This is a genomic window from Buchnera aphidicola (Aphis glycines) (assembly GCF_001280225.1).
In the GTDB taxonomy this organism is placed as follows: domain Bacteria; phylum Pseudomonadota; class Gammaproteobacteria; order Enterobacterales; family Enterobacteriaceae; genus Buchnera; species Buchnera aphidicola_E.
The window spans coordinates 461,372-519,042 of the sequence record NZ_CP009253.1; the positions used below are offsets into that span (position 1 = coordinate 461,372).

Annotated in this window: 44 protein-coding genes, 1 tRNA gene and 4 pseudogenes (2 of these 49 running past the window's edge); 34 read left to right on the top strand and 15 right to left on the bottom strand. The window is 24.1% G+C overall.

Annotated elements, in window-relative coordinates:
• On the top strand, positions 1-348 hold the final stretch of the coding sequence (locus IX46_RS02145; protein ID WP_053940366.1) for a 5'-3' exonuclease. 534 nt of this gene lie to the left of the window's left edge; only the last 348 of its 882 coding nucleotides appear in the window; its start codon lies beyond the left edge, outside the window; the stop codon is at positions 346-348.
• Between the two features lie 8 nt (positions 349-356).
• Here IX46_RS02145 and yihA read toward each other — a convergent pair whose 3' ends face one another.
• Positions 357-962, bottom strand: a complete 606-nt coding sequence (gene yihA / locus IX46_RS02150) for a ribosome biogenesis GTP-binding protein YihA/YsxC (protein WP_053940367.1) — start codon at positions 960-962, stop codon at positions 357-359.
• A gap of 178 nt (positions 963-1,140) precedes the next feature.
• Between yihA and typA the strand changes: the two genes are divergently transcribed.
• Positions 1,141-2,970 carry a translational GTPase TypA gene (typA, locus tag IX46_RS02155; RefSeq protein ID WP_053940368.1) on the top strand — a complete coding sequence of 610 codons (1,830 nt, stop codon included), beginning with the start codon at positions 1,141-1,143 and terminating at the stop codon, positions 2,968-2,970.
• A 139-nt stretch (positions 2,971-3,109) separates the two neighbouring features.
• Here the strand turns inward: typA and gmk are convergent, their stop codons facing one another.
• Positions 3,110-3,733: a guanylate kinase gene (gmk, locus tag IX46_RS02160; RefSeq protein WP_053940369.1), complete on the bottom strand. Its 624-nt coding sequence runs from the start codon at positions 3,731-3,733 to the stop codon at positions 3,110-3,112.
• 89 nt (positions 3,734-3,822) lie between these two features.
• A complete protein-coding gene (ygfZ, locus tag IX46_RS02165; RefSeq protein ID WP_053940370.1) occupies positions 3,823-4,782 on the bottom strand; it encodes a tRNA-modifying protein YgfZ in 960 nt (319 codons plus the stop codon).
• A 145-nt stretch (positions 4,783-4,927) separates the two neighbouring features.
• On the opposite strand from ygfZ, the gene prfB reads away from it, so the two are divergent.
• From prfB to tusA, 12 genes and pseudogenes are all read left to right on the top strand, one after another.
• Positions 4,928-6,026, top strand: a protein-coding gene (gene prfB / locus IX46_RS02170) for a peptide chain release factor 2 (RefSeq protein ID WP_203224802.1) whose coding sequence is annotated in 2 segments (ribosomal slippage) — positions 4,928-5,002 and positions 5,004-6,026 — 1,098 coding nt in all. Because the reading frame shifts where the segments join, the coding sequence is not laid out codon by codon here.
• Positions 6,027-6,034: 8 nt separating this feature from the next.
• Complete coding sequence (lysS, locus tag IX46_RS02175) at positions 6,035-7,513, top strand: lysine--tRNA ligase (RefSeq protein ID WP_053940372.1); 1,479 nt, start codon at positions 6,035-6,037, stop codon at positions 7,511-7,513.
• Between the two features lie 52 nt (positions 7,514-7,565).
• On the top strand, positions 7,566-8,813 hold the full coding sequence (gene lysA, locus IX46_RS02180) for a diaminopimelate decarboxylase (protein ID WP_053940373.1): 1,248 nt from the start codon (positions 7,566-7,568) through the stop codon (positions 8,811-8,813).
• Positions 8,814-8,927: 114 nt separating this feature from the next.
• A pseudogene (lgt, locus tag IX46_RS02185) lies at positions 8,928-9,706 on the top strand (prolipoprotein diacylglyceryl transferase).
• Positions 9,703-10,497 carry a thymidylate synthase gene (gene thyA / locus IX46_RS02190; protein WP_053940374.1) on the top strand — a complete coding sequence of 265 codons (795 nt, stop codon included), beginning with the start codon at positions 9,703-9,705 and terminating at the stop codon, positions 10,495-10,497. Before lgt ends, thyA begins: the two are co-directional and overlap by 4 nt.
• Positions 10,498-10,565: 68 nt before the next feature.
• Positions 10,566-11,885, top strand: a complete 1,320-nt coding sequence (miaB, locus tag IX46_RS02195) for a tRNA (N6-isopentenyl adenosine(37)-C2)-methylthiotransferase MiaB (protein WP_053940375.1) — start codon at positions 10,566-10,568, stop codon at positions 11,883-11,885.
• A gap of 7 nt (positions 11,886-11,892) precedes the next feature.
• Complete coding sequence (ybeY, locus tag IX46_RS02200; protein WP_053940543.1) at positions 11,893-12,354, top strand: rRNA maturation RNase YbeY; 462 nt, start codon at positions 11,893-11,895, stop codon at positions 12,352-12,354.
• A gap of 91 nt (positions 12,355-12,445) precedes the next feature.
• Entirely contained in the window at positions 12,446-13,309 is an 864-nt protein-coding gene (gene corC / locus IX46_RS02205; RefSeq protein ID WP_053940376.1) for a CNNM family magnesium/cobalt transport protein CorC, read from the top strand.
• Positions 13,310-13,498: 189 nt separating this feature from the next.
• Positions 13,499-16,087 (top strand): leucine--tRNA ligase, encoded by a 2,589-nt coding sequence (gene leuS / locus IX46_RS02210; RefSeq protein WP_053940377.1) that lies wholly within the window; start codon positions 13,499-13,501, stop codon positions 16,085-16,087.
• Positions 16,088-16,099: 12 nt separating this feature from the next.
• Complete coding sequence (holA, locus tag IX46_RS02215) at positions 16,100-17,125, top strand: DNA polymerase III subunit delta (RefSeq protein ID WP_053940378.1); 1,026 nt, start codon at positions 16,100-16,102, stop codon at positions 17,123-17,125.
• A 14-nt stretch (positions 17,126-17,139) separates the two neighbouring features.
• Positions 17,140-17,767 (top strand): annotated as a pseudogene (gene nadD, locus IX46_RS02220) (nicotinate-nucleotide adenylyltransferase).
• A gap of 45 nt (positions 17,768-17,812) precedes the next feature.
• Positions 17,813-18,049 (top strand): sulfurtransferase TusA, encoded by a 237-nt coding sequence (tusA, locus tag IX46_RS02225; protein ID WP_053940379.1) that lies wholly within the window; start codon positions 17,813-17,815, stop codon positions 18,047-18,049.
• Between the two features lie 109 nt (positions 18,050-18,158).
• Here the strand turns inward: tusA and asd are convergent, their stop codons facing one another.
• Positions 18,159-19,271, bottom strand: a complete 1,113-nt coding sequence (gene asd, locus IX46_RS02230; RefSeq protein ID WP_203224803.1) for an aspartate-semialdehyde dehydrogenase — start codon at positions 19,269-19,271, stop codon at positions 18,159-18,161.
• A gap of 303 nt (positions 19,272-19,574) precedes the next feature.
• Between asd and IX46_RS02235 the strand changes: the two genes are divergently transcribed.
• The 8 genes and pseudogenes from IX46_RS02235 to recD all read left to right on the top strand — a co-directional run bounded on the left by IX46_RS02235 (position 19,575) and on the right by recD (position 32,125).
• A complete protein-coding gene (locus tag IX46_RS02235; RefSeq protein ID WP_053940381.1) occupies positions 19,575-20,162 on the top strand; it encodes a YhgN family NAAT transporter in 588 nt (195 codons plus the stop codon).
• A gap of 141 nt (positions 20,163-20,303) precedes the next feature.
• Positions 20,304-21,438: pseudogene (locus IX46_RS02240) on the top strand (phosphoglycerate kinase).
• Positions 21,439-21,465: 27 nt separating this feature from the next.
• The gene (gene fbaA, locus IX46_RS02245) at positions 21,466-22,542 is read left to right on the top strand and encodes a class II fructose-bisphosphate aldolase (RefSeq protein ID WP_053940382.1); all 1,077 of its coding nucleotides are present in this window, start codon (positions 21,466-21,468) and stop codon (positions 22,540-22,542) included.
• Positions 22,543-22,704: 162 nt separating this feature from the next.
• Positions 22,705-23,550, top strand: a complete 846-nt coding sequence (gene mscS / locus IX46_RS02250; protein WP_053940383.1) for a small-conductance mechanosensitive channel MscS — start codon at positions 22,705-22,707, stop codon at positions 23,548-23,550.
• 59 nt (positions 23,551-23,609) lie between these two features.
• A complete protein-coding gene (locus tag IX46_RS02255; protein ID WP_053940384.1) occupies positions 23,610-26,837 on the top strand; it encodes an exodeoxyribonuclease V subunit gamma in 3,228 nt (1,075 codons plus the stop codon).
• On the top strand, positions 26,812-26,958 hold the full coding sequence (locus IX46_RS03245; RefSeq protein ID WP_275226096.1) for a UvrD-helicase domain-containing protein: 147 nt from the start codon (positions 26,812-26,814) through the stop codon (positions 26,956-26,958). The genes IX46_RS02255 and IX46_RS03245 overlap by 26 nt, the downstream gene beginning before the upstream one ends.
• A 17-nt stretch (positions 26,959-26,975) precedes the next feature.
• Positions 26,976-30,296: an exodeoxyribonuclease V subunit beta gene (recB, locus tag IX46_RS02260; protein WP_275226097.1), complete on the top strand. Its 3,321-nt coding sequence runs from the start codon at positions 26,976-26,978 to the stop codon at positions 30,294-30,296.
• A gap of 14 nt (positions 30,297-30,310) precedes the next feature.
• Positions 30,311-32,125, top strand: a complete 1,815-nt coding sequence (recD, locus tag IX46_RS02265; protein WP_053940385.1) for an exodeoxyribonuclease V subunit alpha — start codon at positions 30,311-30,313, stop codon at positions 32,123-32,125.
• On the opposite strand, the gene argA is transcribed toward recD, so the two are convergent.
• Positions 32,122-33,450: an amino-acid N-acetyltransferase gene (argA, locus tag IX46_RS02270; protein WP_053940386.1), complete on the bottom strand. Its 1,329-nt coding sequence runs from the start codon at positions 33,448-33,450 to the stop codon at positions 32,122-32,124. The two genes, recD and argA, sit on opposite strands and share 4 nt — an antisense overlap.
• 216 nt (positions 33,451-33,666) lie before the next feature.
• Positions 33,667-33,743: transfer RNA gene (locus tag IX46_RS02275), tRNA-Met, on the bottom strand.
• Between the two features lie 1,022 nt (positions 33,744-34,765).
• Between IX46_RS02275 and ribH the strand changes: the two genes are divergently transcribed.
• From ribH to nusB, 4 genes and pseudogenes are all read left to right on the top strand, one after another.
• Entirely contained in the window at positions 34,766-35,251 is a 486-nt protein-coding gene (gene ribH, locus IX46_RS02280) for a 6,7-dimethyl-8-ribityllumazine synthase (protein ID WP_053940387.1), read from the top strand.
• Positions 35,248-36,219, top strand: coding sequence for a thiamine-phosphate kinase (gene thiL, locus IX46_RS02285; protein ID WP_053940388.1), 972 nt, complete (start codon positions 35,248-35,250; stop codon positions 36,217-36,219). Before ribH ends, thiL begins: the two co-directional genes overlap by 4 nt.
• 47 nt (positions 36,220-36,266) lie before the next feature.
• Positions 36,267-37,355, top strand: a pseudogene (gene ribD, locus IX46_RS03230) (bifunctional diaminohydroxyphosphoribosylaminopyrimidine deaminase/5-amino-6-(5-phosphoribosylamino)uracil reductase RibD).
• 18 nt (positions 37,356-37,373) lie between these two features.
• Positions 37,374-37,808: a transcription antitermination factor NusB gene (gene nusB, locus IX46_RS02300; protein WP_053940389.1), complete on the top strand. Its 435-nt coding sequence runs from the start codon at positions 37,374-37,376 to the stop codon at positions 37,806-37,808.
• Positions 37,809-37,849: 41 nt separating this feature from the next.
• Here nusB and dxs read toward each other — a convergent pair whose 3' ends face one another.
• The 3 genes from dxs to IX46_RS02315 all read right to left on the bottom strand — a co-directional run bounded on the left by dxs (position 37,850) and on the right by IX46_RS02315 (position 41,778).
• On the bottom strand, positions 37,850-39,607 hold the full coding sequence (dxs, locus tag IX46_RS02305) for a 1-deoxy-D-xylulose-5-phosphate synthase (RefSeq protein WP_053940390.1): 1,758 nt from the start codon (positions 39,605-39,607) through the stop codon (positions 37,850-37,852).
• 19 nt (positions 39,608-39,626) lie between these two features.
• Entirely contained in the window at positions 39,627-40,511 is an 885-nt protein-coding gene (locus tag IX46_RS02310) for a polyprenyl synthetase family protein (protein ID WP_053940391.1), read from the bottom strand.
• Positions 40,512-40,572: 61 nt separating this feature from the next.
• Positions 40,573-41,778 carry an MFS transporter gene (locus IX46_RS02315; protein WP_238967839.1) on the bottom strand — a complete coding sequence of 402 codons (1,206 nt, stop codon included), beginning with the start codon at positions 41,776-41,778 and terminating at the stop codon, positions 40,573-40,575.
• A gap of 42 nt (positions 41,779-41,820) precedes the next feature.
• On the opposite strand from IX46_RS02315, the gene IX46_RS02320 reads away from it, so the two are divergent.
• On the top strand, positions 41,821-42,168 hold the full coding sequence (locus IX46_RS02320) for a TusE/DsrC/DsvC family sulfur relay protein (RefSeq protein WP_053940392.1): 348 nt from the start codon (positions 41,821-41,823) through the stop codon (positions 42,166-42,168).
• A gap of 5 nt (positions 42,169-42,173) precedes the next feature.
• Here the strand turns inward: IX46_RS02320 and cyoE are convergent, their stop codons facing one another.
• The 5 genes from cyoE to cyoA form a co-directional block, all read right to left on the bottom strand.
• Positions 42,174-43,025, bottom strand: a complete 852-nt coding sequence (cyoE, locus tag IX46_RS02325; RefSeq protein WP_053940547.1) for a heme o synthase — start codon at positions 43,023-43,025, stop codon at positions 42,174-42,176.
• A 31-nt stretch (positions 43,026-43,056) separates the two neighbouring features.
• A complete protein-coding gene (gene cyoD, locus IX46_RS02330) occupies positions 43,057-43,383 on the bottom strand; it encodes a cytochrome o ubiquinol oxidase subunit IV (RefSeq protein WP_053940393.1) in 327 nt (108 codons plus the stop codon).
• Positions 43,383-43,997, bottom strand: coding sequence for a cytochrome o ubiquinol oxidase subunit III (gene cyoC, locus IX46_RS02335; protein ID WP_053940394.1), 615 nt, complete (start codon positions 43,995-43,997; stop codon positions 43,383-43,385). The genes cyoD and cyoC overlap by 1 nt, the downstream gene beginning before the upstream one ends.
• A gap of 11 nt (positions 43,998-44,008) precedes the next feature.
• Complete coding sequence (gene cyoB / locus IX46_RS02340; RefSeq protein ID WP_053940395.1) at positions 44,009-45,973, bottom strand: cytochrome o ubiquinol oxidase subunit I; 1,965 nt, start codon at positions 45,971-45,973, stop codon at positions 44,009-44,011.
• Between the two features lie 72 nt (positions 45,974-46,045).
• Positions 46,046-46,882, bottom strand: coding sequence for a ubiquinol oxidase subunit II (gene cyoA / locus IX46_RS02345; protein ID WP_053940396.1), 837 nt, complete (start codon positions 46,880-46,882; stop codon positions 46,046-46,048).
• 283 nt (positions 46,883-47,165) lie between these two features.
• On the opposite strand from cyoA, the gene IX46_RS02350 reads away from it, so the two are divergent.
• From IX46_RS02350 to IX46_RS02375, 6 genes are all read left to right on the top strand, one after another.
• The gene (locus IX46_RS02350) at positions 47,166-47,471 is read left to right on the top strand and encodes a BolA family protein (protein WP_053940397.1); all 306 of its coding nucleotides are present in this window, start codon (positions 47,166-47,168) and stop codon (positions 47,469-47,471) included.
• Between the two features lie 210 nt (positions 47,472-47,681).
• Positions 47,682-48,980, top strand: coding sequence for a trigger factor (gene tig / locus IX46_RS02355; RefSeq protein ID WP_053940398.1), 1,299 nt, complete (start codon positions 47,682-47,684; stop codon positions 48,978-48,980).
• A gap of 71 nt (positions 48,981-49,051) precedes the next feature.
• A complete protein-coding gene (gene clpP / locus IX46_RS02360; protein ID WP_053940399.1) occupies positions 49,052-49,645 on the top strand; it encodes an ATP-dependent Clp endopeptidase proteolytic subunit ClpP in 594 nt (197 codons plus the stop codon).
• Between the two features lie 90 nt (positions 49,646-49,735).
• Entirely contained in the window at positions 49,736-51,016 is a 1,281-nt protein-coding gene (gene clpX, locus IX46_RS02365; RefSeq protein ID WP_053940400.1) for an ATP-dependent Clp protease ATP-binding subunit ClpX, read from the top strand.
• Between the two features lie 169 nt (positions 51,017-51,185).
• Entirely contained in the window at positions 51,186-53,519 is a 2,334-nt protein-coding gene (gene lon / locus IX46_RS02370; protein WP_053940401.1) for an endopeptidase La, read from the top strand.
• 115 nt (positions 53,520-53,634) lie between these two features.
• A complete protein-coding gene (locus IX46_RS02375) occupies positions 53,635-55,494 on the top strand; it encodes a SurA N-terminal domain-containing protein (protein WP_053940402.1) in 1,860 nt (619 codons plus the stop codon).
• Positions 55,495-55,555: 61 nt separating this feature from the next.
• On the opposite strand, the gene queC is transcribed toward IX46_RS02375, so the two are convergent.
• The gene (gene queC / locus IX46_RS02380) at positions 55,556-56,266 is read right to left on the bottom strand and encodes a 7-cyano-7-deazaguanine synthase QueC (RefSeq protein ID WP_053940403.1); all 711 of its coding nucleotides are present in this window, start codon (positions 56,264-56,266) and stop codon (positions 55,556-55,558) included.
• 158 nt (positions 56,267-56,424) lie between these two features.
• On the opposite strand from queC, the gene IX46_RS02385 reads away from it, so the two are divergent.
• Positions 56,425-57,671: the 5' portion of a SmdA family multidrug ABC transporter permease/ATP-binding protein gene (locus tag IX46_RS02385; protein WP_053940404.1), read on the top strand. 493 nt of this gene lie beyond the right edge of the window; 1,247 of the gene's 1,740 nt are visible here — the first part of the coding sequence; the start codon lies at positions 56,425-56,427; the stop codon falls past the right edge of the window.

The following is a 57,671-nucleotide window of genomic DNA, read 5'->3' on the forward strand; positions in this document are numbered from 1 at the left end:
GATCTTTTAGCATTAATGGGAGATAAATCCGATAATATTCCAGGGATCCCTAAAATAGGTATAAAAACTGCACTGTTTTTACTTCAAAAATTTTCAAATATTCAAAAAATTTATAAAAATATAGAAAAAATAAAACTTTTGTCTTTAAGAAATGCTAAAAATATATCAAATCAATTAACAATTTACAAAGATTCTGCTTTTCTTTCATATAAGTTAGCTAAAATAAAATTAGATATTCCTATTTGTATTAATGCTAATGATATTATTTTAGATAAAACATGTTTTAAAAAATTATCTAATGCAATTGAAACATACAATGTTAAACAAAAAAATGCTGATAATAATTGATTTTAAAACTATTTATACTGTTTATACCAAACATTTAATTGAGATTGTAATTGTGTAATACCTATTTTTTTAAATGATGAAAATAATTCTATATGAACTTCTTGTAAAAAAACTTTTAACTTTGTATAAACGATTTCAAATTGTTTTTTCTGCTGTCTTAATGTAAGCTTATCACATTTAGTTAATAATATGAAAATAGGTATATTTTGATCTATAGCTATATTAATAATACATTGATCATAAACTTTTAAAGGATGTCTAATATCCATTAACATAACCAAACCTTTTAAAGGTTTTCTTTTTTTTAAATAATTATATATTAATTTTTCTAATTTTAATTGAATCAATGTCGGGCATTTAGCATAACCATAACCAGGAAGATCAACTATTCTAAAATTTGAAATAACTTGAAAGAAATTAATTAATTGGGTTCGACCTGGGTTTTTACTAAATCTAGCTAATTTTTTTTGATTTGTTAAAGAGTTAATGGCGCTAGATTTTCCTGAATTAGAATATCCAATAAAGGCAATTTCAACTCCATATTCAATATTAATATCAGAAATGTTAGAAGCACTTTTTAAAAAAAAAGTTTTATTATATACAATACTCACAATTTAACCTTAACCTTTAAACACAATACCTATTAAAATGTTTTATGTTATATGCTAAAAATATAATTTATTTATTAATTATTAAAAAAAATCCTCAAAATTTAATCTTTTCTAGCACTTTATCACAAAAAATATAAAGCATATGTATATTTTTAAAAAGTAAAATTTTAAAGGAGAAAATATGCACCAAAAAATAAGAAATATTGCTATTATAGCACATGTTGATCACGGAAAAACTACATTAGTCGATCAATTATTACAACAATCAGGAACCTTCAAAAAACATGAAGAAAAAACCGAACGAATCATGGATTCCAATGATTTAGAAAAGGAAAGAGGTATTACAATCATATCTAAGAATACTTCGATAAAATGGAAAGAATACAAAATAAATATTGTAGACACACCTGGTCATGCTGATTTTGGTGGTGAAGTAGAACGAGTCATGTCCATGGTAGACTCGGTTTTACTAGTAGTAGACGCATTAGATGGACCAATGCCTCAAACAAGATTTGTCACTAAAAAAGCCTTTAAATACGGTCTCAATCCAATTGTAATAATTAACAAAGTTGATCGAAAAAACTCTCGTCCTAATTGGGTGGTAAATCAGATTTTTGATTTGTTTGTCAGTCTTGATGCTAATGATCAACAACTTGACTTTCCAATTATATATACTTCTGCAATTCTTGGTACTTCTGGATGGAATCATCTCAAATTAGAAAACAATATGACACCGCTGTATGAAGCAATCGTTAAATATGTACCCGCTCCCAATGTAGATCCTAATGAAAAGTTTCAAATGCAAATTTCACAACTTGATTATGACAATTATTTGGGATTAATAGGTGTAGGAAAAATTAAGCAAGGTGAAATAAAAAAAAACGCACTAGTCACTGTTATTGATTATTTAGGTAATCATAAAAATGGAAAAATTGTCAAAGTGCTAAATTATTTTGGAATGCAACGCATAGAGGTAGAAAAAGGAAAAGCTGGAGATATAATTGCTGTTACAGGAATTGATAAACTGAATATTTCTGATACAATTTGCCATCCAGACAATTTAAAACCTCTTCCCGTATTAAATATCGATCAACCTACCGTTAACATGTTTTTTTCAGTTAATACATCACCTTTATCTGGAAAAGAAGGCAAATACATTACATCTCGTCAAATACTAAAAAGATTAAAAAAAGAAACTATGCATAATGTTGCTTTGAAAATAAAGGAAACAAAAGATGCTAATATTTTTTCTGTATCCGGAAGAGGCGAACTACATTTATCTATATTAATTGAAAATATGCGACGTGAAGGATTTGAACTAGAAGTTTCTCGTCCAAAAATTATTTTGCGTGAAATAGATAGTATTATACAGGAACCTTTCGAATTTCTCACTTTAGATATTGAAGAAAGACATCAAGGAAACATCATGAAATTTATAGGAGAAAGAAAAGGTGAATTAAAAAATATGGCAATAGATCAAACTCAAAGAGTACGCCTTGAATATATTATATCAAGTAGAGCACTAATAGGTTTTCGATCCGAATTTATGACTATCACTTCTGGCACTGGAGTATGCTATACATCTTTTAGCCATTATTCAAAAAAACAAAACAATGAAGTTGGACAAAGAAAAAATGGTGTCTTAATTTCCAACGGAAAAGGAATGGCTGTAGGATTTGCTTTGTTTAATTTACAAGAAAGAGGTAAATTATTTTTAGGCCATGGAACTGAAGTATATGAAGGTCAAATAATAGGATTGCATAACCGCTCTAACGATTTAACTGTAAACTGTTTAACAGGAAAAAAACTCACTAATATGAGAGCTTCCGGAACTGATGAAGCCATAGTTTTAACAACTTATAAAAAGTTTACTTTGGAAGAGGCATTATCATTTATCAATGACGATGAATTAGTAGAAATTACACCTAGTTCAATACGTTTACGAAAACGATATTTAAAAGAGAGCGAACGAAAAAAATCCAACCGAAGCAAAAATAATTTAATTAATTAAAAATATTAAATATTAAAAATTTTTATTAATTATATAATTCTATTTTTTCAATAGAATTATATAAATAATTGAGAATTAAAAAATATATCTATATTAAATAATTTGACAATTACTTTTGAATAATTTCCTCTTTATAAAATTAGGTACTTAATAATTGAGAAATTAATATATTATGCTTCTTTTTTTGATGAAACAAGCATAAATGTTCAGCAATAATAATAGTTCTCAAATCATTTATAGCGGTTTCAAAATTATCATTAATAATCAAATAATCATACTCTGAATAATGATTCATTTCATCTACAGCTTTTTCCATTCTCTTTGAAATAACTGTATCACTATCTTGACCTCTTGAACGTAATCTTTTATATAATACATCTTTAGAGGGAGGAAGCAAAAAAATACTTTTTGCATTTGGTATTTTATATCTAATCTGGTTTGCTCCTTGCCAATCAATATCAAGAAAAACATCAATTCCAGAAATTAACATTTTTTCAATAAATTTACGTGAAGTCCCATAATAATTATTGAATACTTTTGCATATTCTAAAAAAGATTGTTGTTTAATCATAAATTTAAATTCTTTTTTAGATATAAAATAATAATGTTTGCCATGACATTCACCAGGTCTCATGATCCTAGTAGTATGAGATATAGAGACTTGAATATCATATAAACATTTTTTTTTCAACAATCCTTTAATTAAACTTGATTTTCCTGTTCCACTAGGAGCTGAAATAATAAAAAGAATACCTTGTGACATAATTTTTTGAAAAGTATCTTCTAAAGTTTAAATAAATTTTTTAATGAATATTAAATATTATATAATAAAATTAAAACGTTTGAAAAATATTAATTTTTAATTAAAAAAATTTTTTTAAATCCATAAATTCTAAACATATTTTGAATATTGATGGATTTTTTTAATACTGCTTGTATCCAAATTTCGTCAGAATATATATTAACTACTGATAATACAAAACCGATTCTTAACCAATTGTTTAATACTTTTGTTTCAACAATCGAGCCAACATTAGGATTCATTGATCCTTTACTTGACAGTAAATACAATCTATGCTTATTTAAATTTTTATAAAAAATTCGAGATATTATTTCTTGTCCATAATAACACCCTTTATTAAAACTAATTGCTTGAAGCTTATCTAAATTAAGAGATTGTGGTAAAAATTTTTGAGACATGGTTTTGCCAATAATGGGATATCCTGCTTCCATATCTAATGCAATCCATTGTTTGCTATCATTAAATAATATTTTTCTTTTAATTTTTTTCTTAAATAATAAAAAATCTTTTAAAGATAAAACTAATAAAAATCGTTCACATGGATTTGAAAACCAAAGCATAGTGATTTCTTTGTCAGAAACAACAGTTTTACTATCATCTGGTATTTCTATAAATTGTTCAGATAAGAATAGCTTAGCATTCTTCCCAGATAATCCTAATAGAGATATATCATTTAATTTATGTATTTGAACTTTTAAAAAAATAGTATATTTTTTAAATTCTTGCATTTGCAAATCAAATAAACTTTTTTTTATAATACAAGCATATCCTTTTCTATAATGAAATATCAACATAGTACTATAAACTCTACCTTTTAAATTACAATAAGCACATATTTTATGATGTTCTTTTTGCAAAAAATTAAGATCAATTGTTAATTGATTTTGAAGAAATTTTTTACTATCAGCACCATCTATATAGATAATAGACCATTGTTCGAGAGAAATTAATGTTAAAGGTAATTGAATTGAAGAATAAATAATATTTTTTGAAACGTTAAATAACGACATTATTCCCCCTAAGTATTGGTAAAATATGTTAATTAAAAATAAATAAATTTATAAAATTAAATATATAATAGACATAAAATTCATTTTTACATTCAAAATATTTTATAAATTATTATTTATAAATTTTTAGAAGAATAATAAAATTATGATAGATATTAATACAATAAATAATCAAATTAAAATATTAAATCATCGGAAAAATGATTTGAAGAGGTATCTTTGACTATAATTCAAAAAAATTAAGAATTTTAGAAATCAATTTAGAATTATTAAAACCTGAAACATGGAAAATAAAACAATCTATATATAAATTAAATAAAGAAAAAAATTTATTGAACATAATTGTTGATAACATAAATAAAATCGAAACAAAATTGAAAGAAACAAATATTTTTATAGAGTTAGCTAAGGAAACACAAGATAATATAGTCATAAAAGATATTTTTATAGAAATAAAAAAAATAGAAGAAAAAATTAAAAAACTTGAATTTTATCGTATGTTTTCAAAACAATATGATAATTGTAATTGTTATATTGATATACAATCTGGATCTGGAGGAACAGAAGCACAAGATTGGTCAAAAATGTTATTGAAAATGTATTTAAGATGGTGTGACAAAAAAAAATTTAAAACTGAAATTATTGAAGAATCTATTGGCGAAATAGTTGGAATTAAATATGCTACAGTTCAAGTACTTGGAGAATATGCTTTTGGATGGTTGAGAACTGAAACTGGAATTCATCGTCTTATTAGAAAAAGTCCATTTGACTCAGGAAAAAGAAGACACACATCATTTAGTTCAGTTTTTATATATCCAGACATTGAAGAAAAAATTAATATTGAAATTAATTTATCTGATTTAAGAATCGATTTATATAGAGCTTCCGGAGCAGGTGGACAACATGTAAATCGAACAGAATCTGCAGTCCGCATTACTCATATCCCTACTAATCTTGTTACTCAATGTCAAAGTAATAGATCGCAACATAAAAATAAAGAGCAAGCAATGAAACAAATGAAATCAAAATTATATGAACTACAACATCAAAAAAAAGCAAAAGAACAAAAAAAAATAGAAAATAATAAATCAGATATTAGTTGGGGAAATCAAATACGTTCTTATATATTAGATCATTCAAAAATTAAGGATATTAGAACAGGAATAGAAAAGCATGACGTACAATCTGTATTAAATGGTGATTTAGATGATTTTATTGAGCACAGCTTAATATTAGGATTATAGAGGCTAAAATGTTTAAAGAAAAAACAATAAGAAAAGAAAAATTAATTCAAATGCAAAAAAACGGATTTTCTTACCCAAACAATTTTAACAAAAACATCAATTCTATTAAAATTCATAAACTATATGGAAAAAAAACAAGTTATGAACTTAAAAAAATGAATATTCAAGTTTCTATTGCTGGACGTATGATGCAAAGAAGGATCATGGGAAAAGCTACTTTTTTTATGTTACAAGATATAGAAGGACAGATACAAGTATATATAAAAGAAAAATCAATTACATCTGAATTGTATCATGAGCATTTTAAAAAATGGGATATTGGAGATATTTTAGGGGTAAACGGTTACTTGTTTAAAACACAAACGCAAGAGTTATCTATTTATACTACAAATATTACAATACTTACAAAATCATTAAAATCTTTTCCTGATAAATTTCACGGACTATTAAATCAAGAAAAACGTTATAGAAAAAGATATTTAGATTTAATTAGTAATAATCAAATATACAATATTTTTAAAAATCGATCAAACATTATTCAATTAATTCGATCATTTATGTTAGAAGAAAAATTTTTAGAAGTAGAAACTCCCATGCTACATAATATTCCTGGTGGCGCTTCTGCTCGTCCTTTTAAAACTCATCATAACGAAATCAACAAAACAATGTACTTAAGAATAGCACCGGAACTATATTTAAAAAAATTAATTATTGGCGGATTTGAACGTATTTTTGAATTAAATCGAAACTTTAGAAACGAAGGAGTATCTACTAGACATAATCCTGAATTTACTATGATGGAAGCATATATCGCTTATTCTGATTATCGATATATGATGAATTTTACAGAGAAATTGTTAAATAACATAGTACGTGATTTATTTAATACTAATATAATCAAATATAAAGAACATTATATAAACTTCAATACACCTTTTTCTAAATTAACTATGAAGGAAGCTATCTTAAAATTTAATCCAAATATTTCTCTTTCTGATTTAACAAACTTAAAAAAAATTAAAAAAATTTTAAATACAATTAACATAGAAATAAAAGACACATGGAGTATAGGTCAAATAGAAAATGAAATTTTTGAAAAAACAGTAGAAAAACATTTAATTCAACCAACTTTTATTACTGAATATCCCATAGAAGTATCTCCATTAGCTAGACGTAATAATATTAATCCACAAATTGCTGATAGATTTGAATTATTTATTGCTGGATATGAAATAGGTAATGGATTTTCAGAATTAAATGATCCAGATGATCAAAAAAATCGGTTTTTAAACCAAATACGAATAAAAGAAAAAGAAGAGAATAAAAATATTTTTTATGATTCAGATTATATAGAAGCATTACAATATGGCTTACCTCCTACTTCAGGATTAGGAGTGGGTATAGATCGTTTAATCATGATATTAACTAATCAAAAAAGCATTCGAGAAGTCATTTTATTCCCTGCTTTACGTTCATCTTTAAAATAAAACAATTATATTTCTATAATTAATATATAGTTAAAATTTAAACGGAGTAAAAATGCCTCAAATCATCCATCAAACTGAAAGCAACCTTAATGTTAAAAACATAAAATATCTCATAAAACAATATCAATCTCCATTTTGGGTATATGATGCAAATATCATTAGTAATAAAATTCAATTATTAAAGAAATTTGATATCATTAGATTTGCTCAAAAAGCTTGCTCTAATATTCATATTCTCAAGTTAATGAGAAAAAATAACTTAAAAGTAGATGCTGTATCTTTAGGAGAAATTAAACGAGCTTTAATAGCTGGATTTAAAAAAAATAGCGATGAAATTGTGTTTACTGCTGATTTATTTGATGAAGAAACATTATCTAAAATTATTAAATATAACATTCCAGTAAATGCAGGTTCACTAGATATGTTGAAACAATTAGGAAGCATTTCCCCAGGTCATCGTATTTGGTTACGAATTAATCCTAAATTTGGTTATGGTCACAGTAAAAAAACTAACACTGGAGGAGAAAATAGTAAACATGGGATTTGGGATCCTCATTTAGCTATACCTATTATAAAAAAATATAATTTAAAACTTATTGGTTTACACATGCATATTGGATCTGGTGTAAACTATGAACATTTAAAAAAAGTTTGTTATGCAATGACGAAAAGTGTAATGCAAATAAATGAAAAAATAACATACATTTCTGCAGGAGGTGGTTTACCTATACCTTATCAATTAAATGAAGAACCTATTAACATAAAGAAATATTTTTCTCTGTGGAATAAAGCAAGAGAAAAAATTTCTCAATTTTTAAACAAACCTATTCAATTAGAAGTCGAGCCAGGCAGATTTTTAGTTGGAGAATCAGGAATATTAGTATCTCAAGTGAGAGCAATTAAAAACATGGGTAATAAAAATTTTGTTTTAATTGATGCAGGATTCAATGATTTAATGCGACCGACTATGTATGGAAGTTATCATCATATATCTGTAATATCGTCAAAAAATCGAGAAATTAACGAAAATAAGACAATTGAAACAGTCATAGGAGGTCCACTATGTGAATCAGGAGATATTTTTACACAAAAAGAAGGTGGCCGTATAGAATCTAGAAAATTACCATTAATGGAAGTAGGAGATTATATAATTTTTCATGATACCGGTGCATATGGAGCATCTATGTCATCTAATTATAACACTAGACCATTGATTCAAGAAATATTAATAGAAAATAATACTTTTAAAACCATCAGAAGAAGACAGACTTTTGAAGAACTATTAAGTTTAGAACAATAGTACATTTTCAAAAATGTATTTGTAAAAAGAGAGTAAAATATGTATATTGTTTTCCCAAAAATTAATCCTATTATTTTTTCTATTGGACCTTTTACTGCACGTTGGTATGGTCTGATGTATGTTATTAGCTTTATTTTCGCTCTTTTTTATGGAAAAAAATTGTTAAAAAAAAACAAAAAACAATCAAAATAGAATCTTTTCTATATACTATTTTTTTAGGTTCTTGCATTGGAGGTAGAATAGGATATATAATTTTTTATAATTTTTCATATTTTTCTCAACATATATTATGTGTATTTCATGTTTGGGAGGGTGGTATGTCTTTTCATGGTGGGTTAATAGGAGCAATTGTTAGTATGTATTATATTTCTATCAAACACCAAATTAAAATTTTTACTCTTTCAGATTTAATAACTCCTCTGATACCTTTTGGTTTAGGGGCTGGAAGATTAGGAAATTTAATTAATGAAGAGTTATATGGACGTATTGCAATTAATTTTCCATATGCGGTACTTTTTCATAGCACATACAATCAAGACGCAAAATTAGCATTACAATATCCCCAATTACAATCAATAATAAAAGAATATGGAACATTACCTCGTCATCCTTCTCAAATCTATGAATTTATTTTAGAAGGCGTTGTTCTATTTTTAATAATATACTTATATAATCAAAAAACAAGACCCACAGGAAGTACTAGTGGTTTATTTTTGGTAAGCTATGGAATATTCAGAATTATTTCTGAAGTGTTTCGTGAGCCTGATCCGCAAATTGGTTTAATTGAACATTATATTACAATGGGTCAAATTTTATCAATTCCAATGATTATATTCGGATTGGTTATGATATTTGTATCTTTTTATAAAAAATCAAATTTTGAGATATCATGAAAAAATATTTGCAATTAATACACAAAATAATTAAATATGGAAACTTAAAAAATGATCGAACTGGTACAGGAGCACTATCTATTTTCGGACATAATATAAGATTTAATTTACAAAAAGGATTTCCTCTTATTACAACAAAAAAATGTTATATACCTGCTATTATCCACGAACTTTTATGGTTTCTAAAAGGAGAAACTAATATTAGATATTTAAACAAAAATAAAATATTTATTTGGGATAACTGGGCTGATCAATTCGGAGAACTTGGTCCTATTTATGGAAAACAATGGCGAAGCTGGAATGCATCAGATGGAAAAAAAATCGATCAAATAAAAAATATAATAAAAACATTAAAAAAAGATCCTAATTCTCGTAGAATATTAGTATGCAGTTGGAACGTTGGAGAACTAGATAAAATGTCTTTACCTCCTTGTCATGTATTATTTCAATTTTATGTATTTCAAAACAAATTAAGCTGTCAATTATATCAACGTTCTTGTGATGTTTTTCTAGGATTACCATTTAATATAGCAAGTTACGCGATGCTTACACATATGATAGCACAACAGTGTAATTTTGAAGTGGATGAATTTATCTGGACAGGCGGTGATATTCACTTATATAACAATCATATTGCATTGGCTAAAAAGCAACTTCTTCGAAATCCTCGAAAATTACCACAATTAATAATATTAAATAAACCTAATTCATTATTCGATTATGTTTTTGAAGATTTTAAAATTATTAATTATAACCCTCATTCTGCTATCCGTGGAAAAATATCTGTATAAAACTCTTAATCATTCATTTCTTTATTAGAATAAAGTATTTTAAAAATGGGATTAATATAATTAAAAAAATGAAAAATATATATATTAAGACTTGGGGTTGTCAAATGAATGAATATGATTCATCTATGATAGCAAAAAATTTAGAAAGCACAGGTCAATATTTAATCACTGAAAAATATGAACAAGCAGATGTATTAATTTTGAATACTTGTTCGATAAGAGAAAAAGCTCAAGAAAAACTTTTCCATCAATTAGGAAGATGGAAAAAATTAAAAGATAAAAATCCTAATATTATAATTGCCGTTGGAGGTTGCGTAGCAACGCAAGAAGGAAAAGAAATTTTTAAAAGATCTAGATATGTAGATATTATATTTGGTACTCAAAGTTTGCATAAATTACCTAAAATGATTAACGAAGTAGAAAAAAACAAAAAATTTGTTATTGATATTAGTTTTCCAAAATTAGATAAATTTAATTCATTTTTGCCAATTAAAAATACAGGATATACCGCATCTATTTCAATCATGGAAGGTTGTAATAAATATTGTTCATTTTGTGTAGTTCCATATACAAGAGGTAAAGAAATTAGTCGACCATCTGACGATGTTTTATTTGAAATTGCAACTTTAGCTGAAAACGGTATAAAAGAAATTAATTTATTAGGGCAAAATGTAAATGCATATGAAGGCCCAACTTTTGATGGAAAAATTTGTTTTTTTTCTGAATTGTTACGATTAATTGCAGAAATAGATGGGATTGAAAGGATTCGTTTTACTACAAGTAATCCAATTGAATTTAGTGATGATATTATCGAAGTATATAAAGACACTCCGAAATTAGTTAGTTTTTTACATTTACCTGTACAAAGTGGTTCTAATAAAGTATTAGAACTGATGAAAAGATCATATACTACTGAAGAATATGAAAAAATTATTGAAAAACTAATCAAAGCACGTTCAAATATTCAAATTAGTTCTGATTTTATTGTCGGTTTTCCAGGGGAATCTAAAAAAGATTTTCAACAAACAATAAATTTTATAAAAAAAATTAACTTTGATATGAGTTATAGCTTCATATATTCCAGTCGACCAGGTACACCTGCGTCAGAAATGAAAGATGAAATTGATCTTCAAGAAAAAAAAGAACGTTTATATGTATTACAAGACTGTATTAGTAAACAAACTATGTCTTGGAGCAGAAAAATGTTGGGCAGTCAGCAATATATTTTGGTAGAAGGTAAAGCAAAAAAAAATCCTACGCAATTATATGGAAAAACAGAAAACAACAGAATTGTTAACTTTTATGGACCACAAAAAACAATTGGTCAATTTGTTCAAGTTAAAATCAATGAAGTACATACTCATATTTTGAATGGCACTTTATTATAAAAAATATATGAAAAAAAAAGATTGTTTTATTTTAAACATACAAATAAATTGTAAAAACAAAAAAAAAATACCAAAGAAAAAAATGTTTGAAAGATGGATAAGAAAAGTTTTATATAAAAAAAATATTATAATTATTACAATTAGAATCGTAGATGAAAAAGAAATAAAAAATTTAAATTTCAAATACAGAGGAAAGAACTGCTCCACAAATATTTTATCTTTTCAATTGAACTTTTTTATACAGAAAAATATAAAATTATTAGGAGATTTAGTTTTATGTAAAAAAATTATAGAAAAAGAATCTATACAATACAAAACAACGTTAGAATCTCGTTGGGCGCATATGATTATACATGGTGTGCTTCATTTACTAGGATATGATCACAAAAGTTATAAAGAACAAAAAGTTATGGAAAACATAGAAAATAAAATTATGTTATCTTTAAGTTACGATAAACCATATTATTAAAAAATTAATAATTATTAATGAAAATTATTTTAACCTAAGATTTTCTAACATAGAATAGTAAAATATATTTTCAAATAGCTAACTAAATATTATGAGCGAAAAAGATGCAAAAAGCTTAGAAAAAATTAATAAAAAAGGTTTTTTTTCTATTTTACTAAATCATATATTTCATGATGAACCTAAGAATAGAGAGGAATTGCTCGCTCTAATTAGAGATTCCGAGCAAAATTCACTCATTGATCAAGATACATGTGATATGTTAGAAGGTGTAATACATATTGCAAAGAAAAAAATTAAAGAAATAATGATACCTAGAACACAAATGATAATATTAAAATTAAATTATAATTTAAATAAATGTCTTGATATCATCTTAGCGTCTGCACATTCACGTTTTCCAGTAATGAACAGTGATAAAAACTATGTAGAAGGATTTTTAATAGCAAAAGATTTATTATCATTTATGAAAAATTCGAATAAAGATTTTCATATTAAAAATATATTGAGACCAGCAGTTGTTGTTCCTGAAAGCAAATACGTTGATCAAATGCTAAAAGAGTTTCGTCTAAAAAGAACACATATGGCAATAGTAATCAATGAATTTGGAGCAGTTTCTGGATTAGTAACGATAGAAGATATTTTAGAATTAATAGTTGGAGAAATTGAAGATGAGTACGATGAAGAAGAAAAAATAAATATTCGTAAATTGCAAGAACATATATTTTCTATCAAAGCGCTTACAGAAATAAAAGAATTTAATGATTTTTTTAACACTCATTTTAGCAACGCAGAAGTAGATACTATCGGTGGGTTAGTAATGAAAGCATTTGGACATTTGCCTAGTTATGGAGAAAATATTAATATTAATGGATATAATTTTAAGATATCTGCAGCAGATAGTAGAAAAATCATACAAATACATGTAACTATTCCAGAAAATAAGATTTTAAAATAAAACATGAAAAATATCTTAATTATTCTATATTTATTTAAGATATTATATTTATCAAAATCAATTTAATATACATTGATTTAAAAATTTTTATTACTTATTTAAAATTGATCGAAAAAATGTTTTATCTTTTGTATAAATCAAAAAATTTTATCTATTTTAAAAATATAAAAATTATTCTAGAGAAAAATTATGGAACAAGAATATTGCCCAAAAAATATTGAAAAATATGTACAAAGATATTGGAAAAATAATAAAACTTTTCATGTTAACGAAGATAATACAAAAGAAAAATATTATTGCCTTCCTATGCTACCATATCCATCTGGAAAGTTACATATGGGGCATGTTAGAAATTACACTATTAGTGATGTAATTGCAAGATATCAGAGAATGCTAGGAAAGAACGTTTTACAACCTATTGGTTGGGATGCTTTTGGGTTGCCCGCAGAAGAAGCAGCTGTGAAAAATAACACAGAACCATCATCTTGGACATATAAAAATATTGCATATATGAAAAATCAACTGGAGTTACTAGGTTTTAGTTATGATTGGGATCGAGAAATAACTACATGTAAACCAGATTATTATAAATGGGAACAATGGTTTTTTATTCAATTATATAAAAAAAAATTAGTTTACAAAAAAAATAGTTTTATAAATTGGTGTCCTCAAGACAAAACTGTATTAGCAAATGAACAAGTAATTAATGGTTGCTGTTGGAGATGTCAAAGTACTATAGAAACCAAAAAAATACCGCAATGGTTTATAAAAATTAGACATTATGCAGAATCTTTATATCAAGATTTAGAACAATTAAAAAACTGGCCTGAAAAAGTAAAAAATATGCAAAAAAATTGGATTGGAAGATCAAAAGGATATGAAATTTGTTTTAATGTTCAAAATAGCAATAAAAAAATTAAAATATTTACTACCAGAATAGATACTATAATGGGAGTTACATATATTGCTATATCTCCTTTTCATAAGTTTTCTATATATCTTTCCAAAAAAAATAAAACGTTAAAAAATTTTATTGAAAAACAAAACAATATAAACTTTTCTAAAGAGGAAATAGAAAAGACAAAATTTCAAGGAATGAATACTAATATGTTTGTTATTCATCCTATCACACACAAACACATACCTATTTGGATAGCAAATTTTATCGCGCATGATTATGGTTCCGGCGCGGTGATGTCAGTTCCTGGTCATAATGAAAATGATTGGAACTTTGCTATAAAAAATAATCTAAAAATTAAATATGTCATTCAGAAATCTACTAAAAAATGCGCACAATTAGTTAAAAAAAAATTTTTTCTTGAAAAAGGAACATTAATTAACTCAAGAGAGTTTAATCAACTTAGTTATCATGATGCAACTAAACAAATACAAAAAAAATTATCAGAAGAAAATAAGATAACAACAAAAATTGTTTATAAATTAAAAGATTGGTGTATATCTAGACAACGTTACTGGGGCGCACCTATTCCTATGGCAACACTAAATAATGGAAAGATTGTTCCAATACCAGAACAAGATTTACCTGTGCTATTACCAGAAAATAAAAACAATTTTGATTCATTACAACACACTTTGAATAACCAATCAAACTACTACACTACCTATATTAATAATCAAACTGCAACCCGAGAAAAAGATACTTTTGATACATTTATGGAATCTTCTTGGTATTATGCGAGATACACTTGCCCTCATTTTAAAAAAGGAATGATCGATCCTATAAAATCAAAATATTGGTTGCCTGTAGATCAATACATTGGAGGAATAGAGCATGCTATTATGCATCTAATGTATTTTAGATTTTATCATAAGTTATTACGTGATTTTAAATTTGTTTCATTCGATGAACCAGTAAAAAATTTAATATGTCAAGGAATGGTATTATCAGAAGCATTTTATCGAATTGGTAAAAATAATGAGCGCCATTGGATTCATAAATCTAATGTAAATATTGAAAAAAACAAAAAAGGAGAAATTATTACAGCACAAGATAAAATAGGAAGAAAAATTATATATGCTGGAATGATTAAAATGTCTAAATCTAAAAACAACGGAATTGAACCAGAATCAATTGTTAAAAATTATGGAGCGGATACAATTCGATTATTTATTATGTTTGCTGCTCCTGTAGAATCATCATTAGAATGGAATGAATCTGGGCTCAAAGGCGTTTACCGATTTTTAAAAAAATTATGGAAATTATCTTTCGATTATGTTCAAGTAAAACACAAATATCAAAATATAAATTTTAATTCCTTAAATCAAAAACAAAAAAAAATATATCATATATTACATAACACAATCTATAAAGTTTCTGATGATATTAGTCGTAGAAAATCTTTTAATACTGCTATCGCTAAAATAATGGAGTTAGTAAATACATTAAGAAAATTTAAATTAGAAAGTGAAGAAGATAAATGTATTATGAAAGATGCATTAGTTTCGATTATAAAAATGCTTTATCCATTTACACCACATTTATGTTTTATAATATGGAAACATTTAAATAAAAATCTTTTAATAGATCATGAAAAATGGCCTATTTGTAAAAAACATTTCTTATTGAAAACAAATGATATATTAGTTGTTCAAATCAATGGAAAAAAAAAGTTAACTATAAAAATACCAGATAACCTTGTAAAAAAAGAAATTATTTCTTATATTAAAAATCATCCGTTATTACAGAAAAAATTAGAAAATACAAATATAAAAAAAATAGTTTATATCCCTAAGAAAATAATTAACTTTGTAATATAAAAAATTTTTAACATGGTATGTAATTATGAAATTTATACACATAGAAGAATTAAAAAAAAAATAATTAAAAAACTAAATTTTTTTTATATTCTTTTAGGAGAAGATTTAATTTTACTAAATAATAATGAAAAAATAATATTTCATTTTGCTAAAAAAGAACACTTTAAAGAAAATTATATTATCAATGTCAAAGAAAATACAGATTGGAATCAAGTGATAAATTTTTATAATTCAAATGACTTATTTATTAAAAAAAAAATATTAGTTATAAATTTAACCACAAAAAATTTTAATTCTGTGTTAATACAAAATATAAAAAAATTATTTTTTATCAAAAATATAGATATACTAACAATAATAAAATTTAATCAGTTATCTAAAAATTTTACAAAATATTTATCAACACGAAACAAAGTATTTAACACTCATGTTATATGGTGCTTTACACCATATGGCACAAATTTTATTAATTGGTTAAAATATGAAATACAAGAAAAAAAAATAGAAATGACTAAAAATGCTTTTTTATTACTCTGTAAAAATTATGAAGGTAATACTTTATCTATATATCATGTATTAAACATGATAACACTTACATGGAAAAATCAAAATATTACTTCACAAAAAATTCAGTATATTATTAATGAATTTTCCGTTTTTACTCCGTCAGATTGGATAAATGCAATTTTTTACAATCAAATAGACAAAGCTTTTTATATACTAGATATTTTTCGAAAACAAAAATATAATCCTCTTATTTTAATAAGATCTTTACAACAAGATTTATTACAATTAATTTATATAAAACGTGAGAAAATAACAAATATAGATTCAATTTTGAAGCAAAATAAAATTTTTTTTAATAGATTAAAATTTTTCAAATTTGCAATTAAATCAATAAATTTTTCTAATTTCCTTAAAGTAATTAGAATTTTATTGCAAATAGAGATAAAAATCAAAGAAGAATATAATTTTGATATATGGGTAGAATTAAAAACATTAATACTATTACTATCTTTGAACATACAAAAAAATTAAAAATATAATAAAAAATGAAAAAAATACATGCAATATTTGGGGGTAATTTTGATCCTATTCATTATGGTCATATTCTTTCCGCAGAAAAATTAGCACAAGAAATTTCAATACAAAAAATTATATTATTACCTAATGGAAATCCTCCTCATCGATCTAAAACTAAAACACCTATAATGCATAAATTAAAAATGATCGAGTATGCCATTCAAGATAAAAATTTATTTGAAATTAGTTTGTTAGAAACAAAAAAAAAAATTCTATACTATAGAAACACTGAAAAAAATCAGACTAAAAATTGGATTTTTACAACCATTATGTTTTATAATAGGAGAAGATCATATAAATAATTTAAATATCTGGAAAAATTGGAAAGAAATATTATCATATGTTCATTTATTAATTCTTCCACGAAAAAGTATAAAAAAATATAATCATGAACTAGAACAGTGGGTTGCATTACATACGATTAAAAATAAAAGTTACCTATATCAGAAATCATGTGGATTTATCTTTTTTTCATCTATACCGAATATAGAAATTTCTTCCACTCAAATCAGAAAAAATTTTGCTAATGGTCACAGTTTACATGGATTATTACCTAAAAAAGTAGAAAAATATATTTCTTTAAAAAATTTATATTAAAATTTATTTTATTATAAAAACATTAAATAGTTAAATTAGTATACGATGAAAAAAATAAAAATTGTATTAAATTTAATTGGACTTAAATGTCCAGAGCCAATTATGGTAATTCGAAAAACAATCAGAAACGCAAAAAAACATGAAACTATATTAGTTATATCAGATGATCCATCTACTAAAAGAGATATTCCATATTTTTGCAAATTTATGAAACATCAACTTATCGAACATTGTACTCATATAAAACCATATCGTTATCTATTAAAAAAAGGAACTTGTTAAAATATACTTACAAAGTTTATATCAAATTGTTAACAATGATATTTTAAAACAATTTAATATACACACTATGTGTGTATATTAATTAAATTTTTACAATGCTTTAAAAAAATTAAATATTAGTTAATAAATTTAACATTCTTCTCAAAGGTTCCGCAGCACCCCATAATAACTGGTCGCCTACAGTAAAGGCTGAAAAATATTTTTCTCCTATACTTGATTTTTTCAATCGTCCTATCGGTATATTTAATGTGCCAGTCACGAAGGAAGGAGTTAATTTAGATATTGTTTCTTGGATATTATTTGGAATTAAATTAACCCATGTATTATGATTAACAATTATGTCTTCTATATTTTTTAATGAAATATTTTTACTTAATTTCATTAAAATCGATTGACTGTGGCATCTTATTGAACTTATACGAACGCATATTCCATCTATTTTTACTATATTCTTAGAATTTAATATTTTATTCGTTTCACATTGCCCTTTCCACTCTTCTCGACTTTGACCTGTCCCCATATCACTATCTATCCATGGTATTAAACTTCCAGCTAAAGGAACAGAGAAATGTTTTAATGGGAAATTATTATCCTGAATTATTTTTGTAACTTTTTTTGTAATGTCTAAAATTGAACAAAAATCATTCGATAAATCTTTAGAAACAACATTATATAACGAACCCATTTGTTTTAATAACTCAATTACATGTTTAGCACCTGCTCCTGATGCTGCTTGATAAGTGGAGACGTAAATCTGTTCTATTAGTTTTTCTTTAAATAATCCACCGAGAGCTATCAACATTAAGCTTACAGTACAATTGCTACCTACGAAGGTTTTAATCCCACGATCCATTGCTTTCTTAATAGATTTTAAATTAATAGGATCTAATACAATAATAGAATCATCTTTCATCCTTAACGTAGAAGCAGCATCTATCCAATAACCATTCCAATTATTTTTTCGTAATTGATAATAAACAGCATCAGTATATGATCCTCCTTGGCATGTTACAATGATATCCATTTCTTCTAATAAATTAAGATTATAAGCATTTTTAAGATTTTTAAATGTTATATTATTTATAGTAGGTCCATCTTGACCTGATTGAGAGGTTGAAAAAAAATGAGGAATAATTTTTAAAAAATCATTTTCTTCTATCATTCGATTTAATAAAACTGAACCTACCATACCGCGCCAACCAACAAATCCAACAGATTTTATCATTAATAAACGCACGGAGTTTTTAAAAAATAAAGTTTTTATTGGATTATAATAAAAAAATTTTTAGTAAAAACTGTCCGACCTCCGAAAATAAATATAATTATTGTATTATTTTATAAGAATAACTATTTATGAAAAAATTCAATCTTATTTAAATTTTAATATACTATAACATTATATATTTATTACAAATAATATTGATATATATTAAAATATTTATATATGTAAAAAAAAATTATATTATTTTCATATAAACTATATAGTTAAAAAATTCATATCTGAATAAGGATATAATAAATTAAAATGACTGAAATAATCTCTACAACTATATTATTAATTCTAATAATGGATCCTTTAGGTAATCTACCTGTCTTCATGACAATATTAAAAAATTTAAATGCGAAAAGAAGAAGAATAGTAGTTATACGAGAAATGATTATAGCTTTGATTTTTATGCTATTATTTTTATTTGTTGGGGAAAAAATACTTAGCATTCTGAATTTAAAAACTGAGACAGTATCAATATCTGGTGGAATTATTTTATTTTTAATTGCTATTAAAATGATTTTTCCCTCTGAAGAACATAGCGGAATATCTTCTAATGAAGAACCGTTTTTAGTTCCGTTAGCAATCCCATTAGTTGCAGGACCATCGTTATTAGCTACATTAATGTTGTTATCTCATCAATATTTACATCATATGTCATATTTAGTAGGATCTTTACTGATAGCATGGGTTTTTACTATCATTATACTATTATTATCAGGCTTTTTTCTAAAATTATTTGGTTCTAAAGGTGTAAATGCTTTAGAACGGTTAATGGGTTTAATACTAATTATGCTTGCAACTCAAATGTTTCTTGACGGAATCAGAACATGGTTTCAAAATTAAATAAATTTTTTTAAAAATCAATTTTTTTATTTTAAAGTTAAATATTATCTATTTTATGCTATTTATTATTCGAATCAAGCGATAACAAGTGTAAGTATATCGTGAAAATTTTAACAAAAATTATATGCAAAAGAGTTTTTTATGAAAATACAAAATATAAATAAAATAAATATAGCAGAAAAAAAAGTTTTAATAAGATGCGATCTAAACGTTCCGATAAAAGATGGAGTTATTCAATCTGACGCAAGGATATTAGCTTCGCTTCCTACAATTGAATCAGCTTTGAAAAAAAAAGCAAAAGTAATTGTTATGTCACATTTAGGACGACCAAAAAATGAATCTTATGAAAAAAAATATTCATTATTTCCTATATTTGAATATATAAAAAAAAAAATAGATTATACTAAAGTATATTTTACAGATAATTATTCAAAAGTTGACTCAATTAATTCTGGGGAATATTTTATCTAAACGATACTCTAAATTATGCGATATTTTTGTTATGGACGCTTTTGGTACTGCACATAGAAAACAAGCCTCAACATATGGAATTGGAAAATTTGTAAAAATTGCATGTGCCGGTCCTCTTTTGATATCCGAAATAAACATGCTTCAAAAAGCATTAAAAAATCCAAAACGCCCTATGGTGTCTATAGTAGGAGGATCTAAAGTTTCAAGTAAATTCAATGTATTAAATAATTTGTGTAATATTTCAGATACCGTCATAGTAGGAGGTGGAATAGCAAATACTTTTTTAGCAATTGATTATAATGTAGGTAAATCATTACATGAACCAGCATTTATATTAAAAGCAAAAAAATTGCGCGATGACTATCATAATATTATTGTACCAATTGATTCTCGTATAGGAAAAAATTTTTCTGAATTGGAAGAATCTATAATTAAATCACCGTCAAATATCAAAAACAATGAAGAAATTATGGATTTTGGTGATAAAACTATAGAAAAAGTTGTTCAAATAATTAAAAAAGCAAAAACAATTATTTGGAATGGACCTGTAGGAGTTTTTGAATTTCCGAATTTTCGTATAGGAACAGAAAAAATCGCTCAATCAATTGCAAATAATCCTAATTTTTCAATAGCTGGAGGTGGTGATACACTCTCTGTTATTGATATGTTTGGTATTAAAAATAAAATTTCTTATATTTCAACCGGAGGTGGTGCATTTTTAGAATTTATTGAGGGAGAAAAATTAGCTGCAATAGATATGTTAGAAAAAAATTTTTCCCAACAACAACTAAACAATATTTTTTAATTTAACATTTAAATAATAGGAGATAATTTGAATAATTTACACTCTATTCAACCTGGTGTTGTAACAGGCGAAGAATGTCAAATGATATTTAAATTAGCTAAAAAAAAACAATTTGCAATACCAGCAGTAAATTGTATAGGTACTGATTCAATTAACGCTGTATTAGAAACAGCTGCTAGAATAAAATCTCCGGTTATTATACAATTTTCTTATGGAGGAGCTGCTTTTATTGCGGGTTCTGAAAAAATATTTAAAAACAATCAAGAACGGGCTATAAAAGGAGCTATATCAGGAGCAAGACATGTACATTTAATGGCACAAAACTATAATATCCCGATTATACTACATACTGATCATTGCCATAAAGAAATATTACCATGGATTGATGGTTTAATTGAAGAAGGAGAAAAACATTATAAGATTTATAAAAGACCTCTTTTTACATCACATATGATTGATTTATCAAAAGAAACACTAGAATATAACATTTCAATTTGTACTGCATATTTAAAAAAAATAAAAAAAATTAATATGCTGTTAGAAGTGGAATTAGGATGCACAGGTGGAGAAGAAGATGGAATAAACAATAGTAAAATTAATAAAGAATTACTTTATACTCAACCTAAAGATGTTAATTATGCATATGAAAAATTAATTAAAATTAGTCAAAATTTTACTATAGCTGCTGCGTTTGGAAATGTACATGGAGTGTATCAAATTGGCAATGTTCATCTAAAACCTAGTATTCTCAAAGAATCACAAAAATATATTAGCTGTAAACATAACTTAGAAAAACTACCATTAAATTTAGTATTTCATGGCGGATCAGGATCAAATCTAGAAGAAATTAAAGAATCTATCAAATATGGTGTAGTAAAAATGAATATTGATACTGATATACAATGGGCAGCTTGGAAAGGTGTATTAAATTTTTATAAAAAAAACAAAGATTTTTTACAGAATCAAATAGGAAACATTCAAGATAATAACCAACCAAATAAAAAATATTATGATCCAAGATCTTGGATAAATCAAGCAAAAAAATCCATGTCTATAAGGCTAGAAAAAACATTCAAAGAACTAAATGCTTTGAATATTTTATAAATATAATAAATAATTTATATTTAAATCCGGGGAATAAATAAAATATTCTCCGAAAAATTATCACTAGGAATGAATATAGTGAAATATCAAGCGATACATTATATATAATCAAAATATTTTAAATTATATATTTATTTGTTATTACACATAAAAGAGGTAAAAATGGATGAACTTAATGTAGTAAATGATATTAATCACGCAGGAAATTGGTTAATACGAAATCAAGAACTATTATTTGGGTATATAATTAATTTAGCATCATCTATTGTTATTTTAATTTCTGGCATGTTTATAGCAAAAATAATATCAAATGGAGTAAACAAAATCTTAATTACCCGACGTATTGATGCTACTATTGCAGGTTTCCTTTCTGCATTAATGAGATATATTATAATTACGTTTACATTGATTGCTTCATTAGGAAGAATAGGCGTTCAAACAACTTCTGTTATTGCTATATTAGGCGCTGCTGGAATGGCTATTGGACTCGCTTTACAAGGTTCGCTTTCGAATTTTGCAGCAGGAGTTTTATTAGTTACACTAAGACCTTTAAAAACAGGAGAATATGTGAATTTAGGAAATGTATCTGGGACGGTTTTGAATATCCATATTTTTTACACAACATTACGTACTTTAGATGGAAAAATTGTAGTGGTTCCAAATAATAAAATTATTTCTGGAAATATTATCAATTATTCAAGAGAACCTGCGCGAAGAAATGAATTTTCTATTAGTGTTGCATATAATACAGATATTGATTTAGTTATCAAAGTATTAAGAAAAGTTATAGACAATGAAGATAGAGTGATAAAAGATAGAGATATTATAATTGGTTTAAGTGAGTTAGCACCATCTTCTTTGAATTTTGTTATAAGATGTTGGAGCAATACAGATGAATTAAATGCTGTATATTGGGATTTAATGGCTGCATTTAAAAAAGAATTAGATAAAAACAAAATTAATATTCCTTATCCACAAATAGATGTCCATCTTTATAAAAAAAAATAAAAATTTAGTTTTTCAATATTTTATTTTTTACAATGTTATTTAAGAATAAAAGGTTTTTTATGTTTTTTTTATATAAATTTAACCAGTTAAATACGTTATTTTTAAAAATATGTAAAATTATTCAAAAAAATCCAACACCATGTATTTTTGAAAAAGAAATTATTATTCATGATAATGAAGTGTTGTTTGAATACCTTAATATATTCACAGCTAATTATACAGGTATCTCATCAGATTTTAAACTAATTCATCCAAGAGTTTTTATTTGGAAGATATTTAAAAAAATTATACCTGAAAATGAGACAAAAAATATTTTAAAAAAAACAACTAATATTTGGAAAATAATGAAAATTATTGAACAAAATAATTTTTTTGAATACATTAAAAAAAATGATAATGCAATAAAAAAATTTCAATTTTCATCTTTTATACAAGATTTATTCCAAAAATATATTTTATACAGACCACAATGGATTCAAGAATGGGAAAAACAAGAACAAAGAACATTAAGAATTAACAAAAAAAAATCATGGCAAGAAAAATTATGGAATGAAATTAGACATGACAACAAAAATCTTAATCAATCTATTGATAACTTTGCAAATCTATTTGATAAATTTAAAAATTTGATTCAAAAAAAAAAAATAATACTTCCAAAACGCATTTTTATTATTTGGTCGTTTCCTATAAATCCATCATATATAGAAATGTTCCATAAAATAAGTATATATACTGATGTATATTTTTTATATTTAACCGCTTATAAAAATATTTTAATCAATTGTACAGTTGATTTGTGTAAAAAATCATTTCATATAAAAACAAAAAATTATTTTAATGATACATTAGAAGTATTATGGGGTAAATATGAAAATATTTATTTGGTTTTCATGAAACATTTACAAAACATTAAAATTAATAATTACTTCGAAAAATATTGTCTAAATAATTTATTAAATAATATTAAAAATAATATTTTAAATTGCAAACAAAACAAAAAAACGTTAAGAAAAACTGTAGACCCTACAGACAATTCGATTTCTATAAATATTTGCTATAATAAACAACATGAAATTGAAGTTTTATATGAAATATTAATAAAAATACTAAATAGAAATCCAAACATAAAACCTTGTGATATTGTTGTTACTTCATTTTCTCTAGAAAACTATAAAAATCATATTAATTCTGTATTTAACTCAAAATATCAAAAAGATAAAATATCCTTTTATATTCATGAAAAAAATTGTAAAAACAAACAAAAAATATTTTATTTATTCAATAAAATTTTAAATTTATCTCATATTAGATTTAATAACAAAGAAATATTAGAATTATTAGATACTCCGATTATGTCAAAAAATTTTAATATTTCAGAAGAAGAGATAAAAATTTTGCATAGTTGGGTTGAATCTACAAATATCAGATGGGGAATAAATAAAAAACATAAAAATGATTTATCTTTTTTAGAAATTAATCAAAATACTTGGTTTTATGGTATTGAAAAATTATTGCTGAGCTATGCTATAAATGAAAAAAACGAAATCTGGAACAATGTTCATTCAATTTTTTCTATTGATTTTACTAAATCAGAACTGATAGGAAAATTATCACACTTAATTAATACATTAAATAAATGGCGTATAAAAGTATCTAAATCAAAAGAAGTTAAACATTGGCGTACGTTGTTTAAATCTTTCATAAATGATTTTTTTTATAAGAATATAAATTTAGATCAAACACTTACAGAAATCAATAAAACATGGGAAAATATGATTGATGAAATTGTATTGTCTGGTTATAAACAAAAAATATCTATTAATATCTTAGAAAAAAATTTTTTTTATATTATAAAATCTACAAACAAGAAAAAATTTAAGTTAGGATCTATAAATTTTTGTCACCCTTCTGTAATATGTTATATACCATTCAAAGTAATATATATGATAGGGCTAAATTCTGAAGAATTATCAAAAAAACAAAATCTAGATCAGATCAATCTTTTAAAAAAATATCCATTAGTTACTGATATTGATCATAAAAATACATTATATCATTTATTTTTAAACAATTTTGCAGCTGCTGAAAACTATTTTTATATGAGTTATATTGGCTATTCATTAAAAAATGAAAATAAAATATATCCATCAATGTTAATTGAACAAATTATACATTATATAACATTAAATTTTTTTTTTAAAGGAGACGAAAAATTAACAATAGAGGAGAACAAAAAAAAAATATCAGATTTTCTCTATAAGAAACACAAAAAAACAAATATTTACAATATAATAAATATAAAAAATACAAACAATATAAAACAAAACAAAATCAAAAATATTTATCAAATGTTTTTTAAAGATACAATTAAATTAGAAAATGTTAAAAAAAATAATAATTTAGTTGATTTAAAAGATCTAATATCTTTTTGGAGACATCCGATACGATATTTTTTTAATTTCACATTAAGAACAAAATTTTATAAAAAAAATACATTGTCAATCACTGAACCTTTTATAATAAATCAATTAGAAAATTTCAAAATAAACAATGTTTTATTAAAAAAGATGGTACATAAAAAAAATATCATTAATACATTAAAAAAAATAGAATTATCTGGAGTACTTCCATATAACAATTTTGGAAAAATAATTTTAGAAAAAAAACTGCAAGAACTCAAAGAAATAGTAAAAATAATTAATCAATATAGAATTGTTCCTCAAGAAAAAAATTTTTTTCTTCAAATAGAAAAATATTATATTAAAGGAACATTAAAAGAAATACAAGATACAGGTTTGCTTCGATGGAAAGGAGGTGCAATTAATTATTCTGATCGAATAGCATTATGGTTAGAACATTTAGTTTACTGTATTTTAGGAGGTATTGGAGAAAGTAAAATTATAGGATTAGATAAAAAGATATTTTCTTTTCGATCTCTCTCATACAAAAAAGCACATCATTATCTTTTAATGTATATTACAGGATATATGCAAGGTATTAATAATCCGTTGTTATTAACAAAATCAGGCGCAGCTTGGCTAGATAAAGTATATAACGAAAAAAATAATTATATTTTTAAAAATTACAATATTAAAAAAGAAGCATATAAAAAATTATATAAAACATGGGTAGGAAACTCTTATATCAAAGGAGAAAAAGAAGACATATACATAGAAAAAATAATTTCAACATTAGATATAAAAAAAATTTGTCATATCTCTAAAAAATGGTTAACTCCCTTATTAAAACACAAAAAAAACAATGAAAAAAAAATTAGATGCATTTAATATACCCTTTGATGGTATTAATTTAATTGAAGCTTCTGCCGGAACTGGTAAAACCACTGCAATAATTATTATGTATTTACGATTGTTACTTGGAATAGAAGAAAAAAAAAACCATTATTAATAGAAGAAATATTAATAGTGACGTTTACTAATTCTGCAAAAAACGAAATATATAAAAGAATTAAAAAAAATATCGAAACATTATATTTATGTTGTATCAATAAAAATACCAGTAATTTAATTTTAAAACCATTTTTAAAAAAAATAAAAAATCTAAAAAAAGCTATATATATTTTAAATCGAGCTAAACGTGATATAAATAAAGTTGCTATTTATACAATACACGGATTTTGTAGAGATATTTTGCAATTAAACTTTTTGAATATAAATGAAAAAATAATTGAAGATGAAACATCATTATATTTACAAGCCATAGAAGATTTTTGGAGAACTCATTTTTATGAGTTACCAAAAGATATAATTAAAATTATTTTACAAGACTACAAGAATCCAGAATCTCTTTTATCTGAAATAAAATCAATATTTAATTTTAATAAAGTGCATTTCAAAAAAAAAATTAATAAAAATCAAGATTTTATTACGTGTCATAAAAAAAACATTAAAATTATAAATACTTTTAAAAAAAAATGGTTGGATTATAATCTAAGTATTATAAATATTATTAAAGAATTAAAAATTAATAAAAAAATATACAATACATCTAACATAACTAGGTGGAAAGAAAATATTACAATATGGGCAAAATCAAAAACTGAAAATTATCAAAGACCAGTTCAACTAAAATATTTTTCACAAGAAATAATAAAAAAAAATATAAAAAATGATCAAATTCCATACCATACATTTTTCAAAGATATTGAAGAGATAATACAAAAAAAAATCTCTTTAAAAGATGTTATTTTGTTTAAAGCTATAAAAACAATAACTAAACTCGTACAAAAAGAAAAAAAGAAAAAATGTTTGTTAGGATTTAACGATTTATTAGATAATTTTTTAAAATATATTCAAAAAGATAAAAATTTAAAAAAATCTATCATTCAAAAATATCCTGTAGCGTTTATTGATGAATTCCAAGATACTAATATTCAACAGTATAAAATTTTTAATATTTTATATAATAATATAAAAAACAAAAAAACAGCATTATTTCTTATAGGAGATCCAAAACAATCAATATATAGTTTTAGAGGAGCAGATATTTTTTCTTATTTAGATGCAAAATCTAAAATTACAGAATATTATTATCTTGATACTAATTGGAGATCTTCAATAAATATCTGTCAAGGTATCAATGATTTATTTTCACGAAATAATAATCCATTTTTTTATGAAGATATTGTATACGAAAAAATTTTTTCATCATCACATAATAAAAAAATACAATTTAAAATACGAGGAAAAATTCAAAAATCTATTAGTTTTTTCTTTAAAACGAAAGAAAAAATATATATTGAAGATTATCAAGAATGGATCGCGCAACAATGTGCAAATGAAATTTGTTATTGGTTAGTTTGTGCCCGTCAAAGCGAAGCAATATTAATCAATAAAAATCGAGAAAAAGTTTTAAAAGAAAGTGATATTGTTATCTTGGTAAGAAATAAAAACGAAGCAGATATCATTAAAAATGCATTAGAAAAAGTTAATATTCAATCTATTTATTCTTCTTCTGCTCAAAGTATATTTCATACTAGCGATGCTTATGAATTACTTTTAATACTTCAAACTATTTTACACCCAACTCAGATAGAACTATTAAAAAAATCTATTTTTACACATATTTTTTATGAAATTTTATTAGAAGGAAATAAACAAAAAAATACAGAAACATTATATTTCATAATGAACAAATTAAATAAATATCGTATAATGTGGAAAAATATAGGGATTGTTTATACTATCAAAACCATAATATTAGATTATCAAAAACATTCTAATAATTTAGACAAATATCAATATTATCAAAAAAACATAAATTTTTTACATATAGCAGAATTATTAGAAGAAAAATCAGAATATCTTGATAAAGAGTCGTCTTTACTAAGATGGTTTGAAACAAAAATATCAGACAAAAAAAATATATTAGAAAACGAGTTTATTCGATATTTTAATCAATCTAAATCAATAAAAATTATTACAATACACAAATCTAAAGGATTGGAATACCCTATAGTTTGGATTCCTTTTGCTATAACTTATAAAAAATCAAAATTATATTTATATCATAATAAAAAAAATTTAAAAATTTTTTTTGATTTAGACCAGAACAAAGAAACTGAAAAAATAATAGAAGAAGAACGGTTATCAGAAGATTTACGTTTATTATACGTTGCTATGACGAGAACTATTTATCATTGTAGTTTAGGAATAGGAGATATTATTAACAAAAAAAATCAAAAAAAAAATAATAATCATAAAAGTGCTTTAGGATATATTATACAACGTGGGCACTACATGGATTATAATAATTTAATCAAAGAAATTTATTCGTTAAGTATGAAGTCATATGTATCAATTAGATTTGATACAATGAACATTAAACTTCCTGATGAAAAAAAAGATGTTTATTTATTATCTCCACCAAAATATTTAACAAAAAAAACAGAAAATTACTTTAAAATTACTAGTTTTACGCAGTTAAAAAAAGAAAATATTTTTATTAAAAAAAATCAATTTAACCATAATATAAACTATATTTTACATCAAAAAAAAAATAATCAAGAAAAGATAATTTTTGAAAATTTTCCAAGAGGCAAGACAACAGGAACTCTTATACACTATATATTAAATAAAATTAATTTTTCAGAAAAATTAAATATTGATTTTTTTTACAAATCTTTAAACAAATATAAATTGTCTGAAAAATGGGCTCCAATATTAATTTCTTGGGTAAATAATATTATTCACACAGAATTAAAAAATATAAAATTTAATTTATCTATGTTAGAAAAACACCAACATATAAAAGAGATGAAATTTTTTTTACCGATACAAAAAATATTATATAGCAATAGTTTTAATAGAATCATTCAATCTTATGATTCAATTTCTTCTTTTGCTCCAAAAATTTCTTTTGATCCAGTTACTGGGATTTTGAAAGGTTCTATTGATTTAGTATTCTTATGGAAAAAACGATACTACATAATAGACTATAAATCTAATTATTTAGGTGATAATACAAATTCATATTCTTTAGACAACATAAAAAAAGAAATAATTAAGAATCGATACGATTTACAATATCAAATATATACAGTTGCATTACATCAATATTTAAATAAAAAAGTAAAAAAATATAAATATGAAAAGAATTTTGGTGGAATATTTTATATGTTTTTAAGAGGCATAGAATCAACAAGAAATAATAATAGTATTTTTTACATCATACCAGATTATTTGTTAATTAAAAAATTAATTAATTTATTTTTTATAAAAAATTAAACAATATTATTGAAATGAAAAAATTATTAAAAAACTTAGTGAAACAACAAATTATACGCACAATTGATTTTATTTTTTCTCAATTTATATCTAAAAAAAACAATATTATTATGCTTATAGCAGCATGTATTAGTTTTGAAAGTAATAATGGTTATCTTTTTTTACCAATTAAATATTTTAAAAAAAACAATTTTTTTTCTATTCGAAATAAAAAAATTATTGACAAAATATTATGTATTTTAAACATAAAAGAAGTAAACTGGTTATTAGAATTATCACAACATCACGCTTTTAGTAACGGGAAAACTATAACTCCTTTAGTATTCATTGAAAACAAAATTTATCTTTATAAAATATGGAAATCTAAAAAAAATATTTTAAAATTTTTATATCGAAAAAATATATATAATCAATTTGATTTGAACAATTTTAAATTTTTGAACGAATTGTTTCCTAAAAAAGAATATAACGCTCAAAAAGTAGCTGTAGTATTAAGTTTAATACATCCAATCACTTTTATCTTAGGAGGTCCTGGAACTGGAAAAACTACTACAATAATAAAAATCATCATTGCATTGATAAAATATGCAAAAAAAAACATTATCATACAATTATCAGCTCCAACAGGAAAAGCTACATCGCGATTAATTGAGGTATTAAATTCTAGCAAAATATTGAATGTATATTTATCTACAGAAGAAAAAAAACAGTTTTTATTAAAACCTGTTACCATTCATAAATTATTAGGAATATCGAAAACATCTGATAAAGCTTCTGTCAACGAAAAAAATCTTTTAAATATAGATGTTTTAATTATTGATGAAACTTCTATGATAGATGTGTTAATGATGAATAGAATTTTATCTTCTATCAAAAACAATACCAAAATTATTTTTATTGGAGACCCACATCAATTATCACCAATAGGGATAGGTTCTATCTTGAAAAAAATTTATAGTTATGCCAATAATGGTTACAGTTTAAAAATGATATCGATTTTAAAAAAAATTAAACAATATACAAATTTATATCATAAAAAAAACACAAATAATACTTGTTTGATAAGTGATAAAATATGTATTTTAAAAAAAAATTATAGATTTAAAAACAATCCAGAAATTCATGTATTAGCTAACGGAATTAATGAAAACAAAAAAGAAATTTTTACCAAATTATTTAATAATTTAATAAAAAATATTTTTTTTTATGAAACTAATTGTGTAGATAAATATAAAACAATGATAAAAAAAATTATTTTTTATTATGCAGAATATTGGAATAAAATCAATCAAAAAAGACAAATAAAAGATGTTATAAAAACATTTCAAAAATATCAGATATTATGTGTTGTTAAGCAGGGTATATACGGAACAAATAGTATAAATACAATTTTAGAAAAAACAATGTATAACAATAATATTATTAAAAAATACTTTCATATTAACAATCAAATATGGTATGTAGGAAAACCTATTATTATAAAAAAAAATAATAAATATCTAAATTTATCTAATGGCGAAATAGGAATTACTAATTTAGATGATTACAACAAGTTACAAGTATGCTTTTTAAAAAATAATAATATTATCCAATACGTTCCAGCTGATTTATTAGAAGATTACGAAACCGCTTGGTGTATCACTGTTCATAAATCTCAAGGTTCTGAATTTGATCATATAACACTAATACTTCCAGATAAACAATTAGAAATATTAAATAAAGAGATTTTATACACAGCAATTACACGATCTCGAAAAACATTAAGTATTTTTTCGAATAAAAAAATATTTACTACCACTATAGAAAAACAACGATTTTCAATATATTAAAATAAATCTATCATTAAAATTTTAGAACAACGTTGATAATTATATATTTTTTTCTTACTCTCAGGAAGCATGTCAATATTCACAATAATAAAACCTCTTTCTTGAAACCAATGAATACTGTGTGTAGTTAATACAAATATTTTTTTTAGATTGATTTTTTTAGCGTGTAATTTAATGGCTTGCAGCAACCAATCACCTCTAGAAGAATTTCGATAATCAGGATGAACTGCTACACAGGCCATTTCTCCTAAACTTTCTTTAAAAAAGGGATATAATGCAGCACATGCAATAGTGAGGTTATCACGTTCAATTATTGTAAATTTATCTATTTCTATCTCTAATTGTTCTCTTGATCTACGAACTAAAACCCCCTGTTTCTCTAAAGGCCGAATTAACTCTAAAATCCCTCTAATATCATGGATATTAGCTTGTCTAATTTTTTCGGCAGATTCCATAACCATCTGCGTTCCAATTCCATCACGAGAAAATAACTCCTGTAATAAAGCTCCATCTTTATGGTAACTAATTAAATGAATTCTATTAACACCATTACTACAAGCTTTTATAGATCCTTTTAAGAAACGCACTGTTGAAGAAATGTAATCTTTATCTTTTTCTAACTCTTTAATTTTAATATTTATATCATTAGGTAATAATTCTGAAATAGTTTCACCTTGTTCATTAAGAACACCTTGATTACTACAAAATCCTATCATTTTTTTCGCATTTAATTGAATACTGACTTGTGTAGCAATATCTTCAGAATTTAAATTAAAACTTTCTCCTGTAACAGAAACGGCAACAGGTCCAATTAAGACTATAGCTCCATTTTTTAATTGACAATCAATAGCTTTTTTATCGATTCTTCTAATTCGACCAGTGTGAATATAATCTATACCTTCATCAACACCTAAGGGTTGTGCAATAATAAAATTTCCACTTACAACGTTAATATTTGCACCTTGTAATGGAGTATTGCTTAAACCCATTGAAAGACGAGCGGTGATATCGAGTTGTAATTTTCCTGCTATTTGTTTGACTTGTTCTAAGCATAACAAATTAGTAACACGTATATATTTGTGATATTTTATTTTTATCTTTTTTTCGTTCAAACTTAAGTTAATTTGAGGACATGCTCCATATACTACTATTAATTTTATACCTAGGCTATGTAACAAACCAATATCATTAATAATACCAGAAAAATTCCCATATTTAATTGCTTCACCACTTAACATAATTACAAATGTTTTGCCGCGATGAGCATTAATATAAGGAACGCTATGGCGAAAACCCTGAACTAATTTAGTAGTACGCTCTTTCATGATAATTTTCTTACTTTTTCATTTGAATATATATATTATTTTTAAGTATACTAAGGTTTATTTTGTTTTAAACAAAGCAAACTAAAAATTATAGGGGAAATGAATTCAACATACTCATAAATAAAATTTTTTAATTTTTAAAAATACACATTGTATCATCTAAAATGATATAAAGTATGATAAATTTGGAAGATTTTTTAAAGATAGGTTTTATTTTGGTTGCGGGGGATGGATTTGAACCAACGACCTTCGGGTTATGAGCCCGACGAGCTACCAGACTGCTCCACCCCGCTTTATTAAATAAATTATACATCTTTAATAAAAAAACACAACCTTTTTTTAAAACATTTTTATTTTTTTAAATGTATGATTTTATTATCATGATCAAAGTAAAAATCTTGATATAATCAATTTCAGATACATTTAAAACTAAAAATATAAAAAAACAGTTTTATATGATACTTACATTTTTTATTTAATGTAATAATTGTAGTCTAAGTTAAAATTAATTTGATTAGAAAATTAAAAATTTCACTCAAATAAAAAAATAAATGTTAAAATAAACTATTTCATTATTAAGATTTTATCATATAATTATAAAATATAAAAAATTTTGTTTTAAAAAAATAATGAAAATAATATATTTAACATTAAAATATTGATTATAAAAAATCGTATAAATTTTGTAATATTATATATTGGAAAAAACGAATACAACCGAAAAGTAATTGCATTTAATATATTAAAAAATCTCTATTTTAAAAGAATTATGTTTAATGAGAAACCATAAATACACAATATTTAAAAAAATATATTCTAATTAATAGCAAAATTTTTACTAAATAATCTTATCATGAAACTTCAAAAATATAATTATAGATTTAAAAAAATTCAATAAATTTTTATCTCATAAGAAAATAATCTTTATATAAAGGTATAAATTTTGAAAGGAAATCAAGTGAAAAACGAATAAAAAATTTTTTTATAACATATATTAAAACTAATTCAAAAAAAAATAAAAATTTAGTAATTAAAAAATTATTTAAATTTAGTTTTATAACCATTAATTAAAAATGATTAATAACTAAAAAAATCTATAATTCAAATCAATACATCTTTTTACTTAATAAAAATATTTTTTTATTAAATAAATATAATTATTATTTGAATTAGATATACAAATAACAATTAAATAAATATCTTGTTACCTAAAAAAATCTATAAACAATTAGATATGTCAAGAACATTTTTATTGCTACTATAAAATCGATTACATACTAATAAAAACCTTAAAAATAACTGAATATTAAAAAAAATGAAAATTATTCAATCAGGAATTACAAATCAAACAGCATCAATTGCAGTAATTATTTCCAGATTCAATCAATTTGTCAATAATAATTTATTGTTTGGAGCGCTAGACACTTTAACGAGAATAGGTCAAATAAAAGAAGATAAAATTTTTAAAATATATGTCCCTGGAGCTTATGAAATACCGCTAATAGCAAAATATATCGCAAAAAATAAAAAATATGATGCTATTATTACAATAGGAACTATTATAAAAGGTAGTACAGATCATTTTAAATATATTTCAAGTAACGTGTACAATAATCTTTCAAAAATTAGTATTAAATACCTTATTCCCATCACATTAGGGATATTAACTGCAAATAATTTAGAACAATCTATTGAAAGATCAGGTTTAAAAATGGGTAATAAGGGATCTGAAGCTGCATTAGCAGCATTAGAAATGATTAATATAATAAGCAAATTAAAAGAAAAAATGATTAAATCATGAAATATAACGAGTTTGAAATTATTTCTAATTTTTTCAATAAGTTTCAAAAAAAAGAAAAAAATCTTATTAAAGGAATCGGAGATGATTGTGCATTAGTTAAAATGCCAAAAAATAGCATTTTAGCAATTAGCACTGATACATTAGTAGAAGGAACGCATTTTTTTAAAAATATAGATCCGAAACATTTAGCATATAAAACAATTGCTGTAAATCTGAGTGATCTAGCAGCTATGGGTGCACTGCCTAAATGGGTAATATTATCCATTACTATGCCTAAATTAAATTTTCAATGGTTAAAACGTTTTAGTGATAATTTTTTTAAAGTTTTAAATCAGTATCAAGTCACACTTATAGGTGGAGATACTAATCGCGGGTCTTTAAGTATTACATTAAGTACCTATGGGTTAATAAAAGGAAAAAAGACGTTATTAAGAGAGCATGCTAAAGAAGGGGATTTAATATACATTACAGGATCGCTTGGCGAGAGTGCAGCTGGTTTTTTTTTACTTCAAAAAAAAAATTATATTATAAATATAAAAACACGCAATTTTTTAATTCATAAACATCTTCATCCTACTCCAAGAGTTGCTGAAGGTATAACAATCAAAAATTTTGCTAATTCGGCTATAGATATATCAGATGGATTAATTTCTGATTTAGGACATATACTAGAAAGCAGTCAATGCGGAGCTAACATTGAACTAAATCAATTACCTATTTCAAAAAAATTAATAAACAATTTTACACAAAACAATTGTTTTAATTGGGCATTACACTTTGGGGAAGACTATGAATTATGTTTTACAGTAGCTAAAAAAAATATTAAACAATTAAAATTAGCTATTAAAAAAAGTTTAATTAAATGTAAACATATTGGATATATTACTACAAAACAAAAAGGTTTTAATTTAACAAAAAATAATAAAAAAATTGATTTTAAAAAAATAGGTTTTAATCACTTTAATTGAAAACAATATTTAAAAAAAAATTAAAAAATATGAAAAATATCTTTTATATGAACAGAGCAATACAACTTAGTAAATTAGGAGTATTTACAACTCATCCAAATCCAAATGTTGGCTGTGTGATTGTGAATCACAATTGTATTGTAGGAGAAGGATGGCATAAAAAATATGGAGATCATCACGCTGAAGTAAATGCATTGAATATGGCAGGGAACAAAGCAAAGGGAGGAACTGCATATATTACATTAGAACCATGCAACCATTTTGGAAAAACTCCTCCATGCTGCAATGCAATAATTAATGCGGGAATAACACACGTAATAATTTCTAATTTAGATCCTAATCCACAAGTATCTGGAAAAGGTGTTATATATCTTAGAAAAAATAATGTTTCTGTAGAAATAGGATTACTTTCTAAAGAATCTAAAAAATATAATCAAGGTTTTTTTAAACGTATGAAAACTGGTTTTCCATGAATTCAAGTTAAATTAGCAATGTCATTAGATGGAAGAATTGCAATGAAAAATGGTGAAAGCAAATGGATTACTTCTAAAGAATCACGTCAAGATGTACAAATGTTTCGTGCAAAAAGCTCAGCAATTTTAAGTAGTAGCAAAACGATTTTACGTGATAACGCTCAATTAACAGTACGAAAAGAAGAATTGAATCAAAAAACACTATTTAAATTTCCTGAACAAGATTTTACTCATCCAATAAGAGTAATTATAGATAGTAAAAACAGGATGAAAAAAACTCATCCGATAATGAATACAAAAGAAAAGATTTTATTAATAAGATTAAAACCAGATAATGAAATTTGGCCAAAAAATATAAAACAGATCATAATAAAACCATATCAAAAAAAAATCAATATTATATCTGCATTGAAATTTCTAGGAAATTTAGAAATTAATAATTTATGGATAGAAGCTGGTGGAAATTTGTCTGGTTCTTTATTAAAGATGAAATTAATAGACGAAATTATTGTGTATATTGCACCTAAAATATTAGGACATGAAGCAAAACCATTATTTTTTTTAAAAAATCATTTAAAATTATTTGAATGCATTAAATTGAATTTTTCAGATTTCAAAAAAATAGGTCAAGATATAAGATTAATATTAAAACCTCAAAAATAAAAAAATCAGGTAAACTTTATGATAAATCGATATTTTAGGAGAAAAGCTCGTGCCTGTGCTTTACAAGTTCTGTATTCCTGGGAAATTTCTAAAAACAATGTTAAAGACAATATAATAGAATTTTTAAAAGAAAAAAACAAAAGAAATATTGATTTAAAATATTTTTATGACTTAATTTTTGGAATAACTAACAATTGCGTCAAAATAGATAGTTTAATGGCACCATATCTATCTCGTTCACTAAAAAAATTAGGACAAATAGAAAAAGCAATTCTTAGAATTTCGTTCTATGAACTATACAAGAGACATGATATACCTTATAAAGTCTCTATCAATGAAGGTATTGAGTTAGCTAAATTATTTGGATCAGAAGATAGTCATAAATTTATTAACGGAGTATTAGATAAAGCAGCATTAAAAATTGTAAAAAAAAATAATACTTTTAATTTTTAAAATCTTTAGTAAAGAATGTATATTAAAAATATATTTACATGTTAATATGATGAAATCCAAGAAAAGATTTTTTTTTCAATCCCTTCAGAATCTAGCTCATAATTATGTCTAATTTCTTTTAGATTACCTTGAGATATAAATGTATCTGGTAAACCAATGTTTAATACTGGAACTAAAATTTTTTTTAACATGATAAATTCATTAACTGAACTGCCTGCTCCGCCAGAAATAATTCCTTCTTCAATAGTAACTAAAAATTGATGTTGAGAAGATAATTTGATAATCATTTTTTTATCTAATGGCTTAACAAATCGCATGTCAACCAAAGTTGCATTTAAATTGTTCGCTACTGATATCGCAGATCTTAACAAAGTGCCAAAATTTAAAATAGCTATTTTATAACCTACTCTTTTTAAAACAGATTTACCTAGTGATATCATATGCATCGGCATTAACGGCTCGCCAATTCCTTTACCTTTGGGATATCTTACAACAGTAGGGCCTTTTTTATACATATATGCAGTATATAACATTTGTTTACATTCGTTTTCATTGCTCGGAGTCATAATGATAATACCAGGAATACATCTTAAATAAGCTAAATCAAATGCACCTTGATGCGTTGGTCCATCGTTTTCTACTATCCCCCCTCTATCAATTGCAAATAAAACGGATAATTTTTGTAATGCAACATCGTGTATAATTTGATCATAAGAACGTTGTAAAAAAGTAGAATATATTGATACGACTGGATGATATCCTGCAGCAGCTAAACCAGCTGCAAAAGTAACCGCATGCTGTTCAGCAATAGCAACATCAAAATATTGATTAGGAAATAAACGAGAAAAATTAGACATACCTGAACCTTCACACATAGCTGGCGTAATAGCTATTAATTTCTTATCAATATTTGCTATTTCACATAACCAAGATCCAAATACTTCTGAATAAGTTGGAATTTTGTTAGTAAAAGAAGTACTTTTAGAAAATGTATGCCATTTAATAGGATTTAATTCTGCTGGAAAATAACCTTTTCCCTTTTTTGTAATTGTATGCAATAAATAAGTACCTTTTTGATTTTTTATATCTTTTAAACAATGGACTAAGTTAAAGATGTCATGTCCGTCACAAGGTCCTAAATACTTAAAAGACAAGTTTTCAAAAAACGAGTTTTTTAATATGTTCTTACATTTAACATTTTTTAAAATTTTTAAATGTTTTTTTAATGCACCTGTGTTTTTAGAAATAGACATATTATTATCATTTAATATAACTAGTAAATCAGATTGTATTTCACCTGCATGGTTCATGGCTTCAAACGACATACCAGCAGTTATTGCTCCGTCCCCAATAACGCAAATAGTTTTTCTATTTCTTCCTTCTTTTTGAGCTGCAACAGACAAACCTAGCCCTGCGCTAATTGAAGTAGAAGAATGACCTGTTCCAAAAGTATCATATTGACTTTCTTTACGAAAAGGAAATGGGTGTAATCCATTTTTTTTTCGAATAGTCATTATATTTTTTGCTCTTCCGGTTAAAATTTTATGAGGATAAGATTGATGACCTATATCCCATAGTAAATTATCAAACGGTGTGTTGTACACATAATGCAAAGCAACTGTAATTTCAACTACACCTAATCCAGATGCACAATGACCTTCAGTGAAAAAAATTACATCTAATAAATATTTTCGTAACTCAAAACACAATTGAGGCAGTTTTTTAATCGATAAACATCTTAAATTTTTAACTGAATTAGCTAGAGATAAAGTTGGATATTGTTTAATATCAAAATTCATTATGAACTCATTATTAAATTTATTTTGAACGTTGCATTATAAAATCTATTAATAATTCTAATTTATTGATAATAAAAGATTTTTTTTTTAAAATTTTTAAAATAGATAATGCTTCTTGATATAACGTTTTTATTTTTTTTTTAGATTGTTGTATTCCAATCACATTTGGATATGTATTATATATATTTTTATTTTTTTTACATTTTTCAGTATCTTGTTTAAAATCAAAAATATCGTCTTGAATTTGAAAAGCTAAACCGATACAAATCGCGAAACGATCTAATAATGATAGAATTTTTTTAGAAAAAAAATTTGAAGATAAATATGGCAATCGCATAGACGATCTAATTAAAAATGCAGTTTTATATAAATTAATTTTATCTAATTCACACATATTTAATTGTTTTATGTCTTTTTCTAGATCTAATGCTTGTCCAATACACATACCAGTAGATCCGATAGAATAAGATAATTCAGAAATAATATTTATTCGCTTTTTATCAGAAACACCAGGCATAACGTATGTAGATAAAATATGAAATGCTAAACTTTGTAACGCATCTCCGGAAAGTATAGCAAAACTTTCACCATATTTAACATGACAAGAAATATTACCCCTTCGGAAAGCATCATTATCAATAGAAGGTAAATCGTCATGAATTAAAGAATACGAATGAATTAATTCAATAGCTATAGATATTGCATCTAATGTAATGATATGTACTTTAAACATCTCGCCACAAATATAAACTAGACATGCACGAAATCGCTTTCCACCTATCAATGCTCCATATTTCATAGATTTTATAAGAATTGAATTTTGAAAAGGTAAAGTATTAAACATATTAAGCAATTGTTTATTTATTCGGTTTTGATAAAAATCATAAAAATTAGAAGGATTCATATACAAATACCTGTTAAATGAAAAATAAAATAAAAATTTTATTAATTATACTATATAAATATTATTTTCTACAAAAACAATTCAAAATAAACCACAAAAACACTAACAAAACTTCACACAAAAAAATTTGTGAAATATTTAAAAAAATATATAACCATCCACTTAAAATACCACCTAACGATATCCCTAAATATTGACTAGTAGAATAAATACTCATAATTCTTCCTTTATAAGCATTTGCTTGATTATTACTGACAGATATTTTTTTACTTAACAACGAAGGTAGAAATACTTCTAATACATTAAAGGCAATAAAAAATATTTGTAACGACAATATTAAATATATTAAATGATTATATAAAAACAAAAAAAATAACGATGATAAAAAAATCAAAAAAACACATATTTCAACAATATTTTTTAAATAAGCATAACACTTACTATAAAAAATTAAAAAATATAAAATAAAGAAAGAAATAACTATTGTAGTTAAGTAAACAATCCAATGGTAATTTAATAGAAGACCAGACATCTCTAATTGATGAGGTATAGTCAAAAAATGCATTGTTAATAAAAAATGCAAAAAAAATATACTCAAATAAAACCTGAAAAAACTTTTATTAAATAAATATTTAATATCCTTAAAATAAAACAATTGTATTTTTTTCCTCGATTTATATTCTTGAGAATTTTTATTTTTATTAGAAGGTATTATAAAGAGCACAATTAAAATACAAATAATTGAAAATATAGAAGAAAACCAAAAAATAAAAGAAAAATTAAACTTTTTAATAATCAATGAACCAAAAAGAATTGAAATTAAAAAAGAAACAGCAAAACTTGCACCGATAGCAGAAATAGATTTAATACGATTTTCTTCTCTTATTAAATCAGATAAAAATGCCATAGAAACACCAGAAATAGCTCCAGAACCTTGTATTGCTCTTCCAACTATCAACCCCCAAATAGAATTTGTATTTGCAGCTATGATACTACCGACAAAAAAAACAGAAAGACCAAATATAATTATTTTTTTTCTGTTAAATTTATCAGATAAAAAACCAAACGGAATTTGAAATATCATTTGAGTAAAAGCATAAATACTAACAGATAATCCAATTAAAAATTTATTTGAACCATTTAAATATAATCCATACTTACTTAATATTGGAAGAATAGAAAATACACCTAACATACGCAATAAAAAAATCACACAAAAACTTAACGTGACTTGTAATTCAAAAAAATTCATTTTATAATTTTTCATCTTAAACTCAATATTTTTAAAAAATTTTATACTATAAAAATTATGTTATTAATAAGAAATACTAAAAATTATCTAAATTATGAAATAGTAGAAAAAGATTCAGAAGGATATTTAAAAAATAATCAAGATTGGAATATTTACTTAGCAGAAGAAATTGCAAAAAAAGAAAACATTACACTTACAGATAATCATTGGGAAATAATATATTTTATAAGAAAATTTTATTTTGCATACAATATTGCACCATCAATGCGAATGCTAATAAATGGAATTCAAAAAGAACTAGGAAAAAAAATTTATAGCATTTATTTATTTAAATTATTTCCTAAAGGCCCAGCAAAACAGGCTAGTAAAATAGCCGGAATACCGAAACCTTCAAAATGCTTATAAAAACATTAAAATTTAGAATCGACCGCAATCAAAAAATTAAAAACAACAACTACTATAATAGATAGAAAAAATATTTTCCTAGATAATTTTAAATTATTTTTTTCTTTTATATTCATATAAGATATATACAACCAATACAAATTTATAATAGAAACTAAACAAAGAAAAATATAACTTAAATAACCTAAAAAAGTTAATATAAAACTAGATATAGTAAAACATATTATATAATAAAAAATATGTTTTTTTGTTTTTAAAATACCTCGTTCTATAGAAAAAAAACGTAAATTTGCATTTTTGTAATCTTCTATATAAACAATAGAAATAGCATAAAAATGAGGCATTTGCCAAAATATAAACACAAAAAATAAAAATAAAGAAAATAAATCAAGAGTATTATTAACAGCAGCATAGCCGATTAAAGATGGAATTGATCCAGAAAAACTTCCAACAAAAGTAGAATATATCGATGTTCTTTTTAAGAATGTATAAATAAAAACGTAAATAATAAATCCTATTATCGATAAGAACATGGATAAAAAGTTTACTAAAGCACCTAATATAAAAATACCGAGTAAACCTATGCAAACTCCAAAAATACCAGCTGATATCGGTCGAATTAATTTCTTTACTAAAGCTCTATTTTTTGTCCTACACATTTTGGAATCTATTTTTATATCAATCAAGTTATTGAAAACACAACTAGATGCAATAATTAAAGATGCCCCTGAAATAGTAGATATAAATAAAACAAAATTAAAAGATAAATGTGAAGTAAATAAAAAACTACCCATAATTAAAATTATATTACCTAAAACAATACGAGGTTTTATAATTTCTAAATAATATTTAAGCATATGAAAAAATAAGTATATTATAAAATTATTTTTACACCATAGCATGATGCTGTAAATTAAACATAATCCAAACAGATCCAGAAATAACAATAAACACAATAATAAAAACAAATAATAAAGACATTAAATACCAATTATTTTTCGAAATATTATTTAAATGTAAAAAATATATAAAATGTATGATAATCTGAAAAAAAGCACAAAATAAAATAATGAATCGACTAATTTTGTAAGAAAAAACATGATTTTTTTCAATAAAAAATGGAATTATAGTGAAAAGTACAGAAAGTAAAAAACCAAATATATAAGATTTTACTTTTTCATCAAAACAATGCTTTTTTTGAAAAAATTGACTCATTAAATGACTCCATTTAAATAAATAAAAGTAAAAATACAAACCCATATAATATCTAAAAAATGCCAAAATAAACTAAAACATAATATTCGAACTGTAATAGTATCAGTTAATCCGAGCTTAAAAATCTGATAAATAATAGACAATATTAAAATTAAACCGAAAATAATATGAATACCATGAACACCTAAAATTGTAAAAAAAATAGAAAAAAAAGCATGTTTGTTTGGCGTGCAATTTTCTATAAACAAATTACGAAACTCATTTATTTCCATTACAAGAAAAATTACACCCAAAAAAAAAGTAATCATCAAGTAAAAATAAATTATTTTTATGTTTTTTTTATTTTTTTCTAAAGTTAACATAGCACATGTTAATGAACTTATTAATAAAACACACGTTTCAAAAAAAACAGAAGATAAATTAAAAATTTTATGATTAATAAATTTTTCAGGTAAATTATGAAAAAAAATTGCATATACAGCAAATAAAACAGAAAACATAATGCAATCACTCATTAAATATATCCATAACCCAAGCAATTTATTACTTTTTACAATATATTTTTGTTTATTAAATAAGGAGGATAATGTTTGATTATTTACTTTTTTTATCATTTTAAACCTGCTTAATTTATATTTGAAGGTAATTGATTTTCTATCTTTTTAATTTCTTCTATAGAAACTATATACTCATTATCTTCGTTCATGCTTTTTACAATTAAACTCAAAATTATAATCAAAAAAGACAATAGACATAACCAATAAATATGCCAAACAGCAGAAAAACCAAATATTAAAGATAAAAATCCAATAAAAAATCCTAATTTTGTATTTTTCGGCATATGAATTTCATGATATTCAATATTTTTTATGCTTTTATTTTGTTTTTTTGTTACCCAAAAATCATCTTTATTTTGAACATGAGGAATAATAGCAAAATTATAAAAAGGTGCGGGAGAAGAAGTAGACCATTCTAAAGTTCTACCATCCCATGGATCGCCGCTAACATCTAAATTATCATGACGATTTTTTATCGAAAGAAAAAATTGTATTATTTGACAAATTATACCTATACCAATAAAAACAGCTCCAATAGCAGCAATAGATAATAAAAAATGAAATTCCGAATCAATATTTTGACTTAAACGACGAGTCATGCCCATAAAACCTAAAAAATACAAAGGCATAAAAGCAGTAAAAAAACCTATTATCCAAAACCAAAATGCACGTTTACCCCAAGTTTCATTTAAAACAAAACCAAATAATTTTGGAAACCAATAATTAATTCCAGCAAAACAACCAAAAACAACACCGCCAATGATTACATTGTGAAAATGAGCTACTAAAAATACACTATTATGTAAAATAAAATCAGCTGGTGGTATAGATAATAATACACCAGTCATTCCACCAATCGAAAAAGTTAATAAAAATCCAATCGTCCATAACATTGAAGAATGCATATAAACACGACCTTGATACATAGTAAACAACCAATTAAAAATTTTTACTCCAGTAGGAATTGCTATAATCATAGTAGTGATGCCAAAAAAAGCATTCACATTTGAACCTGCACCCATAGTAAAAAAATGATGTAACCAAACAATAAAGGATAAAATAGTAATAGCTAAAGTAGCCCATACTAATGAAACATATCCAAATAAACACTTTTTCGAAAAAGTAGCTACTACTTCTGAAAATATACCAAATACTGGAAGAACTAGAATATACACCTCTGGATGCCCCCAAATCCATATTAAATTCACATACATCATGGCATTCCCGCCAAGATCATTAGTGAAAAAATGAAAATTAAAATAACGATCTAGTGTTAATAACAAAAGAGTAATAGTTAACACTGGAAAAGATATTGTGATTAATATATTTGTACATAAAGAAGTCCAAGTAAATACAGGCATTTTAAAGAAATTCATTCCAGGTGCTCTCATTTTTAGAATAGTTACTAAAAAATTAATTCCTGTTAAAGTCGTTCCAATGCCAGAAATTTGCAGACTCCAAATCCAATAATCTACTCCAACTCCAGGGCTATACTTAATACCAGATAAGGGTGGATAAGCTAACCATCCAGTTTGTGCAAATTCACCTACGCCTAAAGAAATAGTTAATAAAACAGCACTACTTACGTTTAACCAAAAACTTAAACTATTTAAAAAAGGAAAAGCTACATCACGAGCCCCAATTTGTAATGGTACTACTAAATTCATTAACCCGATAACAAGAGGCATTGCTACAAAAAAAATCATTATAACACCGTGTGCTGTAAATATTTGATCATAATGATGAGCAGGTAAAAAACTATGGTTTCCCGAAGATGCAATGACTTGTTGAGCACGCATTAATATTGCATCTATAAAACCCCTGAACAACATAATAAAAGCTAATATTCCATACATAATCGCTATTTTTTTATGATCAACAGTGGTAAACCATTCACACCACAAATATTTCCATTTTTTATAATAAGTAATACCTGCAATTAAAAATAATCCAATTAATATAATAAAAGTATAAGTCACCATTATAATAGGTTCATTGTATGGAATTGCGTTTAATGTGAGTTTTCCAAACATATTTAACTTCCTCTGAAAACATAAAATAATTATTTTTATATTTACATTTTTATTAAAGATACATTTTAATGATTAATAAAATATTCTCTTAAATAACATTTGATCAACGTTAGAAAAATATTCTACATAATGATTTTCATTAGGAAAAGACACTTTTTGAAACATTTTTATAGTATTTAATTGTTTTGGTGATTTTTGTATTTTATTAATCCAACTTAAAAAAACTTTTTTATTTGGTAATGATATTGCAGTAAATTTCATATTAGAAAAACCTTTACCGCTATAATTTGAAGATATACCTTTATATTTTCCTGAATCGTTAGAAATTAAATTTAATTTTGTTATCATTCCAGGCATAGCATATATTTGACTGCCAAGAGATGGAATAAAAAAGGAATTCATAACAGAATTAGAGGTTATATTAAAAATAACTGGGGTATTTACAGGAAATGCTATTTCATTAATACTTGCTATATTATAATCCGGGTAAATAAAAAGCCATCGCCAATCTAATGCAATAACATTAATCTTGATAGGTTTATATTTAGATACTATAGATTTTTGAGGGTCTAATACGTGACAATAATTCCATGTTAAATATGCTAAAAAAGAAATGATTAAAACAGGTATGAACCAGACTATTGTTTCTATTATTTTAGATTCAGAACAATCTGGTTTATATATTTGATTGATATTAGAAGCTCGATATTTCACTGAAAAGTATATTGTCATAAAAAATACAGGAACAATGACAAACAACATCATTATAAATGATATTAAAATTAATGAATGTTCTTGTTTAGCAATTGTTCCATGGGAAGTTAATAGCATATTATTACAACCATTTAGTATAAAGACATTTGAAATCAACAATAATATTTTAAATTTATTCAAATTTTTATATATCATTTTGGAAAACCTTAAATTTAATATTTATTAATTAAAATTATGATAATTATTTTTAATTAATTACAAATTTTATATTTCAAAAGAACTATTAATTTTTGAAATAATTGAATTATTTATCAAAAATTGATAAAATTTAAAATAAAAATATGTTTTTATGAAGTATTTTATTATTTAAACAGAATTACTGATTTAAAAAGTATCTTAAAATAATTTTATAAAATCTTATATAAAAAATTGTTTTAAACTATTTTTTATTAATCAATCAGGATATAAAATTAATATTATGTGCTTAGAAAAAATAAAAAATTATTTAATATTAAAAATGAATATCAGAAAAATTAAAATCTATAATGATAGTAGTCTTCATAAAAAAAATGAAAATGTTCTTACACATCTAAAAATAATTATTGTTAGCGATGATTTTAATAACAAAAAAAAAGTTAATAGACATCGTTTGATATTTGAAAAATTATACGAAATATATAAAAAAAATATATACTCAATTACATTGTATACTTATACTGCACATGAATGGAAGTCTAAAAAACATAAAGAAAACAGCCCATTACTATGCTATCAAAAAACATAATAAAAATTATAATAAATATAAGAAATAATTCTATTTTTGGATGAATTCTAAAAAATAATTTTAATTTTTATAAAATGTGTAAATAAAAAACTAAAAAATTTATCATATAAAAGATACTGAAAAAATTTTATTCAATTTAAAAACTATTAAAAAATTTATAAAATATCTAAAATTAACTAATAAATAATAGTTTAAATGTAAGGTAATAAGATGAAATTTCTTTTGGAAAAAACGCAAGATGCAGGTCATCGTGTTACAATCAATATCCCCAAAATAATAATAGAAAATGCTGTTTTTCAAGAGTTTTATAAAATAAATCAAAATACTAAACTCAATGGTTTTAGAAAAGGGAAAGTTCCTATTAAAATAATAGAACAAAAATATGGAAATAGTGTTTATTATGATGTATTTAACAAATTAATGCAAAAATTTTTTTTTGAATTTTTAAACAAAGAAAAAATTAATATTATTGGTTATCCTAAATACTATATAGGCCAGAAAAAAGATAAAGATACAAATTTTAATTATTCTGTGACTTATGAAGTCTATCCTGCTGTAGAAATAACAAAAATAAACTCAATCAAAGTAGAAAAAATTATTGTTAATCTCACTGATGAAGATATAAAAAACACGATAGAAAAAAAAACAATTATTTGGGGTGAAGTCAATAGAGCTATTAAAATTAATGATCGAGTCACAATTAATTATTCAATTTATAAAAACAACAGAAAAATAAATCAATTTAATAATCAAAACATTCAATTTATTGTTTTTAGAAACGATTTGTTAAATCAATTAAATAACATAATAATGCACCGTTATATTAACGATATTGTTTTTTTTAAAATATTTTTTTCTTCATCACACCCAGAAAATGTACTTAAAAACAATAATATAACATTTAAAATTAAAATAACAAAAATTGAAGAAGAATTAAAAGTAGATAAAAATATTCACAATGATAAACTTTTTAAATTAAATTTTCAATCTATAAAAAATACGATCATTCAAAATATAAACCAATTCAAAAAAGATCATTTAAAAAATCAAATTATATATAAAATATTAAAAAATAATCCAATTAAAATACCTCCTATTCTATTACAGGAAGAGAAAAACGCTTTACATAGAAAACTTCTTGAAGAATATAAAACTAAAAAAGGAAATATTTTAGACAAAAGATATCATATTAATCTTAAATTACAAGCTCAAAAAAGATTATCTACTAAGTTAATTCTAGAAAAAATTATTAATGATAATAAAATTTTAATTGATGAAAAAAAAATCGATTCAAAAATCAAAGAAATATCTTTAAAATATAAAAAACCATTAGAAATTATTAACCTGTATAACAAAAACAAAATACTAAAACAAGCTATACAAAATTTAGAATTAGAAAACGAAGCTATAAATTTTTTAAAAAACAAAGTTAAAATTATCGAAAAATACTATACTTTTAATGAATTTATAAGTTATAAATTAAATTATTCCGAAGAATTATATTTTTAAAAATATTTCAATTATGAAACAATTAATATTTTAATTGTTAATATAAATTTTTATCAAGAGAACACTAAATAATGTCTAATTCAATATTGATTCCAATGGTAGTTGAACAACATTCAAGAGGAGAACGTTCATATGATATATATTCAAGATTATTAAAAGAACGTATAATTTTTATGAGTGGCAATATAGAAGATAACATGGCAAGCGCTATTATAGCTCAAATGCTTTTTTTAGAAGCTGAAAATCCAGAAAAAGATATATTCTTGTATATTAACTCACCAGGTGGCATTATTACTTCAGGCATGTCTATTTATGATACTATGCAATTTATTAATCCAGATGTGAGAACTATTTGCATTGGTCAAGCATCTTCTATGGCTGCTTTTTTGCTAGCATCTGGAACTAAGGGAAAAAGATCTTCTTTACCTAACTCTAGAATTATGATTCATCAACCGTTAGGTGGATTTCAAGGGCAAGCATCAGATATTGCTATTCATGCAAAAGAAATAGTAAGAATGAAAAAACAATTAAATCAATTGTTTTCTTTTCATACTGGTCAACCTGTTAAGAAAATAAATAAAGATACAGAAAGAGATTGCTTTTTATCAGCTCATGAATGTATTCAATATGGATTAATTGACTTGATCTTAAATACACGAAAATAAAAAATTTTTACAAAATGTATTTTTATTAAAAAAATAAAATAGAATCTATTTACTCAAAAATCAACAAATACCAAAAAAGAGGTTTAAAATATGACAGATAAGAGTAAAGATGATTCTAACAAATTACTTTGTTGCTCTTTTTGCGGAAAAAATCAAAAAGAAGTCGAAAAACTTATTGCTGGGCCATCAGTATGTATATGCAATGAATGTATCAAATTATGCAGTAATATTATTGAAGAAACAAAAATTTTAAAAGATATTCAAAATAACGATTTAAAAAATTTACCCACACCACATGAAATCAAAAAACATCTTGATGATTATGTAATAGGACAAGATCATACAAAAAAAGTTTTATCTGTTGCGGTTTATAATCATTACCAACGTATTAGAAATATAAATCAAACTAAAGAAAAAACTGAACTTGGTAAAAGTAATATTTTATTAATTGGACCTACTGGAAGCGGAAAAACACTATTAGCTGAAACATTAGCAAAACTATTAAATGTACCTTTTAGTATCGCTGATGCTACAACTTTAACGGAAGCAGGATATGTAGGAGAAGATGTTGAAAATGTTATACAAAAACTATTACAAAAATGCAAATATAATGTAAAACAAGCAGAATTAGGTATTATATATATAGATGAAATCGATAAAATTTCAAGAAAATCTGACAATCCTTCAATAACAAGAGATGTTTCAGGAGAAGGGGTTCAACAAGCTTTACTAAAAATCATAGAAGGAACTTTAGCATCTATTCCGCCTCAAGGTGGTCGTAAACACCCACAACAAGAATTTTTACAAGTCAATACTTCAAATATTTTATTTATATGTGCAGGAGCATTTTCAGGATTATCTAATATCATTGAGAAAAGAATTGATATAAGCAGTGAAATTGGATTTAATGCAAAAATTAATAATCAAAATAAAAAACAATCAGAAAAAGACTTATTAAATCAAGTCGAACCAAAAGACTTGATAAAATTTGGATTAATCCCTGAATTTATTGGACGTTTACCTATTATTACAATAGTCAATGAATTAACAGAAAATGCACTTATTGAAATATTATGCAAACCTAAAAATGCTTTAATCAAACAATATCAAACATTGTTTAATTTAGAAAAAGTAAAATTAGAATTCGATCAAAAATCAATTCACGCTATTGCAAAAAAAGCAATGTTAAAAAAAACAGGTGCAAGAGGATTGAGATCTATTATTGAAAAAGTTCTATTAAATATCATGTATGAATTACCATCAATGAAAAATGTAAAAAAAGTACTCATAACCGAATCAGTAATACACTCAAAATCATCACCTAAAATAATATATGAAAAAAATAAATCAAAAAAAGCATCTGGTGAATAAATAATAAAAATCTTAATAAAGTTTAATTCTAGCTTTATTTACTTTTAAAAATCTATATATTAAATATAAAACGATTATTAAATCGATTATAAATATAACTGTATATTTTTATATCTTGCAGTTTTCAAATTTAAAAACATCAGCGGAAATTCAACTAAGAGAGAGCTCTATGAATTCTGAGCGTTCTGAACGCATTAAAATTCCCGTTTTACCATTAAGAGATGTAATTGTATATCCTCATATGGTTATTCCATTATTTGTAGGTCGAAAAAAATCAATTAAATGCATCGAAACATCTATGAATAATGATAAAAAAATTATGTTAATTGCACAAAAAGAAGCATCAAAAGATGACCCAAAAATAAATGATTTGTTTCATGTAGGAACCATTAGTTCAATTTTGCAAATGTTAAAACTTCCAGATGGTACAGTAAAAGTATTAGTTGAAGGATTACAACGTGCATATATCAAAAATTTAATTGACGCAGGAGAACATTATATCGCTGAAGTAGAATTAATTAATATTTCTAATACGTTAAATAAAGAGCAAAAAGTATTAATTAAAACAACAATTAATCAATTTGAATCTTATATTAAACTGAATAAAAAAATTCCATCGGAAATATTAAATACTCTTAATAATATAACAAACTCGGAAAAATTAGCAGATACAATTGCAGCACATATGCCGTTAAAATTAAGCGATAAACAATCAGTATTAGAAATAAAAAATATAAACAAAAGATTAGAATTTTTAATGACTATAATGGAATCAGAAATTGATTTACTACAAGTAGAAAAAAGAATTAGAAATCGCGTTAAAAAACAAATGGAAAAAAGCCAAAGAGAATACTATTTAAATGAGCAAATAAAAGCTATTCAAAAAGAACTAGGTGATATGGACGAAGTTCCAGATGAAAATAAAATTTTAAAACAAAAAATTAAATCTTTAAAAATGCCTAAAGAAGCTAAAGATAAAACAGAATCAGAATTGCAAAAGCTAAAAATGATGTCACCAATGTCTGCAGAAGCAACTGTAGTAAGAAGTTATATTGATTGGATGATACAAATCCCATGGAATAAAAAAACGAAAATAAAAAAAGATATTAAGGAAGCTAAAAAAATTCTTGATATTGATCATTTTGGACTTGAAAAAGTAAAAGAAAGAATATTAGAATATTTAGCAGTACAAAGTAGAACAAATAAAGTTAAAGGACCTATTTTATGCTTAATTGGTCCTCCAGGTGTAGGAAAAACATCATTAGGTCAGTCTATTGCACGGTCAACAGGTAGAAAATATGTCAGGATGGCGTTAGGTGGAATAAGAGATGAAGCAGAAATAAGAGGTCACCGTCGTACATATATAGGATCTATGCCTGGAAAATTAATTCAAAAAATGATTAAAGCAAAAGTAAAAAACCCATTATTTTTACTCGACGAAATTGATAAAATGTCTTGTGATGTTAGAGTGGATCCAGCTTCCGCATTATTAGAAGTACTTGATCCGGAACAAAATGTGAATTTTAATGATCACTATTTAGAAGTAGATTATGATCTTTCTGATGTAATGTTTGTAGCAACTTCAAATTCGATGAATATACCTACTCCACTACTGGATAGAATGGAAATTATTCGACTATCTGGTTATACAGAAAATGAAAAATTAAATATAGCAAAATCTTATTTATATCCTAAACAAATTGAAAGAAATGCTTTAAAAAAAGATGAACTCACTATTACTGATTGCGCAATAATGTGTATTATTCAATACTATACAAGAGAAGCTGGAGTTCGTAGTTTAGAGCGTGAAATATCTAAAATATGTAGAAAAGTAGTTAAACAATTAATTTTAGATAAATCTATAAAACATATTGAAATAAATAAAAAAAATATAAATAAATTTTTAGGAATAAAACGATTTGACTATGGTAAAACACATCGTATCAATCAAATCGGACAAGTAGTCGGATTAGCATGGACAGAAGTTGGTGGAGAATTGTTAACAATTGAAACAGCATGTGTTTCAGGAAAAGGAAAACTTACCTATACTGGCTCTTTAGGTGAAGTGATGCAAGAATCAATTCAAGCTGCACTAACAGTAGTTCGATCACAAGCGGACAAACTAGGAATCAAAAAAGATTTTTATGAAAAACATGATATTCATGTACATGTCCCAGAGGGTGCAACTCCTAAAGATGGGCCAAGTGCTGGAATTGCAATGTGCACTGCTATAGTTTCTTCTCTAACAAACAATCCTGTTAAATCTAATATTGCAATGACCGGAGAAATCACTTTACAAGGAAAGGTACTAACTATTGGAGGATTAAAAGAAAAGCTATTAGCAGCACATCGCGGAGGCATAAAAACTGTTTTAATACCATATGAAAATCAGCGTCATTTAGAAGAAATACCAAAAAATATTATTTATGGATTAAAAATACATCCAGTAAAAAATATTAAAGAAGTTTTAATATTAGCTTTAGAAAAAAAACCTTATATATAATTATAAAATATGCTTATATTATATAAAACATAAATTTGGCTGGCAAAATTGTCAGCCTTTATAATAAATTAAAATATTAAAAAAATTTTAATAGAATATTTAGGACCGTTTTATAATGATGCAATTTTTTAAAACAAGATCAAAACGTATTGTGATTCAATGTATTTTAGGAATAATTATTTTATCAATAATATTTGGTACGTTAAATAATTATATTCATAAAGATACCAAAAAATATGTTGCGGAAGTTAATCAAGAAAAAATTAGTTTCGAAACAATTCAAAATATGTTTAATATCGAACTAAACAAAAACAAAAAGATACTGAAAAAAAATCTTAATCTAGTTGATAAAAAAACACTGAAACAGAAAATATATAATTATGTATTATCTCAGTTAATCAATAATATTTTGTTGGAACAATATGCAAAAAATATTGAATTTCACTTAAGTAACAATGCAGTTAAAAAAGTAATATTCAACTCTGATATATTTCAAGAAAATAATAAATTTAATAATAAAAAATATTTAAACTATTTACAATCACTTAACTTAACAAATAACGAATACATAGAACTAATTAAAAAAAAGTTAAACACAATAAATTTAATTAATACTATTGCGGAGACAGATTTTATATTAGATAGTGAAAAAAAAAATACACTAAACTTATTAACTCAAAAAAGAACAATTAAAAAAGCTATTTTTAAAATTCATTCTATACAAAATCAAAACGTAAATAATATAGAAATTTTGAACTATTTTAAAAAAAATAAAAATAAATTTTATGATCCAGAAAAATTTAAAATTAGTTATATTCACATAGAACCAAAGCAATTCAATATTAAGTGTAATAATGAAGAAATTAAAAACTGGTATCAAAAAAATCTCAAAAAATATACAACACAAGAAAAAAGAAATTATAGTATCATTCAGATAAAAACTAAAAAAGAAGCTTTATTGATATTATCACGATTAAAAAAAGGAGAAAATTTTGAAAAAATAGCTAAAGAAAATTCAATAGACCCAATCTCTTCTAAAAAAGGAGGAAACATCGGATGGATAACAATTAATTCCATGCCTGAAGAAATAAAAAAATCGAATTTAAACACAATAAATCAAATTTCTAATATTATTAAATTTAATCATGAATTTTTAATTATTAAATTAAATAACATTCTAGTTAAACAAACAAAAAAAATCTCTGAAGTATTCAATATAATTACATCTGAAATAAAACAAAAAAAAGCTTTATCTATTTATTATAATCTAAAAAATAAAATCTTATTGTTATCTAAAACACATAAAGATAGATTTGATTTAATCGAAAAAAAGATTAATATAAAATCAATAGAAACACCTTGGTTTGATAAATATTCTATCCCAAAAATATTGACAAATACTACATTAAAAAAAATAATTTTCACACAAGGATTGCTAGATAGAGAAAAAAAAATGAGGTCACATTCAGGGTTAATTGAATTAAAAAATAATCAATTATTTTTATTAACCATAAATAATTTTAAAGAAAAAAAATTAAAAAATTTTCAAGCAGTGAAAAAAAATATTATAAAAATTTTAAAATATTCTAAAGCAGTTAAAGAAACCAAAAAAGCAATAAAACAAGTATTATTTAATTTGAACCATGGAAACCAAGATATTTTAAGAAAAAAAAATATAGTTTTTAACCACTCAGAAATCTTTTCTAGGTATGATGATAATCCGATCGTAGATAAAATTTTTTCAATACCATATAAAAATAACGAAAAAAAAATTTATATTATGTACCAAGATAAAAACAAAAATTTTATAATTGCATTTATATCAAAAGTATATAATGAAAAATTTTCAAATAATGAAGAAGAAATGATTATAAAATATTTAGAAAAAAATAACATAGAAAAAATATTTAATTGTATTATTAAAAATCTTCATAAAAAATCTAAAATTATATATAACCAAATAAAAAACATATAAATATATACGAAAAAACAAAATATTTTTAAATTCAACGTGATAAATACGTTTACAAATATAATTAATCATAAAAATTAAATTTTTTTTTCAATTTTTTCATGTAATATGCAGGATTAGATTTCCATTTATCAAATCCGTCACGACGAATACAACAGGCTTTACATTGACCACATCCATTACCCACTAAACCTTTATAACAAGTTACTGTATGATTAAAAATAAATTCACTTAAATTCCAATAATGCGATAAAGACCATATTTCTGCTTTACTTAAATTCATCAAAGGAACTTTAAAATTGATTTGATAATCCATTCCGATTTGAATAACACGATTCATAGTTTCAATAAATTCATTTCTACAATCCGGATAACCAGAAAAATCAACAGTATTAACACCTAAAACAACAGAATCAATTTGATTATTAAAAGCGTATATAGAAGATAAAGTTAAAAATAAAATATTTCGACCCGGAACAAAAGTACTAGGTAATAAAGGATTTAATTGATGACTACTAAAAATAGAAATATTTTTATCAGTTAAGCTACTTTTAGCAAGATTTTTTAAAAATTTAATATCTATGAATATATGTTTTTTCACTTTAAAGTATTTTGATATAAAACGAGAAGAATCAATTTCGGATTTATGTATTTGATCATAATCAAAAGTAATACAATAAATTTCTTTATATAAATGAGAATAATGTATTAAACAGGTTGTTGAATCTTGCCCACCACTAAAAACTATTAGTATTTTTTTCTTATTTTTATTCATATTTTATTTTTATATGTTATTTAGAGATATTATAATTAATATTATATATTAAGAACAGAGAAAAATGTTTTTAATTTATTAGTTTTAAAAATACAGTCAATTAACGATATATAACGTTAAAATATATATTTTTAATATTTACATGCTAGGATTATATTGTGAGATTGTTTAAACAATTAAAATGGTATTTTATACAAGAATGGAAACGCTATCTAGGATCTATTGTGTTATTAATAATAATAGCATTATTGCAATTAATACCGCCTAAAATAATTGGAGTTTTAACAGATTTAATTGTCAAAGAAAAGATAAGTGGCATAAAAACAGCACCTTGGATTTTGATAATTTTTTTAATTGCTATTACTATATATATATTAAGATATTTATGGAGAATTCTATTATTCGGAGCCTCTTATAATCTCGCAACAGAATTAAGAGTAAAATTTTATTCACATCTAAGCAATCAAAGTCAAATATTTTTTTTGAAAAATAGAACTGGAGATTTAATTGCTAGAGCTACAAATGATGTAGATCGTGTTGTATTTGCAGCAGGAGAGGGTGTTTTAACTCTCATAGATTCATCTATCATGGGTTTATCTGTATTAATTATTATGATTACGCAAATTAGCTGGTTGTTAACAACGATTGCTCTTATACCCATGCCTATTATGGCAATTTTAATTAAACAATATGGAAGAGAATTACATGATAAATTTAGAAAATCACAAGATTTATTTTCTTTATTAAATAACCACACACAAGAAATATTAACCAGTATTCGAATGATTCGATCATTTGGATTAGAAAAAAATCAATTAAAAAAATTTAATAAAATTGTCAATGAAGCTGGAAAAAAAAATATGCAAGTAGCAGAAATAGATGCACGTTTTGATCCGGTTATTTACTTATCAGTAGCATTTTCTAATGTTCTAGCTATTACCGTAGGTGGGTATTTAGTATGGAATCAAACGATCACAATAGGCCAATTAACAAGTTTTGTCATGTACTTAGGTTTAATGATTTGGCCAATGTTAGCACTAGCATGGATGTTTAATATTGTTGAAAGAGGTAGTGCAGCATGGGAAAGAATTTATTTAATTATTAATAAAAAACTATACATTGAAGATGGCAAGAAAACTATATCTAACATTGCAAAAATAATACATGTTCATATTGATTCTTTTTTTTATCCGAAAAGTAATATTGCATCTTTAAAAAAAATTCATTTTACTCTTTTACCAGGAAAAACTTTAGGTATTTGCGGGCCAACTGGTTCTGGAAAAAGCACTTTGTTGAAATTAATCCAAAGACAATTTAAAATTACTAAAGGAGAAATAACTTATGATTCAATTCCATTGTTACAATTCAAAGTCGATCATTGGCGAAGTAAAATTTCTGTTGTGAA

Coding starts and splice junctions, on each gene's coding strand:
- clpX (WP_053940400.1), top strand. CDS start 49,736: ATGACAGATAAGAGTAAAGATGATTCTAACAAATTACTTTGTTGCTCT.
- IX46_RS02375 (WP_053940402.1), top strand. CDS start 53,635: ATGATGCAATTTTTTAAAACAAGATCAAAACGTATTGTGATTCAATGT.
- cyoA (WP_053940396.1), bottom strand. CDS start 46,882: ATGATATATAAAAATTTGAATAAATTTAAAATATTATTGTTGATTTCA.
- ribH (WP_053940387.1), top strand. CDS start 34,766: ATGAAAATTATTCAATCAGGAATTACAAATCAAACAGCATCAATTGCA.
- recD (WP_053940385.1), top strand. CDS start 30,311: ATGAAAAAATTATTAAAAAACTTAGTGAAACAACAAATTATACGCACA.
- queC (WP_053940403.1), bottom strand. CDS start 56,266: ATGAATAAAAATAAGAAAAAAATACTAATAGTTTTTAGTGGTGGGCAA.
- cyoD (WP_053940393.1), bottom strand. CDS start 43,383: ATGAGTCAATTTTTTCAAAAAAAGCATTGTTTTGATGAAAAAGTAAAA.
- typA (WP_053940368.1), top strand. CDS start 1,141: ATGCACCAAAAAATAAGAAATATTGCTATTATAGCACATGTTGATCAC.
- thiL (WP_053940388.1), top strand. CDS start 35,248: ATGAAATATAACGAGTTTGAAATTATTTCTAATTTTTTCAATAAGTTT.
- gmk (WP_053940369.1), bottom strand. CDS start 3,733: ATGTCACAAGGTATTCTTTTTATTATTTCAGCTCCTAGTGGAACAGGA.
- IX46_RS02255 (WP_053940384.1), top strand. CDS start 23,610: ATGTTTTTTTTATATAAATTTAACCAGTTAAATACGTTATTTTTAAAA.
- IX46_RS02310 (WP_053940391.1), bottom strand. CDS start 40,511: ATGAATCCTTCTAATTTTTATGATTTTTATCAAAACCGAATAAATAAA.
- IX46_RS02315 (WP_238967839.1), bottom strand. CDS start 41,778: ATGAAAAATTATAAAATGAATTTTTTTGAATTACAAGTCACGTTAAGT.
- cyoE (WP_053940547.1), bottom strand. CDS start 43,025: ATGCTTAAATATTATTTAGAAATTATAAAACCTCGTATTGTTTTAGGT.
- IX46_RS02235 (WP_053940381.1), top strand. CDS start 19,575: ATGACTGAAATAATCTCTACAACTATATTATTAATTCTAATAATGGAT.
- thyA (WP_053940374.1), top strand. CDS start 9,703: ATGAAAAAATATTTGCAATTAATACACAAAATAATTAAATATGGAAAC.
- cyoB (WP_053940395.1), bottom strand. CDS start 45,973: ATGTTTGGAAAACTCACATTAAACGCAATTCCATACAATGAACCTATT.
- tusA (WP_053940379.1), top strand. CDS start 17,813: ATGAAAAAAATAAAAATTGTATTAAATTTAATTGGACTTAAATGTCCA.
- dxs (WP_053940390.1), bottom strand. CDS start 39,607: ATGAATTTTGATATTAAACAATATCCAACTTTATCTCTAGCTAATTCA.
- lysA (WP_053940373.1), top strand. CDS start 7,566: ATGCCTCAAATCATCCATCAAACTGAAAGCAACCTTAATGTTAAAAAC.
- ygfZ (WP_053940370.1), bottom strand. CDS start 4,782: ATGTCGTTATTTAACGTTTCAAAAAATATTATTTATTCTTCAATTCAA.
- IX46_RS03245 (WP_275226096.1), top strand. CDS start 26,812: ATGAAAAAAAAATTAGATGCATTTAATATACCCTTTGATGGTATTAAT.
- IX46_RS02350 (WP_053940397.1), top strand. CDS start 47,166: ATGTGCTTAGAAAAAATAAAAAATTATTTAATATTAAAAATGAATATC.
- lon (WP_053940401.1), top strand. CDS start 51,186: ATGAATTCTGAGCGTTCTGAACGCATTAAAATTCCCGTTTTACCATTA.
- argA (WP_053940386.1), bottom strand. CDS start 33,450: ATGAAAGAGCGTACTACTAAATTAGTTCAGGGTTTTCGCCATAGCGTT.
- mscS (WP_053940383.1), top strand. CDS start 22,705: ATGGATGAACTTAATGTAGTAAATGATATTAATCACGCAGGAAATTGG.
- leuS (WP_053940377.1), top strand. CDS start 13,499: ATGGAACAAGAATATTGCCCAAAAAATATTGAAAAATATGTACAAAGA.
- miaB (WP_053940375.1), top strand. CDS start 10,566: ATGAAAAATATATATATTAAGACTTGGGGTTGTCAAATGAATGAATAT.
- holA (WP_053940378.1), top strand. CDS start 16,100: ATGGTATGTAATTATGAAATTTATACACATAGAAGAATTAAAAAAAAA.
- cyoC (WP_053940394.1), bottom strand. CDS start 43,997: ATGATAAAAAAAGTAAATAATCAAACATTATCCTCCTTATTTAATAAA.
- nusB (WP_053940389.1), top strand. CDS start 37,374: ATGATAAATCGATATTTTAGGAGAAAAGCTCGTGCCTGTGCTTTACAA.
- corC (WP_053940376.1), top strand. CDS start 12,446: ATGAGCGAAAAAGATGCAAAAAGCTTAGAAAAAATTAATAAAAAAGGT.
- IX46_RS02320 (WP_053940392.1), top strand. CDS start 41,821: ATGTTATTAATAAGAAATACTAAAAATTATCTAAATTATGAAATAGTA.
- lysS (WP_053940372.1), top strand. CDS start 6,035: ATGTTTAAAGAAAAAACAATAAGAAAAGAAAAATTAATTCAAATGCAA.
- clpP (WP_053940399.1), top strand. CDS start 49,052: ATGTCTAATTCAATATTGATTCCAATGGTAGTTGAACAACATTCAAGA.
- ybeY (WP_053940543.1), top strand. CDS start 11,893: ATGAAAAAAAAAGATTGTTTTATTTTAAACATACAAATAAATTGTAAA.
- tig (WP_053940398.1), top strand. CDS start 47,682: ATGAAATTTCTTTTGGAAAAAACGCAAGATGCAGGTCATCGTGTTACA.